This window comes from Macellibacteroides fermentans, assembly GCF_013409575.1.
Lineage (GTDB): Bacteria > Bacteroidota > Bacteroidia > Bacteroidales > Tannerellaceae > Macellibacteroides > Macellibacteroides fermentans.
Map to the genome: position 1 here is coordinate 288,358 of NZ_JACCCY010000002.1, position 57,671 is coordinate 346,028.

Consider the following 57,671-nt stretch of genomic DNA (forward strand, 5'->3'; position numbering starts at 1 on the left):
GAAAAAAAAGCTTAACTCAAGCAAGAATATGCCTGAGTATTATTGAGGGATAACCTTGACGAGTGCCGAAGGTTATTTACTTCACGGAATCCTTTTTAAATTTAAACATCCAACGTTTTTAGATAGTACAAAGATAATGTTTTTTTTATTTCAGTATATTTAGTACTGTTAAATGAAAGTAAAGATGATGTTTACCGAGCTAATAGATTATTCTATATGTTAAAAGCAGGAGGCATCATACAGGTATGTCTTCTTTTAGAATTTTGTTTCCGGCTTTATCAAAATAGATACAAGTCATTACATCGAAATAAACCACCCATTTTTCAACTCCTGTTTCAGCGCAGTTGGTACAAAATGTATAATAATCGGTTTTTCCTTGTTGATGATTCCTCAGGTATTTGATGAATTTATCCGTATCGACTTTATCTGAAATTGATAGTTCAGGATACTGAGGCTTGGATGATGTTTGATAATCATCTTTACCAAAATACTTGGTGTGACTGTCTTTTACCCATGTTTCAAACGAGATAACTCCCATCAGCTTTATCTCTTGAATGTATTTTGGAAAATCGGCCCCGGATTTTACCTTTTCGTGAGCTTTATTTATTTGTTCAACAGTAAACATACTATTTTTCTTTTTATAATTACTTATAAAAAAACAGTCTGGTAATGAATTTGTTCTGTATGTAAAAGACTTCGACAGATGATGTAGCTAATGATAGATATTTGTATTCAGGTAAACTTTATCGTGTTGATATAGAGTGTTTTGTTTTGTGTGAGTGATAGATTATTTATACATAATGAAGCGTGATTATATAATAATGTAATCTATCTTTGTCTTATAAAAAATATTCAATTATGCAGATTAAAGAAATTCTAGAGTCTTTTACGAAAGAACTAATCCACGTACCTAACTTAATAAGGATACGAGGAATACATTTGAAGTTATTTGGAGATTATAGACGGGGTTTTTATTGGGAAGTTTCGATTAAGGATTTTATTGAAGAGTTCCGGGCGTTTTGTCAACAGAATGAACAAAAAGAAGAAGCGTTTAAGAGGACATTGCCTTCAAGTCCCAATTTTGTAATACTGCAGAGATTGTGTGAGCAATATTATATCCATGAAGACTCTAAGAATTTCCAAAATAAAATAATTACAGAAGTTCAACAAATAATAGATGAGATACGTGATGATGCAAAAACTCAGAAAGCTCTGGAGGAATGGCTGGATGCGACTCAGAATGGTATTGTATCCAGGGTTAAAGCAGATTTTCCAGAATTGAAAGAATCTGATATTAAACTGTTCTGCTTCCTCGCTGCCGGTTTTACTTCTACTATGATATCTGTTTTCTTGAGTAAGGGGAAGAATGTCGTATATAACAGAACATCCCGCTTGAAAGCCAAAATACGTGTTAAGGGGTATAGATTATAATATTGTGTATAAACAGTAGTATAAGCTTAATTACACCTTTTTATCTAATTAGGGATTGCTGGCATAGTGCGCTGATTATTTCTTATGCGAAAAATTGCAGGTACATTTTCTTTAAAAAGTATATACTTTTTGATCAAAATGTACTGACTTTTAAAGTGAAAAGTCCTTACGATTTTCAGGGAATCATTTGAGTTGTTCTTGGTACTATGGAATATATTCATAGTGAGGAATACGAAGCGATCTAATTGTCCCTCCTTCTATTGAGTTTTCTCCATGTCGTATTACCTTATATAGAGTAGGAATAATAGAAGATCAAATCGTAGGGGTGTTGTTGCTTTTTATCTTTGAGGTCTTTCTTAATGCTTACCGGCAAACAATCCTCCGTGATTTCAGTGACGCTCAAAGATCCGGTACCCTGGTTTCAAGCATTCATCAACTTGCTGTCAAAGATATACGAATCGTTTTCAAAAGATATTGGAGTGTTTTCCCAAAGATATATGAATTATAAACCGAGGATGGTCTGAGTATATTCAACTCAATTTTATTTTTTTTGAGACAATCCATAAAGAAATCGGTTTCTCCCGGGTTTACAACGGAGGATCGTGGCATAACCTTCGTTAGTCAGTTTTCTTTTAATATATATAATGTACGCGAGGGAAAAAGGCTTTGCAAGGGGGTGTAAGTGGGGTAAAAAAAAGATTTGTAGTTAAGGTGCGGGATATCAGGGATTAAGGGAGATTGGGTGAAAATAGTTTAAAAAATAGTTTGCAAAAGGTTTGGAGTGTATGTTGTAAAGCACTACTTTTGTCCCCGCATTCAAGAGAGAACGGCACAATAAATAACAAAATGACAAAAACTTCCGAAAACATTTGGAAGATAAGAAATAAAGTTATTATCTTTGTACCCGCTTTCACTCTGAAAGTATAAACAAGAGTTCTTTGAAAGATTTACATATCAACAAAAAGTAGTACAAGAATTGAGAAGATCAGTAATGATTTTCTTGGACGTAAAGAATCAAAATTAATACCGTCAATTGTAAACTAATAAAGAAGAGGGAATTCTGAGCAAGAGATATTAAGACAAACAAATTATACAACGAAGAGTTTGATCCTGGCTCAGGATGAACGCTAGCGACAGGCTTAACACATGCAAGTCGAGGGGCAGCATAAAAGTAGCAATACTTTGGTGGCGACCGGCGCACGGGTGAGTAACGCGTATGCAACCTACCTATCAGAGGGGAATAACCCGGCGAAAGTCGGACTAATACCGCATAAAACAGGGGCACCGCATGGTGATATTTGTTAAAGAAATTCGCTGATAGATGGGCATGCGTTCCATTAGGTAGTTGGTGAGGTAACGGCTCACCAAGCCGACGATGGATAGGGGAACTGAGAGGTTGGTCCCCCACACTGGTACTGAGACACGGACCAGACTCCTACGGGAGGCAGCAGTGAGGAATATTGGTCAATGGGCGGGAGCCTGAACCAGCCAAGTCGCGTGAAGGAAGAAGGATCTATGGTTCGTAAACTTCTTTTGCAGGGGAATAAAGTGCGGGACGTGTCCTGTTTTGTATGTACCCTGAGAATAAGGATCGGCTAACTCCGTGCCAGCAGCCGCGGTAATACGGAGGATCCGAGCGTTATCCGGATTTATTGGGTTTAAAGGGTGCGTAGGTGGTTTGATAAGTCAGCGGTGAAAGTTTGCAGCTTAACTGTAAAAATGCCGTTGAAACTGTCGGACTTGAGTGTAAATGAGGTAGGCGGAATGCGTGGTGTAGCGGTGAAATGCATAGATATCACGCAGAACTCCGATTGCGAAGGCAGCTTACTAAGCTACAACTGACACTGAAGCACGAAAGCGTGGGGATCAAACAGGATTAGATACCCTGGTAGTCCACGCAGTAAACGATGATTACTAGCTGTTTGCGATACACAGTAAGCGGCACAGCGAAAGCGTTAAGTAATCCACCTGGGGAGTACGCCGGCAACGGTGAAACTCAAAGGAATTGACGGGGGCCCGCACAAGCGGAGGAACATGTGGTTTAATTCGATGATACGCGAGGAACCTTACCCGGGTTTGAACGTAGGGAGACAGGAGTGGAAACATTCTATTCAGCAATGACTGCCTACGAGGTGCTGCATGGTTGTCGTCAGCTCGTGCCGTGAGGTGTCGGCTTAAGTGCCATAACGAGCGCAACCCTTATTTCCAGTTACTAACAGGTGAAGCTGAGGACTCTGGAGAGACTGCCAGCGTAAGCTGTGAGGAAGGTGGGGATGACGTCAAATCAGCACGGCCCTTACATCCGGGGCGACACACGTGTTACAATGGTAAGGACAAAGGGCAGCTACCGGGCGACCGGATGCTAATCTCTAAACCTTATCTCAGTTCGGATCGGAGTCTGCAACTCGACTCCGTGAAGCTGGATTCGCTAGTAATCGCGCATCAGCCATGGCGCGGTGAATACGTTCCCGGGCCTTGTACACACCGCCCGTCAAGCCATGGGAGCCGGGGGTACCTGAAGTTCGTAACCGCAAGGATCGACCTAGGGTAAAACTGGTGACTGGGGCTAAGTCGTAACAAGGTAGCCGTACCGGAAGGTGCGGCTGGAACACCTCCTTTCTGGAGCCTGAGTTCCCTTTTACGGTTTGCAAGGTATTAAGGAAGGAACAATCTTTATGTTCCTTGTACTACTGCTGTTTGATATGATAAACAATATATGATCTTACAAAACTGGGAAACCAGAAGAGAAACAAGAGGCTGAAGCGCCGCCCGGATATCTACCCATAAAGGAAGATGAACAAAAGGAAAGAGCTTCAGGCAAAGGTAAGAAAGCCAGTCCTATAGCTCAGTTGGTTAGAGCGCTACACTGATAATGTAGAGGTCGGCAGTTCAACTCTGCCTGGGACTACGAACGAAAAAAGACGGGGGATTAGCTCAGCTGGCTAGAGCATCTGCCTTGCACGCAGAGGGTCAACGGTTCGAATCCGTTATTCTCCACAACAACCGGAGCCGCAAGGTAAAGGTAAGAAGATCTTTGACATGATGGACAACAAAGCAATAAAGTAACAAAAAAAGAGCAAGCTTTAAAGATATATCAATCCGACACATGCCTTATGGCAATATATGTGCACGGAAAGAGAAAGTAAGCAAGGGCAGACGGTGGATGCCTTGGCTCTCGGAGGCGAAGAAGGACGTGATAAGCTGCGATAAGCGCGGGGGATGTGCAAATAACAATTGATCCCGTGATTTCCGAATGGGGCAACCCGGCAGGTTGAAGGCCTGTCATTCCGTAAGGAAGGCAAACGTGGGGAACTGAAACATCTAAGTACCCATAGGAGAAGAAAACAAAAGTGATTCCCCAAGTAGTGGCGAGCGAACGGGGAACAGCCCAAACCTATGCTGTTGAGGCAGTATAGGGGTTGTAGGACTACGATGTGGCAAGAAATTAGTAAAGTGGAACGTTTTGGAAAGAACGGCTATATAGGGTGACAGCCCCGTACACGACTTACTGACGAAGCCTAGTAGTATCCTGAGTAGCGCGGGACACGAGAAATCCTGTGTGAAACTGCGGGGCCCATCCCGTAAGGCTAAATACTCCCGAGAGACCGATAGCGAACCAGTACTGTGAAGGAAAGGTGAAAAGAACCTCGAACAGAGGAGTGAAATAGACCCTGAAACCGTCTGCCTACAAGCGGTCGGAGCATCTATAGGATGTGACGGCGTGCCTTTTGCATAATGAACCTACGAGTTACTGTCATTGGCAAGGTTAAGGACTTCAGGTCCGGAGCCGAAGCGAAAGCGAGTCTTAATAGGGCGCTTAGTCAGTGGTAGTAGACGCGAAACCAAGTGATCTACCCTTGGTCAGGTTGAAGGTTAGGTAACACTAACTGGAGGACCGAATCGGTAAGCGTTGAAAAGCTTTCGAATGAACTGAGGGTAGGGGTGAAAGGCTAATCAAACTTGGAGATAGCTCGTACTCCCCGAAATGCATTTAGGTGCAGCCTTTGTTATTACTAGTATGAGGTAGAGCGACTGATTGGATGCGAGGGCTTCACCGCCTATCAAGTCCAGATAAACTCCGAATGCGTATTAGTTTAGACAAGGAGTGAGGGCATGGGTGCTAAGGTCCATGTCCGAGAGGAGAAGAATCCAGACCATCAGCTAAGGTCCCCAAATAACAGCTAAGTTGAATTAACGAAGTCAGATTGCAAAGACAGCTAGGATGTTGGCTTGGAAGCAGCCATTCATTTAAAGAGTGCGTAACAGCTCACTAGTCGAGGAATTTGGCGTGGATAATAATCGGGCATAAGCTGTTTACCGAAGCTATGGAATCATTTAATTATGATTGGTAGGGGAGCATTCTGCTCAGCTTAGAAGGTAAGGGGTAACCCTTGCTGGAGCGTGCAGAAAAGCAAATGTAGGTATAAGTAACGATAAAGGAGGTGAGAAACCTCCTCGCCGAAAGACTAAGGATTCCTGATCAACGTTAATCGGATCAGGGTAAGTCGGGACCTAAGGATAAGCCGAACGGCGATTCCGATGGAAGAATGGGTTAATATTCCCATACTACTTTATAGAGCGATGTGGAGACGGAGAAGTGACAGTCCTGCTGCCTGACGGAATAGGTAGTTGAAGGGTGTAGACGTTGATTGGGGTAGGCAAATCCGCCCTGAGAGTCGAACCTGATAGTATGCGGAGTGCTTGCACGAAGCAATATGGATGTAAACAGGCTCCCAAGAAAATCTGCTAAGCATAATTTATAGAGTACCCGTACCGTAAACGGACACACGTAGTTGGGTTGAGTATACTAAGGCGCTCGAGTGATTCACGGTTAAGGAACTAGGCAAAATAGTCCTGTAACTTCGGGAAAAAGGACGCCATCAGCAATGGTGGCCGCAGAGAATAGGCCCAGGCGACTGTTTAACAAAAACACATGGCTATGCAAAATAGAAATATGAGGTATATGGCCTGACACCTGCCCGGTGCTGGAAGGTTAAGAGGAGATGTCATCGCAAGAGAAGCATTGAATTGAAGCCCCAGTAAACGGCGGCCGTAACTATAACGGTCCTAAGGTAGCGAAATTCCTTGTCGGGTAAGTTCCGACCTGCACGAATGGTGTAACGATCTGGGCACTGTCTCAACCGTGAGCTCGGTGAAATTGTAGTATCGGTGAAGATGCCGATTACCCGCGATGGGACGAAAAGACCCCGTGAACCTTTACTATAGCTTTACATTGCATTTGGGTAATTAATGTGTAGGATAGGCCGGAGGCTACGAAGCGGGCACGCCAGTGTTTGTGGAGCCGACGTTGAAATACGGCCCTTTGATTATTTGAATTCTAACTCCCGGAGAGGGAGGACACTGTATGGTGGGTAGTTTGACTGGGGTGGTCGCCTCCAAAAGTGTAACGGAGGCTTCTAAAGGTACCCTCAGGCCGATTGGTAACCGGTCGTAGAGTGTAATGGCATAAGGGTGCTTGACTGGGAGACAAACAAGTCGATCAGGTAGGAAACTAGAGCATAGTGATCCGGTGGTTCCGCATGGAAGGGCCATCGCTCAAAGGATAAAAGGTACTCCGGGGATAACAGGCTGATCGCTCCCAAGAGCTCATATCGACGGAGCGGTTTGGCACCTCGATGTCGGCTCGTCACATCCTGGGGCTGGAGAAGGTCCCAAGGGTTGGGCTGTTCGCCCATTAAAGTGGCACGCGAGCTGGGTTCAGAACGTCGTGAGACAGTTCGGTCTCTATCTATCGTGGGCGTAGGAAATTTGCGAGGCTCTGACACTAGTACGAGAGGACCGTGTTGGACTGACCACTGGTTTACCGGTTGTTCCGCCAGGAGCACTGCCGGGTAGCTAAGTCGGGATTGGATAAGTGCTGAAAGCATCTAAGTACGAAGCCAGCCTCAAGATTAGATTTCCTTATAAGGGTGGTTGTAGACTACGACCTTGATAGGCTACAGGTGTAAGGGCAGTAATGTCGAAGCCGAGTAGTACTAATAGCCCGAAACTTTCATTTCCGTGAAAACGGGTTGATATATTGGATTAGTGAGCTTGAATAAGTGTTGCTATATTGCTTTGTCCAGCATGCAAACATCTTAAAGATATTAAGGTGGTTATAGCGTTGGGGTTCCACCTCTTCCCATTCCGAACAGAGAAGTTAAGCCCACCCACGCCGATGGTACTGCGTAACAGTGGGAGAGTAGGTAGCCGCCGTTTTTAGAGAAGGAGTTAGTTCGATTGAACTGACTCCTTTTTTTGTTTATATACACCTGTCGACTAATCAGACAGGTATATAGTATAATGTTAGAATATTAATCATTACTTTTGTAGCAAACTAATTATATTATGAATCGTTATTCTTTTCTGTTGTTATTCTTTTTCTTTATGTTGCCTGCAGTTGCTCAGGTTTCTGATAAGGTTGCATACAAGACCATCGAAAATATCTCTTATCGTACAAGCAATGATACTTACGCTAACGAGCGCTGCAGACTGGATTTATATTATCCGGAAGCTTCTAAAGACTTTGTAACGATTGTTTGGTTTCATGGAGGAGGTTTATCCGGAGGTAATAAATTTATTCCACAACAACTTAAGGAGGCAGGGTATGCAGTTGTAGCTGTTAATTACCGCCTATTGCCTAAAGCAACGCTAACTGATTGTATTGACGATGCAGCTGCTGCAGTTGCATGGGTTTTCAAAGAGATTGGAAAGTACGGTGGTAATCCGCATAAAATAGTTGTCTCTGGTCATTCGGCCGGAGGATATCTCACCAATATGATAGGGCTTGATAAGAAATGGCTCTCAAAATATGATATCAATGCCGATTCCATCGCAGCTCTGGTCCCTTTTAGCGGTCATGCCATCAGTCACTTTGCTTATCGCCAGTCCAAAGGGATGAAAGATACCCAACCAAGCATCGATGAGTTTGCTCCACTCTATTATGTACGTCCGGATGCGCCACCTTTGGTTATAGTTTCTGGTGACAGAGACCTTGAAATGTTAGGGCGTTATGAAGAAAATGCCTATTTCTGGAGAATGATGAAGGTTGCCGGTCATCAGAAGGTATTTCTTTATGAATTGGATGGATACGACCACGGCTCGATGGCAGATCCGGCCTTTCATATTCTAAAAAGCCACGTCAAGAAATTGTTTTAACAGATGTGCGGAAAGGGGACTGCTATAAAGTAAGCTTTATTATTTCACCATAGGATGGTAAATGCTTAAAGGCTTCGCTCATTTCGTATATTCCGGCATATACCTGTGCACAGGCCAATACTCCTCCGTGTGCAAAAACAAAGACGGTATTATCGTTGCATGAACGGATTTCGTCCAGAAATGAAGCAACGCGGTTGTATTGGTCTTTAAAAGACTCTCCTCCCGGGGTGGGTACATGCACCCAATCTTTAAACCACGCTTCCGAATGGGGGTGGCTGCTTACTTCGTCCCACGATTTCATTTCCCAGCTGCCAAAGTTAAGTTCTTTGATGCGGTCGTCTTTCCATGCATCTTCAAAACCACAATAGGTAGCCAGACGGACACAGCGGCTCAGGGGACTGGTGTATACTTTGTCGGCTGCAATCTTATTAAGCTCTTCCTTGACTGTAGCTGCTTCTGCTTCGAATGTTTCGCGTAAAGGGACATCTGTCTGTCCGTAGGAATATCCTGCGGGAACATCAACCGAGGTATGTCTTATCAGATATAGATCCATGGAATTGTAATTAATGTGTGACTGAATAAATAAGAACGATACCTATATAGAAAGATAGTTCGCAGAGGAGTGTAAGCGCTCCGCAACAATCGCCGGTGTATCCACCAATTTTCTTTTTCATGAAGGAGGTAAGTAAATACCAGCACAACAATACAGGCAACGTTGCCCAAAGATAGTGAATTTCGGGTAGCCAAACAAGGGGAAACAGACCGCAGATTGCAGAAAATAGATATTCGCCGGGAGTCATGGGGCTATACACGACCTTGGCTTTGCTATCTTCCTCTTTTCGTGCATAGGGTAGCCGGTTAATAATCATGGAGGATACCCCTTTGGCAAAAGGATCGGCAGTAAGGATGGCACAACCGGCAAGATCGAGAGGAAGAGAACTCAGTAATGTATAAAGCATTAAAAAATAGAAGACAAGCCCCACCACTCCGTAAGTCCCGATGTGTGAATCTTTCATAATGGAAAGAATCTTTTGCTTGTCGCTTCCTCCACCAAATCCGTCAAAGAAATCGGCTAGTCCGTCTTCATGAAGACATCCGGTAATCAACAACCTACTTATGATAGCCAGTAAAATGGCAACTGAAACCGGAAAAACAAGGGCGGACGAATATAGTACAGCGGCCGAAATACCAGCGGTTAGCCAACCGGTCATCGCCCAACCGCTGACTACATTTTTAAAATAGTCGCCCGGCACTGATGTAATACGCCAAAAGGGCAGGCGGGTAAAAAATATAAAGGCCGCAAGTATTCGCATATCAGAAATATTTTGTTACTGCCGCATTACTAAATGTATTCATTTCATTAATCATCCTAACAGCAGATTCAACGATTGGATAGGCACAGATGGCGCCGCTACCTTCTCCCAAACGTAATCCCAGGTTAAGAAGAGGTTTAACCTTTAAGTGATCGAGCAGCAATTTGTGACCAGCTTCATCTCCCTGGTGCCCGAAAACACAATAGTTTATAACCTCAGGATAAAGTTTGGATGCTGCAAGCACACAGTTGGTCATAATAAAACCATCTACCAGAATAATCATATTCAACTCGGCAGCCTGCAACATACCTCCTACAGCCATTATCATTTCAATACCCCCAAAGTAACGCATGACATTCATCGCATTTCTCTCCTCTTTGAAGTTATCTAGAGCTCGTTTCAATATGGTATATTTATGCATTACACCTCTCGAATCTAATCCGCTTCCAGCACCAACGCACTCAAGCAACGGAATACCAGCAAGGCAGGTCATCCACATGCTGGATGGAGATGTGTTACCTATTCCCATTTCACCGAAGCAAATAATGTTGCATCCTTCTTTGTGACATTCTTTTACGATTTCAGCTCCAATCTCAATGCATTGTTCAACTTCTAGGTCGGTAAGAGCTGATTCGTATAGGAAATTACGAGTACCTTTACGCACTTTGCGGGAGATAAGTCCGTCTATTGCCGGGAAATCATAGTCGATACCTCCATCAACTACCTTTAGAACAAAATTATGTTGACGGGCAAGGAAGTTGATGCCAGCACCCCCTCCAAGAAAATTACTGATCATCTGGCGGGTAACTTCTTTGGGCGAAAAGCTTACACCTTCATCAACGATTCCGTGATCGGCTGCAAATATAATACCGTGTGGCTTATGCAGTTCCGGATGAAGTGTTTGTTGAATCAACCCGATCTGAGTGGCGATATCTTCTAGAGTTCCCAACGATCCTTTGGGTTTGGTTAGGTCGTTTATTTTGAAAATAAGGGATTCAAGAATAGTCTGATCGGGAGTAGAGATTTGAAATGTTTTCATTTTCTGGCAATTTATTCTTTTAAAACAAGCGGAATGCCACTTGTCATCAATATTACTTTACCGGCTATACCGGCTATATGTTGATTAAACCAACCCTGCAGATCGGTAAATTTACGTTGTAGCTCGTCGGCCGAAATACCTCCCAGACCAATTTCGTTCGTAACAAAGATAAAGGTGGCGTCTTGAGACGTCAGTTTCTCAAATTCTGTTTTTAGTTGCGAAAGCGACAAGGCAACATCGGCCTTGTTGTCGAAAAAGAAATTGGTTGCCCACAAGGTAACACAGTCAACCAATACAACCCTTCCGGCAAGGTTGTGTTTGCTGAGAAATTTCTCTTCTTCCAGATTGGTCCATTCCGGTCCTCTGTCCGCCTGATGGCGTACAATCCGGGCACGGTGTTCTTCATCCCACACCCGGGATGTGGCCAGATATACAGGATTGGAAGATAAAGAAAGAGCCAGTTTCTGTGCGTAGCTGCTTTTCCCAGATCTTTGTCCTCCTGTAATGACAATTACGTTTTTGTTCATTTTTCGTTTTTACGCGGCGGCTTGTTAAATAGTTTCGTTGCTCCTAACTTGCCCTGAGCTTTTGGAGGACGTGACTCGTGCAATTTGCCAGCAGCTATTCCGGGTTTGGTATCTCTCGATTTTGCAGATGTACTCGGACTTTTAGAATCGAAGGGTTTCCCTGAGCTACGCGACGGCCTGCCTTCGCTAAATTTACCAGCTCCACTTGTTTTAGAATCTCTGAAACGAGGCGCTCCAAACTCTTTGGTTTCTTCCCTTCTGGCTGATGCACGATGTGGAGATTTAGGATCGTGAAATCTGCTGGACGAATGAATCTTATTTCCTTCTTCGCCTTCTCTTTCCGGAGAATTAGTTTTCTTTGAAGCAAAAGATGGTTTATAGCCTTCCCCTTTTTGATAAAATTTCTTGTAAGGAGGAGTCTGTATTTCTTCTTCTTCAACCTTAGGTTTGTTGGCCGGATTGTTCTTGCTTGTCTTTCTTAATGCAGCCGATTTAGGCGCAGCTGCCATTTGCTGGGCAAGGATGCTTTTGGCCCTGTGGGACAATTTATTGCTGGTAGTGCTTTGCGCATTGTTCTGTTTGCCTTTTGCCACACGAATAGCTACAGCTTTTATATTGATCGGGAAACCATCAACTAACACCTTATCTTCTTCTTGAACGATTGCTCCTAGTTTGGCGATGCTGCCGTTTATCGTTACGCGACCGCTTTCTATGAAACGATCGGCTTCTCTACGTGAGCATAATCCGGAGTCGCTTATTAATTTATTGAGTCGTTGTGTCATTTTGTATATCTGTGTTTAATGAATTAATGCAACAAAAGGATTATAAATATTCCCATTATCAATTCGGTATTGTTGTTAACCCGAATGGCACGGAGAACGTCGTCTGTATTGAAATTACGTTCATTTGTTCCGATATAAGGCTTCTCTACAACCTCACCGAAATAAACATGCGCACCGCCAAAGCGGCAATCTAAAATGGCAGCCAGTGCTGCTTCTGGATATCCGGAATTCGGACTGGTATGGCAACGGCCAAATCTGGTTATAAAATCCCGTCTGTGCCACGTTCCTGAAACCAAAAGCATCAAATAAGCTGTAATACGAGCTGGAATGTAGTTGGCCAGATCATCAATCTTAGCTGCAGCACGTCCAAAATCTCGGTATCGTTCGTTTTTATAGCCTATCATTGAATCCAGTGTATTTATCATTTTATAGGCCATCATACCCGGAAGTCCCAACAGAGAGAACCAGAACATGGGAGCGATAACTCCATCACTCAGATTTTCTGCCAATGTTTCAAGTGCGGCTGTTCTTATTTCCTGTGGCGAAAGGGCTGAAGTATCTCTGCCAACAATGCGGGATAACTGCTTCCGACCCTCTTCCGTACTCCGGTCAACTGCCTCGAAAACCATCTTTACCTCTTTAATCAGTGTGTTGCCAGCCAGACAATAAAAAACTCCGATGGCTATAAAACTGTATTCAATCCAGGGGTGAATATCCTTGGCGAACCTTAAAAAAGAGTAACAGATACCAAATATGCCGATGATGAGACCGAATGCCAGAAAAGTTCCTTTTTGTCCACGATTATCTCCTTTATTCAATTTTTTTTCGCCAGCCGAAATGACATTTCCAAACCATACAATAGGATGCGGCCAGTGAGGCGGATCACCCAGAAACCGATCGGCAAGCCATCCGGCAACAAAAGAATATGTGTGTGCTGCAAACATGAATTTAATTTTTCTTTACAAAGGTAGAATAAATCCAGGTGCAGATGTACAGAATATAATAAAAAAATATAACTTTGCAATATGCAACGATTAATGAGTCATATAGAGAGGTTATTGCTGATGCACGATTGTGTAATCATTCCAAAGGTGGGTGGTTTTGTTTTACAGAACTATCCTGCAAGCTATAATCCTGTTGATCATTCTTTTAGTCCATCCGGAAAAGAGATTGTATTTAATCCTACACTGTGCCATAACGACGGACTTCTGATTGAATCTTATATGAAACTCTATAATGCAGATTTTAGTCTGGCCCAGCGGATGCTTGAAGAAGATACGGAATGGTTAAAAGAGGCATTACGAAATAAAAATAGAATTTCTTTGGGTTCGATTGGCTCTTTTTGTGCCAACGAAGAGGGAAAAGTAATTTTTACACCTCTATCTACTTCCCGTTTCAATCTTTCTACCTATGGACTGGAGGCTTTCAGTTTCCCGACCCTCGAATCGCTTACTAACAGGATGGAAAAGGAATCCGACGGAGAAGAAAGACGCGCTAAAAGAAAAGATATTTTTTATATTCCGGTAAACACGGCTTTTTTGCGTACTGTAATTACTTCAGCTGCAGCAATAACCCTGTTGTTGCTTATTTCTACTCCGGTAAAAAAGGTAAGCCAGTCTTCTTACACAGCTAGTTTTATTCCTGCAACTGCAATCTCTTTCTCTGTTGACGCAAGTAACACGAATGAAGTTAAATCCGATGAAGTGGCTGCTGGAACGGATGTCTATAACCCTATGAATACTGGAGAAACAGACCGTTTTGAAGCAAATGGGCCGATAGAAATTAATGTCTTGGAAGCCTCAGATAAAGAAATCGCCGAAGTTGCATTGAAAGCTAAAATGGAAGTAACTCCTCCAGCTGTTTCTCAAACAGCTGGAAATATAAAATATTATCATATTGTTGTTGCAAGCCTTCCAACTATGAGTCAGGCTGATAAGTATATTTCACGTATGGACAGACATCAGTACACTCAGGCGGGAATTGTAGAACGTGATGGGAAAATCAGGGTTTACGCTGCCAGATTTACAGAAAGAGAGCAGGCCGAACAATACTTGTCCAGCCTGAGAGAGTCCGGGGCATATAAAGATGCCTGGATGTTTATTTCAAGATAATCTATTCTTTCAATTTTTCAACAAACAGATTTATAGTCTCTTCGTGTATATTGGAAGAGCTTACTTTGGTGTGTGCAATTTTCTTCACGATAAATCGTTCCATAAAGTTCATTTTTTCAAGAATAAATTCGCCACCCATAAATCCGGTAGCTTTTGCTTTACCTTGAAGCGATTTGGGGAAGGCCGTCTCCAGCTCGGTCTGCTGTTTATCCGGGTCAGGTTCCATTCCGCATACAAACAGACCCAATTGCTTTTGTGCTAATAATGTTTCATTCTCAATGCAATAGGAGGTTAGCTTCTTGTTTACAGTACCTGCGTAGACAGATCCTCCAATAATAATCCTATCGTATTGATCCAAAGACGGTTGTACTTTTTCAAGATTAATAAGCTCTGCATCTTTTTCTTCAAGCTTATCTCCAATAATCCGGGCTACCTTTTCGGTGGTTCCATGTTTGGACAGATATAAAATTGCGGTTTTCATATTTAATATGTTTATTTCTTTTTGACTCTTCCCGCTTTCCTGAGGGCTTGGTCCAAAATGTAAAGAATCTGTCCGTTTGTGCTGCGGAATTCATCCGCAGCCCACGTTTCAATCGCTTCCATCATCTCTGGATCAATGCGCAAGATAAAGCTTTTTGTTGTTGATTCTTTTTTGGACATGGTCAATTATTTCTTTTTGATCTAAAAAGTTTTTTAATGATATAAAGTGCCTGTATTGAGTACAGGTTGGGCTGCTTCGTCCGCACATAAAACAACCAGTAGATTGCTTACCATCGCAGCTTTCTTGTCTTCATCCAACGAAACCACTCCTTCTTTATCCAGCTTTTCCAAAGCCATATGTACCATGCTAACAGCTCCTTCCACAATCTTTTCACGAGCAGCAATAATGGCATCAGCCTGTTGTCTGCGAAGCATCACCCCTGCAATTTCTGAAGCATAAGCTAAATAGTTGATGCGAGCCTCCACAACTTCCATTCCGGCGATCGATAAGCGGTTGGTCAGTTCCTCTTCCAGCCGTTCATTCACCAATTTATTCCCGGAGCGGAGCGTTACCTCGTCGCCATTCTCCTGGTTGTCGTATGCATAAAGACCAGCCACACTACGAAGAGCCGAGTCACTCTGTATTTTAACAAATTTCTCGAAGTTATTCATTCTTCCCATTAGTGCTCCTCCTGCGATATTTACTGCCGAAGGATGTTGTTTGTCGGTTGAATTAATAGCGGGCATTGCCAGTGACGAAGAATCTATATCAAACATAGCTTTATAGGTATCTTTCACCCTCCACACCAACACTAATCCAATCATTACAGGATTACCCACTTTGTCATTAACCTTAATAGGAGGTACATCCAGGTTGCGGGCACGTAAGGTTATTTTCTTCTTTTCATAGAACGGATTTACCCAAAAAAAGCCATTTTCTTTTATTGTACCTTTGTATTTACCGAAGAAAACCATCACTCTTCCATCGTTTGGTTCTACTTGCATAAAACCGAACAGGCAGATAAAGAATTTAACAAGCCCCAATATTCCCAATAGAAATCCCCACCAGATATTCAGAGTGAATAACAAGACAGAACAGACCAGTAAGATAAAAAGCATAAACAGCATTAGGAAGCCTGATAATTTTAGTCCCCCGAAAGTTTTTTCATTTGATTCCATTGAATTGATTATTAGATGTTAAACAATTGATATATAAACATATTACTTATTTTGTATGATATCAATATGATATCACAAAAATACTACTAAAATGATATAAAACAAATAAATGAGTAAAAAAAATACAATGATATTCAATTGTGGTTTTTCCGGGATGCAGAGTCTCCCAAATAATTTGTATGTTTGCAGAAATAAATCCGTCTACGTTGGAGCTACAATTAGATACAAACAATACTGAATTTCAGAATGCCCTGCAACTGATTAACCATACCCGCCAATCCGTTTTTCTTACTGGAAAAGCCGGTACAGGTAAATCAACCTTCCTGAAATATATATGCAGTCACACGAAAAAAAAACATGTAGTGCTTGCACCTACTGGTATTGCCGCAATTAATGCCGGAGGGGTGACGCTTCACTCTTTCTTTAAACTCCCATTCAGGCCGATGTTGCCGGATGATCAGGATCTTAGTCTGCAGGACGGACGCATCTTCGATTTCTTTAAATACCGCAAAGAGCACAGAAAGATATTGGCAGACGTAGAGCTGATTATAATAGATGAAATATCCATGGTTCGGGTTGATACTATTGATTGTGTAGATCGTATCCTCAGGGTATTTTCGGGAAATATGCGTTTGCCATTTGGAGGGAAGCAACTTCTTTTTGTAGGGGATGTTTTTCAGCTTGAACCGGTGGTGCCATCCGACCAAAAAGAGATTTTAAGCCGTTTCTATGAAAGCAGTTTTTTCTTTTCTGCGCGGGTTTTTAAAGAGATAAATCTGGTTCCCATCGAGTTACAAAAGGTGTACAGACAGTCGGATCCGGTATTTATCAATGTATTGGATAAAATACGAAACAATGCAGCTACCAACAACGAACTGAATGTGTTAAATGCACGCTGTAATCCCTCATTTAATCCGGCAGATGATGAAATGTACATTACATTGGGTACCCGCAGGGATCAGGTCGATTATATTAATGAGAAGAAATTACGGGGACTGCCCGGAACAGAATGCATATACGAAGGAATTATTGATGGCGATTTTCCCGAATCATCTTTACCTACGCTCAAGAAGTTGGTTTTAAAAGAACATGCTCAGGTAATCTTCATAGACAATGATCCGGACCGGCGGTGGGTGAATGGTACCATTGGAGTTGTTTCCCATATTGATGAAAACGACAACCTTTATGTGTTGTTGGAAAACGGACGTGAACACATGGTAGAACCTGCTTCATGGAGAAACTATAAGTATTCTTACAATGAGAAAGAGAAACGGATCGAAGAGGAGATTGTAGGAAGTTTTATTCAGCTCCCAATCCGCTTAGCCTGGGCAATTACCGTACATAAAAGTCAGGGTCTAACCTTCAGCCGTGTGGTGGTTGACCTTACCGGAGGTGTATTTGCAGGAGGGCAGACATACGTAGCCTTGAGTAGATGTACTTCGCTGGAAGGATTGGTCCTTAAGGGAAAGATAACTCCCCGCGATGTATTTATACGTAGAGAAATTATCGAATTCAGTCGTAATTTTAACAATGAACAACTTATTGCCAAGAGTCTTCAGGAGGGAGAGGCCGACAGCCTTTACGAACAGGCAGCAAGAGCCTTCAATAAAAGGGAGATGGATGAAGCGGTAAAGGCTTTTTCGGGAGCTGTTATACGCCGGAATGAGTTGGGTAACCCCCTTGTTCAGCGACTTATCCGAAAGAAACTGAGCTGTATTATAAGTCAGCAGCAGCAATTGGCGGATCTAAAGAAACAACTTACAGAACAAAAGGAGACCCTTAAGGAGTATGCCCGCGAGTATTATTTGATGGGTAACGAATGTATAACCAAGGCAAATGATCCTCAGGCAGCTATCCGTTCGTTTGATAAAGCTCTGAAACTATATCCTGAGTATGTGGATGCCTGGGTTCGGAAAGGCATCACTTTGATGGATATGGAGGATTTATACGAAGCACAAATCTGTTTCAATCAAGCCGTAAGACTAAGTCCCCATTCATTTAAGACCCGATATAACAGAGGGAAATGCCTGCTTCAGCTAATGTGCTACGAGGAAGCTTCTGCCGATCTGGACCGTGCCGTTCGAATCAAGCACAACCATGCCGCAGCGCACGAATACCTCGCCGAAGCCTATCTGGGTATGGGCGAAAAGAAACTTGCCAAAACACATAAGGCAATTGCTGACAAGCTACGCAATAAAGAAGAAGACGAAGAGTAGCAAAAACTACCCGTTGAAGAATAAATAAAGGACAGTTTATCTGATACGTTTATTTCTGCATTATAAAAATGAGTGATTGTTTAAAAAAAATAGTATATTTGCTGTAATCACTGATTGAAAATGTATGTAAGTTTACATGCCTTGCCTGATTATTCAGGCTACCTGTAATAGTGAATGGCAAGGCAGACTCATTTATACGAATGCTATAATAATATGTAAGATGAAAAAGAGTTTAAAAATTGCTGGAATTGTTATTTTGTCTCTTTTGTTGATTCTGCTGATTCTTCCGTTTGCATTTAAAGGCAAAGTAGCCGGAATCATACAAGAACAGGCAAATAAGAACCTGCAGGCCAAGGTTGCTTTCTCAGATTTGAGTGTAAGCTTTTTTAAAAACTTCCCTAAGGTAACTGCTACAATCGAAAATCTTTCGGTAGCCGGTGTGGATGTCTTTGAAGGAGATACCTTGCTTAAAGCCGACGAGATATCGGTATCTGTAAATCTCACCAGTCTTTTTTCGGATCAAGGTGTGAATGTAAAACGCATTGAACTGATTTCGCCCAGGATACTTGCCAAAGTATTGTCCGACGGACGCGCAAACTGGGACATCACAATTCCTGATTCTACAGAGCAGGAGCAAGACGAATCATCCTTCAACTTACAGTTGGAAGATATCCAAATAGCCAACGGCTATGTTACCTATATAGACCAGCAAGGAGGTATGAAAGCCGAGTTGGCCGACTGGAACGGAAACTTTAACGGAGATGTTTCTGCCGAAAAGAGTGTTCTAAAAACCAAATCTATTATCACTTCGCTCACCTATACGATGGGAAATCTTCCTGTATTGCTTAACGCCAGACTGGAAGGCGATATGGAGATTCAGGCAGATATGAAGACCAGCACCTATACATTTCTAAACAACAAATTGAAATTAAACGATGTTGAGGCTTCTCTGGATGGATGGGTACAGATGCCCGACACAACTAAAATGGTGATGGATCTGAAGCTGAACACAGAAAAGGTGGCCTTCAAGGATCTGCTGTCACTTGTACCGGGGCTCTATGTGAAGGACTTTAAGGATATGAAAACTGCCGGCAATCTAACCATGGCAGCTTCCGTAAAGGGAACTATGGAAGGTGAGAGCTATCCGGCCTTTGATGTGAAGCTGGCTGTGGACAACGGAATGTTCCAGTATCCCTCTTTGCCTAAATCTGTTACAGATATTCAGGTTAACACCCACATCTCCAGCAAAGGAGGATCGTTAGATAACACCGTTGTCGATGTTTCAAAATTCCATTTCAATATGGGAGGCAACCCCTTCGATCTCACAGCTTATGTGGCAACGCCCATGAGTGACCCGGATGTAAAGGGAACCATGACAGGAAAACTGAATCTGGGTATGGTACGTGAAGTATATCCGTTGGAAAAAGGGACCGAACTACAGGGCGAAATCGATGCTAACATACGTGCAGCCGGACGGATGTCGTATGTGGAAAAAGGGCAGTACGATAAATTTACTGCCGATGGAACTTTGTCGGTTAAGGGAATAAACTATAAATCGACCGACATGCCCGACGTTACAGTAAAGGAGGCCCGTATGAGCTTTAGCCCTAAAGATGTAGCTCTTACCGCCTTTTCAATGATGGTGGGCAAGAACGATATTCAGGCAACGGGTAAACTTACCAATCTGTTACCCTATTTTATGAAAGACGCCGTATTGAAGGGAAATCTTGAAGTAACCTCGTCGTACCTAAATGTGAACGACTTTATGAAGGAAGACAGTACGGCTGCGTCGGCAGATTCTATTCCCATGCTGGCTTTCGAAATTCCTAAAAATCTGGATTTCAGTCTGCGGGCATCCGGAAAGGAGATTGTCTACGACAAGCTATCAATGAAGAACGTTTTGGGAAATCTTACGGTGAAAGATGGCAGAATCACTATTCAGAACCTGTCGGCAAATGCTTTGGGAGGAAAGATCGGAGTGAGCGGCTATTATGAAGCCCTGAATCCCAAAAAGCCGGAAGTGGCATTTGGCCTGGATTTGCAGACCGTATCCTTTGGCGAAACATTTAAAACACTGGATATGGCTAAATCTCTGGCTCCTATTTTCGAGAACATGCAGGGTAACTACTCCATGAAGCTGAATTTCAACTCAGCACTTACCGAACATATGGAGCCTATACTCAGTTCGCTTACCGGCGAAGGAAAGCTGAACTCAAACAGTGTAAAAGTATCGGATGTAAAGGCCTTATCGTTGTTGGCAAGCACCCTGAAGAACGATGCTTTGGCCAATCTGTCGCCCAAAGACCTGAACATTCCGTTCAGCATTGGAGACGGTAGAGTAAAAACGTCGCCTTTTACCGTCGAACTGGGAGATACCAAGCTGAATCTTTCGGGTAGTACCGGCTTGGATAAAACCATCGATTACGCCTTGAAGGTAACCCTTCCGGAAAAGCTTGCCCGTAACGGAATCACCAGTCTGGAGGGAACTATCGGAGGTACCTTCACTTCACCCAAAATAAAGCTCGACGCATCGGCTTTGGCTAAGCAGGCGGTTGCTGGACTGGCAGATAAGCTTTTGGGTAAAACCACCACCGATTCTGCCGGAGTTAAAACAACGGTTAGCGCTAAAGAAAATATCACAGCCAAGGCAGAAGAAATAAGAGCTACAGCCAAGGCTGCCGGCGATAAGTTGATTGCCGAAGCCGAAAAGCAAGGAGCTGCATTGGTTGAAAAAACCAAGAACCCTTTACTTAAAGCCGGAGCACAGGCTACAGCCAACAAACTGAAAGCCGAGGCCGAAAAGAAAGCGGCTGCCCTTAATGCCCAGGCAGAAGAGGAGATAAAGAAGCTTCAAGGCGCTGAATAGCCTGTTTCTTTACATGGAAGATACGTTTAAGACGCACATAATTCCGATTGATTTGCTTTTCGAAACGATATAATTGAGAAACAGCGAATCAATCGGAATTTTTTTGTTCTTACTATTTATTTATTTTACCTTTGCAAGCTGTTCTTAAACAGAATAGAGTGACGATTTTACTAATACCAGTTTTATAAACAACGAATATTATGGCAGAATTAAAAGAAAAACTTTTCTCAGAATTTGCCCCGGTGTCTACTGAAGAGTGGATGGCGAAGATCACGGCAGATTTGAAAGGGGCTCCGTTTGAGAAAAAGCTTGTATGGAAGACAGGCGAGGGATTTGATGTAAATCCTTTTTATCGGGCGGAAGATATCGAAGGTTTAAAGACAACAACATCACTTCCGGGTGAATTTCCTTACGTACGCGGTACTAAGAAAGACAACGACTGGAAAGTGCGCCAGAACATTGAGGTTACCTGTTTTAAGGGAGCCAACGAAAAAGCACTTGATTTATTGAATAAGGGGGTAACCTCTTTAGGCTTTGTTATTCAGAGTGAAGATGTTAATGCGGAAAACATCGCTACCTTGCTCAATGGTATTTGCCCTGAAAGCGTAGAGCTGAACTTCAAAACCTGTCACCGTAAGGCAGAACAACTCATCAACATTTTAGCAGATTACCTTAAAGCGAAGAATGCAGACCTTAAGAAATGTTACGGTTCTGTAAACTACGATCCGTTCAAGCGGATGCTTGTTAAAGGCAAGACAAATGATAACTGGGTAGCCAATGCCGTAGCCGTTTTTAACGCCGGTAAAGCCCTGCCTCGTTACAAGGTACTATCTGTAAATGCATTCTACTTCAACAATGCCGGTTCATATATCACCCAGGAACTGGGATATGCACTTGCCTGGGGTAACGAATTGCTGGCCAAGCTGGTTGAGGCCGGATGTCGTGCCGACGAAGTTGCCAAAAAAATTAAATTCAACTTTGGTGTAGGATCAAACTACTTCCTCGAAATTGCTAAATTCCGTGCTGCACGTTGGTTGTGGGCCGAAATCGTAGCAGCTTACGAACCTAAATGCCAACACGAAGATTGTCCTAACAACAAACCGGACGGTCTGTGTCGTTGCGCAGCCAAGATGCACATCCATGCACAAACTTCCGAATGGAATATGACGGTTTACGATGCTCACGTAAACTTGCTTCGTACCCAGACAGAAGCCATGTCGGCAGCATTGGCCGGAGTCGATTCAATTACGGTTCGTCCTTTCGATAAGATCTTTAAAAATCCGGATGATTTCTCAGAACGTATCGCACGTAACCAGCAATTGTTGCTGAAGGAAGAATGTCACCTCGACAAGGTGGTGGATCCTTCTGCCGGATCATACTATCTGGAAACACTTACGGTTTCTGTTGCAGATGTAGCCTGGAAGCTGTTTGTTGAAACAGAAGAAAAGGGTGGATTCTTTGCAGCAGTGATGGCCGGCGATGTTCAGAACGCTGTGAACGCCTCTTCCAATGCACGCAAGGCAGCTATTGCTACCCGTAAAGAAGTGTTGTTGGGAACCAACCAGTTCCCTAACTTTACAGAACTGGCTGCTTCTAAAATAGAAGTGAAGACCTCTGTAAGCGATCCTTGCGCATGCAACTCGGACGAAACATTGCCAAAGCTTAACTTCGAAAGAGGAGCTTCTGCATTCGAAGCTTTGAGACTGGCTACAGAAAATAGCGGAAAGACTCCTAAAGCCTTTATGCTTACCATCGGTAATCTGGCAATGCGTCTGGCCCGTTCGCAGTTCTCTTGCAACTTCTTCGGATGTGCAGGATATAAGGTGATCGACAACCTTGGATTCGAAACTGTGGAAGCAGGTGTTGAAGCAGCTGTTGCCGCCGGAGCCGAGATCGTGGTTCTTTGCTCAAGCGACGACGAGTATGCCGAATTGGCTCCTGCCGCCTTCAAAGCATTGAATGGCAGAGCAGAATTTGTAGTGGCCGGTATGCCTGCATGTATGGACGAACTGAAGGCACAGGGTATCACCCAGTACATCAATGTTCGCTCCAACGTTTTGGAAACATTAAAGGCATTCAACGCTAAATTAGGAATCGCTTAAGCAGAAACATCATGAGACCAAATTTTAAAAATATAGATTATAAGTCAGCCGGATTCGCAACAACCAATGTTGCCGAATGGGCTCAGGCAAACGGCATCGAAGCCAGCTGGAAAACTCCGGAACATATCGATGTAAAATCAGTATATACCAAAGAAGATTTGGAAGGAATGGAACATCTTAACTATGCTTCTGGTCTTCCTCCCTACCTTCGCGGTCCGTATAGCGGTATGTACGCTATGCGTCCCTGGACAATCCGTCAGTATGCCGGATTCTCTACAGCAGAAGAATCTAACGCATTTTACCGTCGTAACCTGGCTTCAGGTCAGAAAGGTTTGTCGGTTGCATTCGACCTTGCCACACACCGTGGCTACGATGCCGACCACGAACGTGTAGTAGGCGACGTAGGTAAAGCCGGGGTATCTATCTGTTCATTGGAAAACATGAAAGTATTGTTCGACGGTATACCTTTGAACAAGATGTCTGTTTCTATGACTATGAACGGAGCCGTACTTCCCGTATTGGCATTCTACATCAATGCAGGTCTTGAGCAGGGAGCCAAGCTTGAAGAGATGGCCGGAACAATCCAGAACGATATCCTGAAAGAATTCATGGTGCGTAATACCTATATCTACCCACCCGAATTCTCAATGAAGATTATTGCAGACATCTTCGAATACACATCTCAGAAGATGCCTAAATTCAACTCTATCTCCATCTCAGGATACCACATGCAGGAAGCAGGAGCAACTGCCGATATCGAAATGGCATATACATTGGCAGACGGTATGGAATACCTTCGCGCCGGTATCAATGCAGGTATCGATGTAGACGCCTTTGCACCCCGCTTGTCGTTCTTCTGGGCTATCGGTGTAAACCACTTTATGGAAATCGCCAAGATGCGTGCTGCACGTATGTTGTGGGCAAAGATCGTGAAGAGCTTCGGAGCCAAGAATCCAAAGTCGCTTGCTCTACGTACACACTGTCAGACATCGGGTTGGTCGTTAACAGAGCAAGATCCATTCAACAATGTGGGCCGTACCTGTATCGAAGCCATGGCTGCCGCATTGGGACATACTCAGTCTCTGCACACCAACGCATTGGACGAGGCTATTGCCTTGCCAACCGATTTCTCTGCACGTATCGCACGTAATACACAGATCTATATCCAGGAAGAGACACAGGTATGTAAAGAAATCGACCCATGGGCCGGATCTTACTACGTTGAAACTCTTACCAACGAGTTGGTACACAAAGGCTGGGCATTGATTCAGGAAATCGAAAGCATGGGTGGTATGGCAAAAGCTATCGAAACAGGTTTACCAAAACTACGTATCGAAGAAGCTGCAGCCCGTACGCAGGCTCGTATCGACTCAAAGAATCAAACGATCGTAGGTGTTAACAAATACCGTCTCGAGAAGGAAGATCCTATCGATATTCTCGAAATCGACAATACAGCTGTACGTTTGGAGCAGATCGAACGTTTGAATGAGTTGAAAGCCAACCGCGACGAAGCTGCCGTTAAGGAAGCTTTGGAAGCCATTACAGAGTGTGCAAGAACTAAACAGGGTAACCTGCTCGAGCTTGCTGTTAAGGCAGCAGGTTTACGTGCTACTTTGGGAGAAATCTCCGATGCATGCGAAGCTGTTTCAGGACGTTATAAAGCAATTATCAGAACTATATCAGGCGTGTATTCATCAGAAACAAAGAAAGATGCCGACTTCGTAAAAGCTTGCGAACTGGCAGAAGCATTTGCTAAGAAAGAAGGTCGTCAGCCTCGTATCATGATTGCCAAGATGGGTCAGGACGGTCACGACCGTGGTGCGAAAGTGGTTGCAACCGGGTATGCCGACTGTGGATTCGACGTAGACATGGGACCATTGTTCCAGACTCCGGCCGAAGCTGCCCGTCAGGCTGTTGAAAACGACGTACACATCATGGGTGTATCTTCACTGGCTGCCGGTCACAAAACATTGGTACCGCAGGTTATTGAAGAGCTGAAGAAGCTGGGTCGCGAAGATATCATCGTTATTGCCGGTGGTGTTATTCCTGCCCAAGACTACGACTACCTTTATAAGGCCGGCGTAGCAGCAATCTTTGGTCCGGGTACGTCTGTAGCTAAAGCTGCGGTTCAGATCCTCGAAATTCTGTTGGGCGAATAATTTCGATCCAATTCTCATACAAAGGGCGCGGACCGAAAGGAGCCGCGCCTTTTTACATTTGTATACGTCCATCTTTTGTCAATCTTATTCGTTCATTCCATCAGAACCACTATCTTTGTATATAAATAAGCATTATTCCATGGAACCATCAAAAGTATATTTTACAAATTTGCGTACCAATGCATCGTGCAATCTGCTCGATAAGATGGAACGCGTGGTAAAAAGGGCCGGTATTGCCGGAATCAATTTCGAAAAACAATTTGTGGCCATAAAGATACATTTTGGCGAACCCGGTAACCTGGCTTATATTCGTCCCAATTATGCGGCCCGCATGGCAAACCTTTTACGCTCGTTCGGAGCCAGACCGTTTCTTACCGACTGTAACACGCTTTATTCAGGCAGACGGGCCAACGCGGTAGATCACCTGCGTAGTGCCATGGAAAATGGTTACAACCCCATCTCGGCACAATGCGATGTGATAATCGGCGACGGACTGAAGGGAACCGACTACCGCGAGATTGAGGTAAACGGAGCATACTGCAAAGCACCCAAGATAGGAAGCGCCATAGCCGATGCCGATATCATTGTGTCCATGACCCATTTTAAAGGACACGAACAAGCCGGATTTGGAGGCGTATTGAAAAACCTTGGTATGGGATGCGCCAGCAGAGGCGGAAAAATGGAACTACACGCAGCATCTCAGCCCCAGATAGATACCGAGCAGTGTACAGGATGTAACATCTGCGTAAAAAACTGTGCCCACGATGCAATCCATCTTAACAGCACACGCAAAGCGGAAATCGATTACGCGAAGTGTGTGGGATGCGGACAATGTGTGGCACTCTGCCAGTACGACGGTGCAGTAATGGGGGCAGGAGATACCTCCGAAAACATGAACTGCAAGATTGCCGAATATACCCAGGCAGTACTTAAAGACAAGCCCCATTTCCATGTAAGCTTTATCATGAACGTTTCTCCCGAGTGCGATTGCTGGCACACCAACGATGCAGCTGTGATACCCGACCTGGGTATAGCCGCCTCTTTCGACCCGGTGGCTTTAGACAAGGCCTGTGTGGATATGGTAACCAATGCACCAATTCTGCCCAATAACCGGTTGGCCGACAAACACCCCCACGAGCACCTCGAAGGCGAAGATAAATTTCATCACATGCACCCGGACACCAACTGGCGCGCCGGCCTCGAACATGCCGAAAAGCTGGGAATCGGTACCATGCAGTACGAATTAATCACCGTATAATCTTTAAACATCAAAACAACGTATCCAATAGCTATGAGTACCATCCATCAAGACACCATATGTGCCGTATCTACCGCCCCCGGAACAGGCGGTGTAGCCATTATCCGTGTATCCGGTCCCGATGCCATTCAGTCGGTGCATGCCATATATGCCCCCATGAAATCCGGCAAGAGTCTGCTTACCCAGAAAGCCTATACCATCACTTTCGGGAACATCGTATGCGGAGATCAGCTGGTGGACGAGGTGCTGGTATCCCTTTTCCGTGAACCCCATTCCTTTACCGGCGAAGACACGGTCGAAATTACCTGTCACGGATCGGTATTCATACAACAACAGATACTCGAACTCCTTATCAAACAAGGTTGCCGGTCGGCTTTACCCGGCGAATTCACCCAACGTGCCTTCCTGAACGGCAAGATGGACTTAAGTCAGGCCGAAGCTGTGGCCGACCTTATTGCATCCACCTCTGCGGGAACCCATAAGCTCGCTTTGAGTCAGATGCGTGGCGGATTCAGCAACGAGCTGTACAAACTTCGCACCCAGCTGCTCGACTTTGCCTCCCTTATCGAACTGGAGCTGGACTTCAGTGAAGAGGATGTGGAGTTTGCAGACCGCTCCAACCTGTATAATCTGGCCGATACAATTAAAAAAGTAATCGGCGGACTGGCCGACTCCTTTAGGGTCGGTAATGCCATAAAGAACGGTATCCCTGTGGCGATAATCGGCGAAACCAATGCCGGCAAATCCACCCTGCTCAACCTGCTGCTCAACGAAGAAAAGGCCATCGTATCCGATATTCACGGAACCACGCGCGATGTGATAGAAGATACCATCAACCTGAACGGCATCACGTTCCGGTTTATCGATACCGCCGGAATCCGCGAAACCAGCGATACGATCGAAAGTCTGGGTATCGAACGCACCTACCAGAAGATGGAACAGGCAACCCTTGTGTTGTGGGTGATCGACTTAACCAGTCCCGATGCCCTTATCGAAACCCTGGCGCACCTTATCGAACCCAAGCTGAGCGGAAAGAAGGTAATACTAGTATTCAATAAAGCCGACCTGCTCACCCCGCAGGAGGTAGCCGCCAAGCAGAGCCTGCTGGACAAAGTGCAGGCCGAAAAGATCACCATCTCGGCTAAGTTCAAGAACAATACAGACCGTCTGCAGACCAAACTGGTGGAAGCAGCCAACCTGCCCGAAGTAGGACAAAACGACGTAATCGTAACCAATATCCGTCATTACGAAGCCCTTACCCGCGCACTGGAAGCCATCCAGCGCGTAATATCCGGCATGGATAATGGCATAAGCAGCGACTTCCTGGCTCAGGACATCCGCGAATGCATGCACTACCTAGGCGAAATAACCGGACAAATCAGCAACGACGAAATATTAGGTAACATCTTCGCCAAGTTCTGTATAGGTAAATAAATAGCTTATTGTTTTATTTAAAATGATTATAATCGATTAAAAAGGCGTTCATTATGGACGCCTTTTATTTTTAGTAGAAGAATGACTAATATTTTAGCATTTAACATAGTTCTCATAACGTCAATTCTATTAATTGAGTATTTTTGTGTAGTGTAAAAGCTAATACCATCTTTTCTATAAATATACAAACGATAAAGCATGAGTCTTTCTATAGGAGTATACGAGCAGATAGTCAACAACTTAATTCGAGTCAAGCTAGATAGCATTGATACCTGCCAGTTTTTCGTAGGCACAAAGTCAATCAGTAAGATTGACGCAATCAATCTGCTCTGCAAATACCTTCAGCATCTACTGGAGATTGCTTTTGCAAACATCAATGAAGAGGAGGACTCTGACAAGTGTTCTCGATTTGTCAATGATATAATAATTAATTTGGGGCGCGACTTCAACATAGAAGATAGTCAGGAGAACCTTATTGATGCCGGAAGGTCAATCCTTACAGCAGTTGTCGACAAGACCAGATGCGATTACCCCGACATAGAGCAATACATCAAAGATATTACACCGGAGACGACACTGAGCAGAAGTGCTCTGTTCTTTGGCGGTAAAGGTCCAACAGATATGCAAAGCGAACTCAACAGGGAGATCCTATGCTCTGATGAAATCTGCTGGGTTATCTCATTTATAAAAGTCAGTGGTCTTAATCTTCTCTGGAAAAGTTTGCAGCGATTCACTTCAGAAGGCAAAAAACTGAGAATAATCACAACAACTTATACAGGTGCAACAGAATATGAAGCAATATCTAGATTAGCTTACCTGCCAAATACCGAGATTAAGATTACATATGATGGGACCCAGGACCGACTTCATGCAAAGTCATATATCTTCCTAAGGAATTCGGGTTTCCATTCAGCGTACATCGGCTCCAGCAATCTTTCTTCGTATGCACTTAAAGATGGTAAAGAATGGAATTTTAAAGCAACTCAATTCGAACTGCCACATATCATTGAGTCTGTAAGAAACTCATTTGAGAGCTACTGGAATGACGAGACCTTCGAAGATTTTATTCCAGGCATCAGCGATGAGCGTTTAAAGAAAGCTCTTGGTGCTACATGGGACGATCCGCTACTTGATTTCTCTGCCCTGGATTTAATGCGGGCAAAAGACTATCAGCAGGAGATACTTGAAAAGCTGGATGTAGAAAGAAATGTTCACGGACATTTCCGAAATCTTGTTGTTGCGGCAACAGGAACAGGCAAGACTGTTATTGCTGCTTTTGATTTCATGAGGTATAAAGAACAGCACCCAGACTGTCATTTGCTATTTATTGCCCATAGACAGGAGATTTTGAAACAGGCGATGAAAACATTCAGCATAGTTCTTGGGGACCCCAATTTCGGAGACTTATGGGATGGTGAAAACGAGCCTCAAAGCTACCAACATGTTTTTGCCAGTAAAGACACGTTGAGGAATAGACTAGACAGTCTAAATCTTTCTGCAGACTATTACCAATATGTCATTGTCGACGAGGTTCATCATATAGTTGCACCTACCTATGTGAAACTGATGACTTACTTCAAACCGGAGATTCTGCTTGGTCTTACCGCAACTCCCGAAAGAACCAATTCAGAAGAGGATATCACCGTATTCTTTGATGGACACATTTCGGCAGAAATACGCCTTCCAGCCGCTTTGAATGCTGGTCTGCTAGCCCCATTCCACTATTATGGAATACCAGATAATATTGAACTCACAGAAGTTAAATGGAGCGGTCATGGATATGATCCGTCTGAGCTGACAAAGATATATACCAGTAATGATTACCGTACAGGTCTTATTCTGAAGAAAATGCAGGAGTATATCGGGAATAATAACCTTCACAAGGTTAAGGCTCTGTGTTTCTGTGTCAATAAGGATCACGCCCGTTATATGAACGCAAAGTTCACACTTTCTGGTCTTCGTTCCGACATGCTTACCAGCGATGATTCAGACACACACCGAAATGTTGTCCAGAAACGTTTACGCTTAGGACAGATCAACTACCTATTTGTTGTAGACCTTTTCAATGAAGGTGTAGATATTCCGGAGATTGACACCATTCTGTTCTTACGCCCTACCGAAAGCTGTACTGTGTTTTTGCAGCAGTTCGGTCGTGGGCTACGTAAACATAAAAATAAGGATCATCTTACTGTTCTTGATTTTGTTGGTCATTCCAGAACAGAGTTCAATTACAAAGACAGGTTTGAAGCCCTGATAGGACGCCATTCACGTAACATCATTGAAGAAATAAAGGGCGGATTTACCAATGCTCCGTTTGGTTGTAAAATCACACTGGAAAAGAAGGCCCAGGAAGAAATACTTGCCAATATCGAAGGCTTCATCAGAAGCATGAGAAAGGACAAGATCATTCAGGAAGTAGCAACTTTCAGGAAAGCTAATCCTATAGGCTTCTCTTTATCATCTTTCTTGAATTACACCCATATTCCTCTCCACAAGATATATAATGTTATGACCTGGGGTGAATTCTGCTCAGCCGCTGGCGTCCAATCCGAGTTGTCGCCAAATGTGGCAGCCATTAAATTTGCAGTAAGTAAAAAATGGATGGCAACAGATTCCTTCAGTTACTTCAGCAAACTGATATCTTTCGTGGATTCAGGTTTTAAAGTCGAAGTATCGAGCTTCTCTGATACCGAAATGAGGTATGCTACGATGTTCTATTATGACTTGTTCGATACCGCTGGAGCATTCGATTCAATTCAGGACATGTTCGATAGTTTAGCCCAGGACAACCTGTTTATAAGCGAAGTGAAAGAAGTGCTATACATTTTAAGAGAAAGATGCTCTTCGCCAGAAAAGACTGACAATAGCATATATTCCGGTTGGAATCCGCTGAAACTTCACGGTGTCTATACAAAGGCCCAGATACAATCAGCCCTTGGCTTATCAACATTTTATAAGAAATCATCTGCTCGTGAAGGTGTTGAAAGAATCTGGGGAATCAATCTTGAAGCAATGTTTGTAGATGTGATCAAGAAACGTGAAGAGGGTTCAACAACTGATTACAAGGATTTCGCAATGGGCAAGAAACGTTTCCATTGGGAAACCCAAAGCACTGTATCCAGCACATCGCCGACAGCAGAGAATTACCGCAACAGAACGAATCACCAGCTCCTTTTTGTGCGCCAGCAATCCACCCACCCCGAAACCAAAGCCACCATGGGATATGTTTATCTTGGAGAAGTCGAACTAGTATCGATGGAGGGATCACGGCCTATTCAGATTGTTTGGGAACTCAAGTCTCCTATGTCTGAGTCCGCATACGCATTTGCATCTCAATATAAGGCGATAGGATAGCATTCAGACTGCTTTTTCTAACAAATAACAAAGGTTTAAAATGAAGATAAATGTATTAGATATTAGTTTTGAGTATAACGGAACCTCACAGACAATAAATCCGGTCATTATACAAGATAATGAAACTATGATTTTAGTTGACACAGGTTATCCTGATCAGATTGGATTACTTGAAGAATCGGCTAAACAAAATGATATTTCACTTGATAAATTAACCCATATCATTATAACACATCACGATTATGATCATGTAGGTTCATTAGCAGCGCTCAAGCGGAGGTTCCCTCCTGTCAAAATATTGGCTTCCCGGATAGAGAAAGAATACATTGAAAAGCAAAGAAAACCATTGCGGTTGGAGCAAGCAGAGAAGATATATCCTTCATTGTCGGAGGTCGACAAAGAGCAAGCCCTTATATTCCATAAAACGTTAGAAAGTGTTGAAGGTGCTGAGGTGAATGAAGTTTTAGAAAATCATCAAATATTACCTGTTGGAAATGGGATAGAGGTGGTTTTCACTCCCGGACATACAGCCGGCCATATCTCTTTGTACATCAAAGAAAATAAAACTTTTATTGCAGGCGATGCACTTGTGTTGATTGATGATAAGCTTGTTATTCCATATCCTCATTTTGCCTACGATGCAGATAAAGCTAAAGAGTCCGTAAAGCATCTATTCTCTTATGAGATTGAAGAGCTTATCTGTTATCATGGAGGCTTAATTAAGAGTAATTGGAAAGATTTACTATCATGACGCCACCTCGTATCGAACAATCCACCAAAGAGGAGCGTCTGGCATTTGTGTTAAACCAATGGAAGTGCTTGTCTAATTGTGAGATATGCGGTAAATGCAGTATGTTGAGAGGCCGTAATGAAGAGATGCTTTATGCAGATTATATCGATGGCAAGAGATCCTATATGGATATAATCCCGGATCCCCTATAAAGCTCCAATCCGTCATTACAAGGATTCAAATACACATATTCCTGTATTCTAATTTCTCTCAAGCGATTATTAAAAAGATTAGTCGGTACATTTTTGTGAAAAAGTATATACTTTGTGGATCATTTATTATGAGTTTTAAAGTTGAAAGTCCTCAACATTTTTCAGGACGGGTCATAAACTTAAAAAATAGCGAAAACAGTCGAGTAGGCCTGAGCATTTCAGCTCAAGCCTCTCACAGAACCGTGCGTGACAGTCTCCCATCACACGGCTCTTCTTATTCAGTCTGATAAGATTACCATTTCTTGTTAGCTGTTGGAGTTACTCCCCACTGCCAGTGGTAAAAGAGTTTAGACTCTTTCCGGGAGATGTTTCCCAGCCAGTAGTAAGCCCGGTAGGGTTTCCCCTTGAAGCGCTTGAACTTGGCTGTAACCCATCTGGCCAGATGTCTGTTTACTTCATCTAACAGGATTTTGAGTCGGGTGGGATAAAATTTACCATAATAGGTAATCCATCCCCAAAGCACCGGATTGATGCTTTTCGCCAGGGTTTCCAGCGATAGAAACAGTTGTTTCCTTGTTTTCCAGCTGCGCATCTTTTCACGGATGCGGTTGCAGGCCTTGTTGCTGATTGCCGGCAGAAAGCCTGTAAAGTTGATGCCATTTCTGCCTTTTGCCTTCCGGGGTCGGAAGGTGTAGCCAAGGAAATCGAAAGAGATTGTATCAAACTCTCCCTTTCTGCGGCTGTCTTTACAGTACACAATCTTTGTTTTGTCATCGTTCAACATCAGTTTACATTGAGCAAACCGTTGTTGAACAGCTACTTTCAGTGCTTCGGCCTGGGATTGGGTGGCGCAGTGACAGATGGTGTCGTCTGCATACCTTTCGAAGGGAATGTGCGGATAATACCTGCTCATCCACTTGTCGAAGGCGTAATGCAGGAACAAATTGGCCAGCACAGGTCCGATAACGGACCCTTGCGGGACCCCTTTGTCCCGGTCGATTTTACTGCCATCCTGCAGTTCGTAGGGAACTTTGAGCCACCGTTCGATGTAAAGCAGCACCCATACACAATCGGTATGAAGTCTGACTGCTTTAATCAGCAGTTCGTGGTCAATGGAATCGAAGAACTTGCTGATGTCCATATCCAATACCCAGTTGTACTTCCAGCACCGCTCGCGTGCTTTGGCGATGGCATCGTGAGCAGAGCGGTTGGGCCGGTAGGCATAAGAATCCTCGTGAAAACAGGGTTCAATCTGTGGCTCCAGCATCATCACTGCTGCCATTTGAGCAATCCTGTCTCCTACCGTAGGTATACCTAACGGACGTTTATCTCCATTGGGTTTAGGTATTTCTACCAGTTTGACCGATGGAGGGAAGTAGCTTCCCGAACTCATGCGGTTCCAGATTTTGTACAGATTGTCTTTGAGATTTTTCTCAAACTGCTCAATCGATACGCCGTCAATACCCGCACTTCCATGGTTTGCCTTGACTCGTTTGAAGGCATCCATGATTAAAAACTTAGAAATCTCATGCGACTTTGCGTCTTTCATTTGCATCCTCCTGTTTTAATAGTTGTACATTTACTACGCTTGAATAAGCTGTTCCCTTGGCTCCATTTCCATTACAGAAACTTCGTCGCTACTACGGAACAGTCCGCCCCTGCCTCCGGTCCTCGGTACGCTGGTTCTTGCAGGGCTTCTGCTTGAACTTCTCCCTTCACATCCCGGCGCAGGTTCCTGCGTTCCGTGAAAAAGCCTCTGTACAAGTCATGCTATCTTTGCACCGGATGCCACCCGGACCGTAAACAGGTTCCTTCCGGATTTATCCCGGGTCTGACAGAAAAGACCCGGTTCTGACATCGTCTAAATGGTTTTCGATGCTTCATCAATAGTTCCCTTACGGTCATCTCTTGTACAGTTACCTGACGATTTATATCGCCTTTTGGTGTATCGCTCACCACCTTGTCTCTTAAACAAAGCAGCATACACTGGTTTGTAACCATCTCCTGTAAGACGGTTACGAGGGGCCTGCCCTCATCTCTTTCACAGTTACAAACATTGCCGCCTGCAATGTTTTCACAGCACACTCTGTCATCCATCATTTTTAGGGCTTAACAGTCAGGTTGTCAGTATGTTAAAAAATGACAGATGCCTAAATCATCTATCATTTTATCTTTCATCTATCATGCCGCGAAAATCGACTTTTTTAAATGCATTAAAACTATTACTGTACTGATATACAATTGAATACAAGTGTAAAGGAAGAGCGTTTAAGACCAATCATTTCCTAATTAGGATGGTGCAAATTACATTTACTATAACAGTATTAACGTAAGCGTCTCCGCGATACCGTCTTGTAAGATTTATTAATTGTTATTAGAGTTTAGTCCACTTGTCTGGAAGTAAATCGCGATATATTTGATCGGGAGCGGTTGGACTTATGTATGCCAGTCGGTTTAGTATGTCCGTAAAGTATTCGAAGGAGTTTATATTATGAAGTTTGCAGGAGATGGATAGCGAGTAGAGCAATGCCGTTCTTTTAGCTCCGGCATGACTGCCACAAAAAAGAGAGTTTTTTCTGCTTAAAGATATGCTTCGCATACATCTTTCCACGGCATTGTTATCCAACGCATAGTCCGGACGTACAATGTAATTACACAGTGCATCGTACTCGTTGAGAGTATAATTCACGGCCTTCGAGAGGGGACTCTTGGGAAGGGTGGATGGATTGGATTGTATTTCCAACAGTTTACTTTTTAGTTCAGCCAGTATGGGTGGGGCGTACTCTTGTCTATGTTCAAGGATTTTGTCGGGCTTCCATTTCGGGTCAATCTTATGCTCCGCCTGATAAAGCCGGTTGATTATGTTGACAATTCCGATGGCTTCTTTATCGTTTGCGAGATCCAGGAACTGACGCTTGCAGTGCTGGAAGCATGCCAGCCGGATTACATCAGGATAGGTATCGGTCTCAAGTATTTTATAGTTGATCAGCCCGTCACTCTGGATGGCTCCTTTGTAATGATTGCCGATATAGTTGGTCAGAACCTCCCGGGATCGGGAGCCGTTTTCATAAAAGTACTGGACCAATTTCTTTGTATTGGCCAGCGAAGCCCAGATATACCCTTTGCGTACGCCCTTACCATCCTTGTTTTTCTCTTTGGTAAGGATGGTATGGTAACTTTCATCCATACAAAGATAGTCATCTTCAAGGATCGCTGTATGAAGAACATCATCCAGGCGGTCCATTAATCCGGCAGACTTCTTAATCAGTCCGTGGGCGGTAGCTTTGTTTAATTCAAAGCCATTTTCTGTAAAATACTTGACAATCCGCTCCACAGGCATGGAGTAAACATACCGCAGTTGAAGCATGCCGGCGATAAAGGAGGCATCATAGTTTGAGTTCTGCAGGGGAGATCTGGGGGCTTTACCCGAGTAAACCTTTTCCTGCTGTACGCAATTATATTGTCTGTATATGATTTTCTTAAAAGTAGCCTTGCTGTAGGTATACATGACGGAGTCTACAGATCCGATCACCCTGGCCTTTTCTTTGTCAAAGGCAGGGTCATCGGGATATACATGCTCGACAATGGTTTCCAGAGAGAAGTATTCTTTCCGTTTGGCATTGTTGTTTCCGCGGTCTTTGGGCAAAACAGGGGGAGCGGTTTCTGCCGGTTCTTCTTTTGCAGCATCGGGCACAAGTTTTTCCGATTTATTGGAGAGAAGCTTGCTCATTCTCCGGTTTTTCCCCTCAACCTTCTGCATGTCCCCATTCTTTTGAAGAAGGCTTTTTTCCAGCGAACGGATTGTTTCGGTTAAACTACCAACCTGGACAGAGAGGCTTTCTATTTGTTCGGATTGCCGGACGAGTTGTTCCAAATACATCTTTTCCCTTTGAGCGGAAAGTTTCAGCTGGTCTTCCTGTAGTTCAATAATCCGTTTGCTATTCATGTCATAAAGATACGGACAATACTTCGGATATCAAAGTAAATTACAATAAATAATTTAGCTATATATTTGGTATACAATATATTAAGCCTTATCTAAAACCTTATCCTGTACTTTGCCGAACGGACCGAGACGCCCTCCATTATCAAGACAAAGGTCTTCCATTTCATCTCAAACTCATTGTTTGAAGGGTTAAATCGGGGGACTTCAAAGGTGCCCCGTTCCAGCTTTTTCTGATACAAAACAAATCCACCGTCTTCCCAGTGAAGGATCTTAATTAACGACCGGTTCCTGCCAAGGAAGAGAAAAACCTCTCCCGACAAAGGATTCCGTTTCATGTCTGTCTTCACTAACTGGTATAGGGAATAGATGCCTTTGCGCATGTCCACGTAATGCGGACATAGATAATAGCTCATGGATTCTGTAAGTGCAAACATCGGATTATTGGTTAAAATAGGTTTGTATAAATTTATTCAGATCTTCCTGGCTAATCTCTTTAATGGTTATAATTACGCCATCGGGAAAAGTGATGTTGACGCCTTTAAGGAGGGTGTGTCAAAATAGGCACACCCTCGTTTTATGCACAAAGGTCGAACTTTCCCAAGCTCGGCCTTTGCTATTTCCTAGAGTTTTTGTAACTTTAGGTTTTCAAAATTCATATGACAAAGTTACATTTTCGCCCGTATATATCCAACCAAACGCTTCTTTTTCCGAGCCGGATTGATGAAGATATTGCTGAAGATGACCCTGTCCGGGTAGTCAATGCCCTGGTTGACAATCTTGACCTTAATAATATTAAGGCTCTTTATAAAGAATATGGTCGTAGTCCCTATCATCCGCAGATGATGCTCAAGGTGATTATCTACGCCTACATGAACAACGTTTATTCCTGTCGCAAGATTGAGAAGCTGCTTCTTCGCGACATCCATTATATCTGGCTTGCCGGGTATGAAAAACCAGACTTTATTACAATCAACCGTTTTCGTAATCGGGTAAAGCATGAGATTAACCAGATTTTCACCCAACTAGTGCTTCTTCTTGCCGGTAAAGGCTATGTGAGTCTGGATGTGGAATACATTGATGGGACAAAGATTGAATCCAAAGCCAACAAATATACCTTTGTCTGGCGCAAAAGCGTGGAGAAGAACCGGGACAAACTTCTCGATAAAATAAGAATCCTGCTTGAACAGATTGATGAAACGATCGCCCAGGATAAAGCAGCAGAGAATCAATCCGTGGCGTTTACTCCGGCAGCCATCTCCGATCTTGCCCGGGAGTTGAAGGAGGCGCTGGCAGAGCAACCCGCAGCCAGGACCAGGGAAGAAAAGAAAGCCCGTCGGGCAAGGGAGAAAGAGATAAAAGAGTTAGAGAAGCACGGCGATAAGCTTGCCGAATATGACCAGCATCTGCAAACACTCGGGGATCGTAACTCTTATTCCAAAAGTGATCCTTCAGCCACCTTTATGCGCATGAAAGAGGATGCGATGAACAACGGCCAGACCAAACCCGGCTACAACTTACAAATCGGGACAGAGAACCAATTCATCACCGACTTTTCCCTGTTCCCCAACCCTACAGACACATTAACCCTTATACCTTTCCTTAGCTCGTTTTCCGGACGTTACAACCGGCTTCCCGGCAAAGCCGTTGCCGACTCCGGTTATGGATCGGAGGAGAATTATCGTTTTATGGAAGAACATGATATAGAGTGTTTTGTAAAATACAACTGGTTCCACAAAGAGCAGAAGCGTTCGTTTAAGAATAATCCTTTTCTGGTGGATAATTTATATTATAATGCCAAAGATGATTACTATGTTTGCCCCATGGGGCAGCATATGACCTTTGTGGGTAAGACTCATGGAAGGACAGCTAGCGGATATATTACCGAATCACATCGCTACAGGGCAGCAAGATGCGAAGGATGCCCTCTTCGGACCGGATGCTTCAAAGCCAAGGGGAATCGCTCCATCGAAGTTAACCGCAGACTCGTGGAATATAAACGCAAAGCCCGTGAGAAGCTGATCTCGGATGAGGGACTTGAACACCGATCCAAACGACCTATAGAACCAGAAGCCGTTTTCGGACAAATGAAATACAATATGGCATACCGTCGATTCCGTCACTTCGGACTCGACAAAGTCACCATGGACTTTGCCTTCTTTGCCATAGCCTTCAACATAAAAAAGATGTGTGCAAAAGCAGCTAAAGGGATATCAAAGGGCTTTTATAACAGGAAAATTACTCTGAAAACAGCGTTTTATGAGGTGATAAGCGATCAAAATCGAATCGAAAGAAAAATCAATCCAAAATGGGCGGCTTGAAGCTTTTTTGAAAAACGAAACAAAAAAGAAAGAGGATGTGCCAATTACTTTGTTTTGACACACCCTCAAAACCGGTTTTTCTGATGCTTCCTTTATAAAGGAGAGCGGATAGAGTTGTTGTCCTTCACAAGAGGCTTGCTCAGGAGTGGAGGCAGAAGTATCGGGTAATACGGGACGAGGCTTGAGATCTGCTACTTTGATCGAATGCCTGCTCATCCAATTCTGGATACCTCCGTAGCAGACATGACGTTCTTTGCAATAGTCCCGTAAAGTCATGCTACTTAAAATACAGATTTGCCTGTACTCTTCGATTGCCAATGCATAAAGTTCGGATGCTTTCATTTGTTTCTTTTTTGAAAACAAAGGTAAAGGGGATCAAATGTGTTCACAAGATGGCATCGCGGAGACGCTTACTCTACCGGAATGAGTGCGCTCATTATTGTAATACTGCAGCCATATATCCGCATCCGTTTGAAGTTCTTCAACGGATTTGTAAATCTTCTTACGAAACGCAGTAGCATAGAACTCTTCCTGCATGGTTCTGTGGAAGCGTTCACAAATGCCGTTTGTTTGAGGACTTTTAGCTTTTGTTTTGGTGTGGTCAATATCCTCAATGGCCAGATAAAGTTGATATTCATGGTGCTCTCTTGCGCCACAGTATTCAGTTCCTCTGTCTGTAAGTATTCTCATAAGAGGAATACCATACTGGTCATACATGGGGATTACCCTGTCATTAAGCATATCTGCAGCCACCAATGCCACTTTGCGATCGTAGAGCTTAACGGTAGCCACCTTAGCATAGGTGTCGATAAAAGTCTGCTGATAAATACGACCAACACCTTTGATATTACCCACATAGTACGTATCCTGAGCACCGAGATAACCCGGATGGTAGGTTTCAATTTCTCCTTTGGATACTTTTTCTTCCTTAGCCTTCTCTAAGGCCACCACCTGTGCTTCGGTGAGCACCAAACCTTCCTGTGCTGCTTTGGCTTCAAGTGCTTTCAGTCGCTTCTTAAAGGTTTCCAGATCATTGCGAAGCCATACACAACGAACTCCTGCCGGTGATATAAATATGCCTTCTTTTTTCAACTCGTTCGATACCCGAACCTGACCAAAGGCCGGATTCTCTGTGGCAAACGAAACAACTCTTTGCTCTATTTGAAGTTCTATGCGATTCTTTACTATCGGTTTGCGACGGCTGATTTCCTGCAAACCTAACTCGCCACCTGTTTCAAATAAATCTTTGTAACGGTAAAATGTGTCGCGACTGTAACCTAAATACTTACATGCTCTTGATACATTTCCTAATTCTTCTGCTAAATTTAGCAGACCTAATTTGTTTTTGATTAACTTTGTCTCTGTATTCATTTCTGACAGTTTTTAAGGGTGAAACTTATTTTGTTTGTGATATTACAAATTTAAGTATTTTGCCCTTAACTGTCAGATTAAATCGAAACTAATTCAAATAAGGTGAGGATAGTTAAACCATAGAGGAATAGTTGCCCTTGTGTAGTTTTTTTATCCTTCTTACACGATATCCTAAATCCATGAAAATCTCACAAAACTTATCTCTACCCATTGTTTGGGGCTTCAAGGTTTCGTACAACTTCTCAACTCCACAACCCGGATGCCCACCCCTGATAATATCTGCCTGAGATATCAACTCTTTTAATTCAGAGTCGAACAACTCTTGTCGCTTTCTGCTTTGATGCACCGATTGCTTACTTATATTCAACATATTATAAAGACTATTTAAACTATAATTCAACTTTTCTTTGTTGTCTTGGAACCACCAGAGCGTTGGATGTTTGAGTTTTTTTTTATGTCCATATCATAATGCTCTTTGGCCAAATCAATCATCTTTTCTAAATAGTCAATATTCATTTCTTTTGACCTACAGCTTGTTCCAACTCTTTTATACGAGCTTCCATTTGTCTGATCTTTTCAGCGTTACTATCTTTCATCTCTACTACTTGGGCACCTTTTTTGTTATACTTAGAATACTTATAAATCCACCTATAAATAAGTGAGGTCGAAATATCGTAAATTCTCTCCATTTCTGGAACAGAATATTAACCGGATTCATAATCACGAACAATTTTCAACTTGAAATCTTCCGAAAATCTTCGATGATGTCGCACGCGTTTACCTGTTTTCAACATAATGATCTTTGTTTGAAAACGGTCAACCTATATCAGCCAATTAGCACATACAAAACACACATAATCAATATGATACCACAAACAAATGCACTAATTGTGCTAATTATTTAAACGTTAATGCGTGCTTTATGCTATTATTTGCGTGATAAGTGCAGATAATAATTATTGATATATCTCAAATTTGCAATAAAGAAATTTGAAAAATAAAATCAATAATTAAAAGCAAAAAGCTATGGCACTTTTCAACAAAATCAAACAAAAAGCATTCGGTGAATTTATTGATATTATCGAATGGACAGATGACACGAGCGATACCATGATTTGGCGTTTTCCACGTTACAATTCTGAAATCAAAAATGGAGCACAGCTCACGGTACGCGAAACGCAGGTGGCGGTGTTGGTAAACGAAGGACAATTTGCGGATGTGTTTCAGCCTGGTCGCCATGAGCTAACCACCTCCAACATGCCCATCCTCACCACCATTCGTGGTTGGAAGTATGGCTTCAATTCGCCTTTCAAGGTGGATGTATATTTTGTAAACACCAAGCAGTTTTTGAATCAGCGTTGGGGAACGGCAAACCCTATTATGATGCGCGACCCTGAATTTGGTCCCATCCGCTTGCGTGCATTTGGTTCATACAACTTCCGTGTACAGGAAGATCCCATTCCATTTATAAAAAATGTGGCAGGCACAAGTGGCGAGTTCACCACTGAAGGCATAAGCGAGCAGCTTCGCAATTTTGTGATAACCAAGTTTACCGACTATTTGGGCGAATCTAAAATAGCCGCATTAGATTTGGCAGCCAATATGAATGAGTTTTCGCAAGAACTGACCATCGGTCTCAAGGATGACTTTGCTAAATATGGTATCGAGCTGACCCGTTTTTTGGTAGAGAATATTTCGTTGCCAGAGGCTGTGGAAGAGGCATTAGACCGCCGCACAAGCATGGGCGTGATTGGCAATATGACCGCTTATACCCAGATGCAGTTTGCAGATTCGTTGAAAGATTCGGCAAACAATCCCGCCGGAGGTGGCAACCTTGCCGGCGATGCGATGGGTGCAGGTATTGGACTGGCTATGGCAGGACAAATGGCGGGGCAGATGATGAATCCTCAGGGCGAACAATCTCAAAATCCTGCTGGCTTTAATCCTCAGCAAGGTGCACCTCCTCCTATGCCGCCACAGGTAATGGTCCATGTGGCTGTGGATGGCGTGCAACAGGGGCCTTTCCCAATGGCTCAACTGCAACAAATGGTGCAACAAGGGCAACTTACCCCCGATACATTGGTTTGGACGGCAGGAATGGCGGGCTGGGCAGCAGCAAATTCAGTTCCAGCGTTATCGCAGATGTTTGGCGCGGTTCCACCGCCTTTATAATTAATTGAATGTCAGTGTTATGGCTTTTATGGGATCAGGCTGATTTCTGGTATTTGCCATAAAAGACAATGAGCCTGATAGAAATCTATTTGAGAAATAAAAAGTAACAAACTGATGTTTCGCAGTTAAAAATGAAGTTGATAATCAGAGGATAAGAGATAAAAAAAGCAGCATATTTTAGCTAATATATCATTGAAAATGATTATCTTAGCGATGGAAACCAAACCATTAAAATATGCTGCAGGACAAAGATATTAAAAAGATTCAAGAGTTGAAAGCGGACTTTACCCCCGGCAGGGTTTCCGCTGAAGATATTTTTAGCCGCTTCAAGGCGTTGAAGCTAAGCGAAGGTCTTTCTGAGTTCAAATGGTTCAAGACCCGGGGATATGATTTTAAAATGGTCCTGGCCCTGCTGGTCTCCATGGTGGTCAGTTCAGACAAGACGGTCAACTCCTATCTGAACAGCCCCACAGGTGAAGGTTCCACCATGGGCAAGGATGTGTTCTATCGCTTGAAGAACAGTTCCATCATATGCTGGCGGATGCTTATGTGGCATCTTGTGCATCGTTTTCTGACGGTGACGTCCAAAGATAGTGATGTAGATGATACCTCATCCCGTTACCTGATCTTCGATGACACCACCCTGTCTAAAACCGGGAAGCGTATAGAGAAGATCGGGAAGGTATGGGATCATGTAACCAACAGCTACGTGCTTGGATTCAAGCTGTTGGTGATGATGTACTGGGACGGTAAGTCCTCCATACCACTGGATTTCAGTCTTCACCGGGAAAAAGGAAAAAAGCAGGAACGCCCGTTTGGGATGACCAAAAAGCAGATCCGCAAGCAATACAGTTGCAAGCGTATCAAGGACTCGTACACCGCTAAACGTGTGGAAGAACTGGACACGAACAAGATTCAGATGGTCCTGCGGATGTTTTTCACGGCCATCTATCGCGGGCTTCGTGTTGATTACGTCCTGGTGGACAGCTGGTTTACTTGCGATGCGTTGATACAGGCTATCCGGAGTGTGAAGGACAAGGAAGTTCACCTGATCGGGATGTACAAGTTTGCAAAGACTAAGTTTGAGTACCAGGGTAAGAGCCTGACTCACGCCCAGATCAATAACATGCTGGGCAAACCCAGGCGCTGCCGTTCCCTGGGTTACCAGTACAAACAGGCCAGGGTGCTGTACCAAGGTGTTGAGATCTGCCTTTTCTTTAGTCGTCGGGGCAAAAATGACAAATGGAAGGTTTTGTTGACGACGGACACGAAACTGACGTTCAAGGGATTGATCGGGCATTACCAGGTAAGATGGGTTGTGGAGGTGTTCAATCGAGAATCGAAGCAATTGTTGAACCTGGGAAGATGTCAATCCAGTAACTTTGACGCCTAGGTAGCAGAAACGACCATCAGCATGATAGCCTATCTGTTATTGACACTGCGTTTCCGGTACGATAACTACGAGTCGAAAGGGGCACTTTATCGGTCAATGAACGCCGATGTGCTCAGGGAAACACTCGACAGACGGCTATGGGGGCTGTTCATCGAGTTAGTCTGCTCAGTATGCGAGGTATTGGAGATGGATGCCGATGATTTACTTGAAAAAATGTTGGCCAATCCAAAAGCAGAATCCATGATCATTGCACTGTGTTGTTCGGTGATGGTTAAGGACGATTGAGAAATTGTAAAATATAAAATGTTATAGTACAGAGATATAGATAATAATGCATTTCCCTTCTATTTCTTTGTCAATGGTTTGAGGGAAGTGCGAAACATGAGTAAATACTGGGCTTTTATTTTTAAATTTATATGAAATACAAACCTATTAAAAATTCCAACTATGAGAAAAATGATTTTTAGCACTCTCGTCTGCCTGATTTTATTCGGGGCAACTGCACAAGCACAAAAGAAAGAAAAAGTGATCCTAGATACCGATATGGTGGAGGTTTTCGATGATGGCATCACGATGATGATGCTTGCCAATGCTCCCAATATCGATCTTATTGGGGTTACCATTGTTGTTGGAAATACCTGGGTTCCTGAGGGAACTGCCTACGCCATCCGACAGTTGGAGGACATTGGAAAATCTCATATTCCTGTTGTACCGGGCATTCGCTACCCTATATTTCCAAGCCGTTTTGAAACCATTAAGAACGAGCGTATTTTGTTTGGTATTGGCGATGCTTATGTAGGTGCTGCGGGATATCCCGAGCCAAAATCGTGGGAATCGGTGTATTTGCAAAAATATGGGTCAGAATCAACTGCGAAACCTTTGGATATGAAGGCGGTCAACTTTATTATCGATGAGGTAAAGAAAAGTCCAAACGAAATAACCATCATTGCCATTGGCACATGTGTAAATCTGGCAACAGCGGTCCGTATGGCCCCCGAAATAATTCCATTGATTAAAAAAGTAATCTACATGGGAGGTTCATTCTTTAAACCCGGAAACACTACGCCCACCGCAGAATTTAACTGGTGGATGGACCCTGAGGCGGCAAAAATATGTCTGCGTTCTCCTTTCAAGGAACAGATTATTGTAGGATTGGATGCATGCGAAAAAATGCCGTTTAAAAAAGACAGGTATAAGAAAATAACTGATATCATTAAAAATCCTGACTTGAAAGCGATGATGAAGCGTAACTTCTTAAACGCACTCTACATCGACGATACAGAATATGTGCATTATATCTGGGACGTAATTGCAGGAGCTATTATGATGGACCCTACCTTAATTACAGAGGAAGTCACACGTTATGTGGATGTGAATTCGCAATTCGGTTTCTCTTACGGGCAATCGGTCGCTTTTGAACGCAATCAACCGGTGGGAACGCAGGAGGCTCGCATTGTACTTACCGTTGATAGCGACAGGCTGTGGAAAATGGTAGAAGACTATTGCAGGGAGTTTTAGTGAGTTGGAACCTGGAAGTAGGAAGTAAGAAGTAGGTAGCTTGAGGAGTCGTCCCTCGTCCCACACGTCCCTCGTCCCCAAAAAAGTAAAAAAAAACAAAAGTAAGACTGAAAAATACAAACTCAAAAAAAAGGAATTATGAAAAAAGTATTTTTAACAATGGCATGCCTGTTCATGGTCATAGCCCTAATCAGTTGCAGTGGTTCTGCACCTAAGCAATTGACTGACCGGGAAATTTTAGTGAAAATTTATGAATCTATGAACGGTTCTAACTGGAAAGGGTCCGAAGCTACGAATTGGCTTAGTGAGAAACCGATTGGGGAATGGGAAGGTGTGAAAGCCAATGATGAAGGAAGGGTGATTGCATTGCGGATTGCAGGAGACCATGTAAACGGAATTTTACCTGCTGAGATTGGAGGACTGACTGCATTGGAACAACTTTTTGTTTTTGTCAGAGAATGCGATGCTCCTAATGTTATCCCTAAAGAAATTAGGAGATTGACAAAGTTGAATAATTTGTCCCTTACGGTGCATACAAAGCCAAAAATGGATAAACCGGTATTGCCGGATCTTTCCACCCTTGTTGATTTGAAAAAATTATATCTCAAAGGATTTGGTGGAGTTATTCCTGAAAATATTTCACAATTAAGCAAATTACAGGTTTTGGGACTTCATGGATATGAAGGTAAAATTCCCGAAAGTATTTGTCAGTTAGCGGACCTAACCGAACTTTCCATTTCAATGCCCAATCAACCCGTAAATGGGTTGCCTGAATGTGTTGGCAGGCTAAGCAAGTTAACATTACTTAAGGTAGACTTCAGTATTGGATCTGTAGGTGGAAATAAAGAACCCATTGGAAAATTTCCTGAATCAATATGGGATTTGACAAATCTTGAATACCTGACTATGAATGCTTTAAGTAATTCCGGCGGCCCCATACCCGGCGACAAAGTGGCCAAAATGACCAATCTGAAAAGTGTAACTATAGTCAATTGTGGTCTTACCGGAAAGCTTCCTGTCGAATTATTTGCATCAGGTAAATTAATTGGTTTGGGTTTTTATCAAAACAAACTTACTGGAAGTATCCCGTCTGAAATAGGCACATGTCTCAATTTGGCTACACTCAGACTGAATCAAAATCAGCTCACCGGCAAGATACCTGCAGAATTAGCTAAATGTGTAAAGCTAACTGTATGCGATTTGTCGGGCAATCAGCTCTCGTCTGAACTTCCGGCAGCCCTGAAAGCACATCCTAAATTTAGCAATTTTAAATTTTAGGTGGAAATTGAACGCCAATCATTTAAAACATAACGCTATAAAACAATACTATGAAGCTATTTGTCAACGATGAGGAAGTAACGATACATAACGGAGCCAAAGTATTGGATGTAATGCGGGGCTATTACATGGCTCGCAACAAAAAACTGCCCCGGAAAATGCCAATCGTGACCGATGCCTATGGCAATAGCGTAGCTCCCGATGGCGCCCTGAGCGAAGGAAATCACTTGTACATTAAAACTAAAAAACAAACGCACAATGAAAACAATAACAACATCACAAAAGCTAATCTGCGGTATTGCTCTGCTTGGAACTACACTTTTGATAAGTTGTGGCACAAACCGCAAAGTAAAAGTAGCTGAGCTTCCCAAAGCAAAAACGATAGAAATCCTTGCCGTGAACGATATGCACGCAGCCATTGATAATTTCCCCCGGCTTGCCTTTATGGCTGACAGTTTGCGGAATATATACCCCAACTTATTGCTTATTTCGGGTGGTGATAATCAAACAGGAAACCCGGCAAACGACCAATATCCCGAAAAGGGAATACCCATCATTGAGCTGATGAACGCCGTGAAATTTGATATGTCGGCAGTGGGTAACCACGAGTTTGACTCCCGCCTTGTGGGTTTTGCAAACATCACACACAAAGCGAAGTTTGATTTCCTTAGTGCCAATATCGATCTGCCGAAAACACCCGATTTTCGCATTAAACCATATGTAATAATTAAAAGCCCAAATGGGCTGAGAACAGCCTTTGTGTCCTTTTTGGACATAAACGACAATGGAATTCCGGACACACACCCGGATAATGCAAAAGGATTTGGGTTTAAAGACCCGTTTCAAATCGCCAAAGAATATCTCTTCCTGAAAGACAGTTGCGACGTATTTGTGATGGTGAACCATCTCGGATTTGAAAACGATGTGAAATTAGCCAATCAACTGCCGGCAAATAGCGTAGATGTAATGATTGGCGGACACTCGCACACCAAAGTCGAAAAAGATCAAATCCACAATGGAATTATGATTACGCAGGCCGAACGGAAACTCAAATATGCAACGCTCATTAAGCTGAGAGTTGGTCCCGAAGGAAAGGTGGGTAGAGAAATGCAGTTGCTAACCGTGGGCAAGAAGGGGAATTCCCGTGCCGACATTCAAACAATGGTGGATGCCTACAACAACAATCCGGCATTGACCGAAACCATCGCAATAGCCGAAGACGATTTTTCAAACTACGAAGAAATAGGATTCCTGATGACCGATGCCATACGCTTTGCTTCGGGAACCGACCTTGCTTTTATCAATCCGGGTGGGGTTCGTATATCAACGCTTGCCAAAGGTCCGGTGCGTACCAAGGACGTTTATGAAATGGATCCTTTCGGCAACGAAATAGTGCTGTTTAACCTTACAGGCCACGAAATGCGCAATCTGTTTCTCAGTGCATTCCTACTCGATGACCATTTGCCCATTTATCCTTCGGGAATGACTATGCGCTATATGCTAAACCCCGATGGGAAGCTTAAAGATGTGGAACTTTTAACAACCGACGGAAAACCGTTTGATATGGACAAAACGTATTCCGTAGTCATGAACGATTATATGGCTTCGGTTTATAAATACGACCACAACGATCCCGGACAGGGACTGTTTCGTCCTTCAGCAGAAACCACCATTGAATACCTTAAAGGGCTGAAAACCATTCCAAGTTATAGAGGAGTGACAAGGGTGGAGATGGTGAAGTAGGGAGTAGGGAATAGGGAGTAGGAAGTAGGAAGAGTAGGAAGAAAAAACGAAGTATTTTTTGTAGCCGATAGGCTGGTCGATAAACAAGAATAATGTAAAAACTTTTAATAAAACAGATGACAATGAAAACAACCAAATTAATTAATGTTCTGATTTTAGCGATTGCGCTGGTCATAAGCTTCAGCGCCTGCAAGAAAGCCACTCAGGATTTTGTAGAAGAAAAGGTGCCTGCCGACAATGCTTCCATTACCGGAACACTTGCCGGTAAAATTAACCATGATGAGCTTGATATGAGCGACAAGGCATCCTGCACCTTCGATCGTTTCCCATGGACGGTTGCAAAATTTCAGGAATTGCAGGCACAGGTTTCCACCGAGCCGCAAGGCGCCGTAACCATGGTGTTGATTGCCATGGAAATATACCGCAAATACCCCGTTTTTGGCGAAAAGTGTTTGTATCTGGCAACCACTGAAAATGAACACGATCCCAACAAACCCGGGCGTATGAGCAAGGACCGGATAATGCATCGCCTCAGCGAACTGCTTCGCGGTAAAGATGAATATTATGCGCGTCCCTATCAGGTAGCCGCTTACCTGAAAGGTGCCCATCAGCAAAACGGATACATACCTGAAAAGCCCTATACCGTGGAAGTGGAGGCTATGAATTCCAATTATGAATACAACAGTAAAATGGATGCTAAATTCATTCAGTACTATGTGCTCACCGGCGGTAAAGACAGCGGCAAAGACATCATTCGTGTAATCAAACCCTGGGACAGCAAATATTTTCTAGTCGATAATTTTCCCGGACTTTATTCACAGGTAAAAGAGCTGCCCGGCAGCAAAACCTGGGACGATAACATGTTTATTAAGTAAGTGGTAATCCGTATTAACGTGAATAAATCATGCTGATAATTCATCAGTAGCAAACACCAGACTAAAAAACCTTATTAATATGAAAGCGAAATTAGCCCTACTCCTGATTGCGGCAGTTGTACTCAGTCAAAATCTATTTGCAGATTCTCCGCTGACTTCCACACCAATTAGTGAAGCTTATAAAGATTCAAAAATAGTTCAGTTAGCTTCCACAACCGAAGGAAGGTTAACGATTAAATTAATGAATTATCTGAATGAAAGTATGCATCCGGTTGAATTGAAAATAGCAGTAATCAATCAACTGGGCTGGGGTTTTAATGGTTTTAACAATGCCCACTACTTCTATGAATATTTGCAGGAGAAATATAACTTTAAAGACACAGATGAATTCCTTAATCAGGCCAGTGCTGATTTGCTGATTTCTTTGGCTTACCTGCAGGCAATGGAAAACTATTTCAATGTTGACGAGCCAATTATTTACGCACTCAAAGCAAGGTCGAAGAACAACGAAAGTTACACAATCAATATTATTTGCGCACTGATTGAGGCACAAAAAGCGATGGATTCAGATTGGAGTGAGGTTTATAACCTAACGAACAATGTTCGCCTGAATAGATCATTGAATAGAGATATGAAAGAAGAAGCGGTTAAAATAATTTTTGAATACATGGATTTGTACAAATGACTTCGGACTTAATGTTTTAACTTTTAAAACAATGAAAATAATGATGAAAAAATCGATTCTTTCTTCAACAACACTACTGTTTTCAATACTGGCAATTGCACTCTCAACAAGCTGCAACCAGGCCGCCCGCAACCAGGAAGATAATACTTCCGGTTCTTTGATGGGAAAAACAGATGCGCAGCAAATTGCTTCGGGCGATAAATGGCTGAAAAGCATCTTTCAATGCTCCGCTGAAATCGGCTACTGTCTGCCTGATGAGAAGAAAGTGTTTACCGAACGGTATCTTGAGTTTTATCACGAAAAGCTCGAAATCTATGAATACCCTGAATTTGAGGCACAAGAAGAGCAGATAGCTGCCGAAAAAGTGTTTAAAAACAAATGGAAAATGATTTATCCTTTGGGTAAGGAAGTTTGGGCCCCGTTTGGAATGGGAAACGGCATGGAAGCAGGCGATAAATTAGAAAATGTGACCATAACCCACCTTTCTGATTTGAAATTTACAGCACTTATTGACTACGGTGAAGAGAACGTTTTTTTCAATACTCTAGTGCTTATCCCGTCGGCCGATGCATTTTTGATAGACTATATTGAAACAGCGTTAATCGATGTACATCAGGGTCATATAAATCTTCCCTTTTTACAAAATCTCGCACTTGCTAAATTTCAATTGGGAGCCAATCCCGATGATGCAAAACGTTTGTTGGGTAAACCACAATCTGAGAATACAGAAACAGAACCTTTGGAAGTTTCCGGTTACATAGATGAGGATTATATTGTGACGACCACAACCATGGAGTACGAGGGCATTAAGCTACTCTATGATGACCAACGTATGATTCACGCCACCATTGACAAACCGGGAAAGCAGTTTGGATGGATTATTTGTGGCGACAAAAACTGCGACAAGGATTTTCTAATGCAAAAATTCAGGCTGACCGAAGAGGATGTTTACGACAATGACGAAGGGGATAAAGCATTGGTGATGAATTGGGAAATCTTCTCATTGGTCGTTTTATTGGATGCGGATAATCTGGTTAAAACAATAGAATTTAACGCTGGGCCTTGATGGAAAAACAAACCTGGGAAAGAAAAATTGACGGATTTATCATTAACAAATAACAAAAACAAACACATGAAAACAAAAATATATCTGCTTGCACTTCTTGCATTCCCTTGTGCCTGTATTGCTGAGAATAATGACAGCGACCGGGCTAAGAACGATTTGAACGGTAAAATTAAGTCAGTTAAAGAATCCTATTACAGAGCCGCAAATACAAAAGGAGATTTTAAATTGCGAAGTATTAATGAAAGCACATTTAATAAAGAGGGCAACAAAACAGCTTATATTCAGTACACATCTGAGGGTGATATTATTTCAAAACAGCTTTACACCTATGATGACAAAAACAACCTGATTGAAGATAATTCGTACGGTTCCTACGGAGAGCTCTCTACGAAAACGACGTATACATATGACAGCAAAGGAAACCGAGTAGAAGAAATTCTATTTGAAGATGGGTTTCCTCCTTTAAAGGAACTCTATAAATATGACGACAGCGTCAATATGATTGAAAAGAAACAATACAATCCTGAGGGTATCTGTTGGAATAAGATAGTCTATTCATATGATGAAACGGGAAAAATGGTTGAAGAGAACCGTTTAGGTCCTGATGACGCGCACATAGAGAAAAAACTGTATAAGTATGATGACAATGGTAATGTGATTGAGGTACAATCACTTTCTTCCCTGAATAGCAGCCATAATTACAAAACGCTCTCCATGTATGATAATAAAAACAACTTAATTGAATATAGCTACCTGCAAGATGGCAGCTCCGCACCCTTCAAAACAACATACAGCTACGAATTTGACGAACCAGGAAACTGGATTATGTCAACTGAATTTAAAGATGGTATTCCCCAAAATAAAACGGAAAGAGAAATTGAATATTTCGATTGAGAATAATCTTGCCTTAAACCTTGAATGACAACGGTAACAGGGATTAAAAAACGAGAAACATGAAAACCAAATATTATCTACTTGTTGTGCTCACATTGCTTTTTGCCTGTACAGGTGAAAGTCAAAAGAGCGCCAATGCCGAAACTTCTGATTCTATGAGGCAGGAAAATAAAGATGCAACAGAAGACTACGATGCATCGAAAGTAAACATTAAAGACATCTTCCTGCTGTTGCCCGATGATGCATTTCCAATAGAAGGAATCAGCCTGGCCAATCGAAAGCTGTTGCTCAACCACATTGGCGACGAAAAAGGGTATGACATTTCGCCCACGCCCATTGAAATTTGCGATGTAAAAAATGGATATCTCAATCTTACCGGAATGCAGTTTGGATGGGAAATGTGTTATTGGAATTTGAAAGATGGCCGTAAGCTGGTAGCTGTAAATAGCGGTTCGGAAACAGGGAGTGACATAAGGATATTTTTCTACCAAAACGACAAATTGACCGAAGACTACAATTATCAACTTGGTGGAAAGCAAAACTATACGTTATCTGATTTTGTGGATGTTTCGCAACTGTCGTCCGAAACCCGAAAGTATGCTGAACAACAATTTGCCAAAGGGGATTATCATCTCTACTACGAATTGCCCCGGAAAGGAACCTCTATAAAAATAGGTATGGATGTCAATGAAATGACGGAGAACCCTGAGGACTACGATGTTTTTTACGAAGCAAACAAAGATGTTATCCTGAAATGGGAAAACGAAAAATGGGTAAGATAATCGTTTGACTTGAAATTTTATGGATATGAACCGAACAATCTGTTTTTTCTTAATCCTTTTACTGTTTGCAGCATGCACAGATGGTAATAAAAGCCGAAATGCCGAACAGCAAGCAGCGGACACGGCCTTAGGCAAGGCTTACAGGCAATCTACCCTGGCTTATCTTATAGATGGAGAACTCTATTTTCACAGCTTTGACGAAAACACAAAAGTAAAATTTGCAGAAGAGCCCGAACCCATCTTAAATTTCGTGTTCGATAAGGAAGGTGAAACATTGTATTACAGCGTAGAGCGCGAAAACATGCTATGGCTTAAATCCGCAGACATCAGTAAATCGGAAATTACACCTGAATGGGTAATCAGCTGGCAACTGATAAAGGACAATGCATTCTCTCACACAGGGATGAGCCCTCTTTTTTACCATGAAGGAAAAGTTATTGTAATGCACAGGTATCATGATGATTCCCCGTATTTTGACAAGATGTGTTTTTACTATATCGACGAAAAAAACATAGCTCAATTAGCCTTAGATATTGATTTTATACGAAGCACCTGTAGTATGCTCCCAAGTGAAGAAATTGATAACTATTTTGAAGTAGCCGAAGAGCAGCTCTACTATGTACATAATAATGCAAAAGTGTGTTTAACTGACAAAATAGATTTTAAGGCAATAGAAGAAGAAAATGGAGATGATTCTTATATATCTGATACACGACATTATAGTTACTATATATTTTCACCTGATAGGTCAAAAGTTGCCTTTGTGGCTGAAATGTTGGAAAACGATTGGGTACACGGTCCCTACTGTATAGCCAATGTAGATGGTAGTAAGCAGATGGCATTAAAAGAATCAAATTTAATGGTGGATTCAAAACCAACATGGCTCAACAATAATGAGATGGTTTTCAGAAGCTTTTTGGGCGACCTCTATGTTGCAAACAACAATAAAAACAGCATCGAAAAGATAGCTGAAGGTGTAACGGATTTTAAATCGAGATAACTTAAAACAAAAAACGCAATATTATGAAACAAATCATCTGTTTATTAGCAATGCTTGTCACTTTTGCAGCCTGTACAGGTGACAATCAAAAAAACGAAAACGCTGAAAATCAAATAGCGGACACAACTTTGGCAGAAGACATTATAGATGAGCCTGCCGTTATTGCCTACACCCAGTGCCCCCTGGCATATCTGATTAATGGCGAATTGTTTTTTCACAGTTTTGACGACAACCAAAAAGTGAAATTTACAGAAGAACCCGAAGCCATCTTTAATTTTACCTTCGACCCTGAAGGTAATATCATGTATTACAGCGTGGAACGCGATAGTATGCTGTGGCTTAAATCGGCAGACATCAGCGATTTAGAGATTACCCCACAATGGCTGATGAATTGGAATCTAAAAAAGGACGACTGCACCTCAGACACATACCTTGAAACAAGCCCACTCTTTTTAAACAATGGAAAACTGATTATACGTCACAATTTTAACTGGGATTACTATGATTTTAAAACCATGGCGATTTACTCCATTGTCAATAAGAATATTACCCAAAAAGAGTATGACTATAGCTTTATTAGGAAGCTTTCAGGAGAGTTATCCTATAATAAAGCTGAACAATACTTTAAAACCATTGACGAGAACCTATACTACACACGCAATAACGTAAAAGTATGTTTGACAGACAAACTGAATTTCGAGGTACTGAGGAAGAAAGAGGATGAAGATTATTGGGTTGAAACAGAGTTCATCTCATTTACGCTTTCACCGGATGAGACAAAAATTCTTTACGGTACAATCATTGAGATGGGCGATTTAGGACACGGTCCTTATTGTATAGCCAACAAAGATGGTAGTAATCAGATGATACTAGAACAAACGGATATCGGGAGCAATAAAAATCCTGTATGGCTCAAAAACAACAGTATAATATTCACAGATTATGAAAAAAATCTGTTTGTTGCAAACAACGATGAGCTTTCCATCCAAAAAATTGCAGAAAATGTTTCGCTTTATGGAGCGAGGTAATAAAAGAGCAATGGCAGGTGGAGAACTTCTCCGCAGTCAGCCTCAACTTTCGGCCTCAATCTATTTATTATCATTATTAACATAACCAAAACAATTATGACAGCAACAGCAAAAAAATCATTCCTTTTCCGGATTTACGGAACATATGCACTCAAAGATGACCTTGGTACAATCCTTACAGGACACATTGAACACGGCAAAGTGTGTTTAAATGACCAGGTGGTGTATGCCGACAAAAGCCAGACCCCCGTTTTTGAATGCACAATTGCCGATATTTAAAGATTGCCCATGACAAGGCTCACCGAAGCCTCTGCTGAAGAAATGGGATAAAGGAGTATATCCATGCAAATTTTCGTACATTTAAGTCATGAGTTTGAAACAGGCGGCTTTATTATGAAAATTAAATGAAAGTCCTTGCCCCACAAAGTCCTTAATTCAAGCCTCCAACTATTAAAATTTAACAACCATGAGCAAACTAACGTATTTTATCATTTCCCTTGTCCTACTTACAGCGTGCAACGGCAACCCCGGGAAAACAGATACGCAGCCGGACAGCGTAAACTACAAAACTTACCACAACGATCGATACGACTACACCGTTGAATATCCCGATTTCCTTATTCCGCAAGGCGAAGCGGATAGCGGAGACGGTCAAAAATTCATTTCGGAAGATCAAAAAATCCAACTGATCGTTTATTATGAGTTCAAAGATGATCCCACTAAAGATGGTGAACCTCCTTCGGTTGAAAAGGCATACGCAGAGGATTTAGCTTTCATAACAGGAGTTCTCAGTAAAAAGCTCGAAGACAACCACTATATTATCAAATATAAGGTTGATAATATGTTGCACACTGATTATACTGTGTTTAATGATAGATATTTCACCATTCGCTTCGAATATCCCGAAGAAGAGAATGACAGGATGGAAGGCGTTATTGAACATATAATCAATTCTTTTAAATTGGAAGTGCTTGATTATAATGCAAATGCGCAAAATGGCAATGCTTCTTCCGGAGAACCAGAAGATCTGTTTCCCGCTTTTATCGAGGGCTTCCTGAACGATTGCTATTGGGGGAAAAACTTTAGCAGCCTGCTCAAGAACAATGACAAAACACTGGCTACATACATTGATTCGAAAATGGATGTAAGACGATACCACGCTCCAGGTACTGTCACAAAATTGGCGACCAGAGCTGAAAATTTTGGCTTTACTGAATATGACGACTATGATCTAAAGCCGATGCATGATGGAGAAATAATACTTGAATATATAAACGATGGCGGGTCTCCTGAAGACCTCATTTATACAAACAGCAATGTTGTCTATTATGTTGCGATAGAAAAGGTTCCTGAGCTGCTTGTTAATATGGAAACCTTTGAAACAAAACCGGTAAAAACAGCCTACCCAAATGCAAAACTCATGGCAGTCTATTTACCCGATAGATATCTTAATCCCCGCGGATTTTATTTCATCAACACACCCAATGGCTGGAAACTTGCTTTTGTGGATGATTCGTTTGGTGGGGCGTAAACTGAAAAAAGACGATTGCATAACCGACACCTATGGCGAAATAAGCCCGCTTCTTTACCATAAAGGAGAACTGCTTATGGAGCACGGCTTTGTTTGGGACTACTACGATTTTAGGAAATTTGACATATACTCCATTGCCGGAAAAGAAAAAAAATCTCTGGACAAGGAATCTGACGGACGGGTTTTAGGAAAATTCATGACGGAACTTCCTCGTAATAAAGCAGATCAGTACTTCAAAACAACAAAACAACAACTCTATTATACGCGCAACAATGTAAAAGTGTGTTTGTCTGACAAACTGGATTTTAATGTGCTAAGAAATAAAGAGAGTGAAGATTATTGGGTTGAAACAGAGTTCATCTCATTTACGCTTTCACCGGATGAGACAAAAATTCTTTACGGTACAATCATTGAGATGGGCGATTTAGGACACGGTCCTTATTGTGTAGCCAACAAAGATGGTAGTAATCAGATGATACTAGAACAAACGGATATTGGTAGTAATAAAAATCCTGTATGGCTCAAAAACAACAGTATAATATTCACAGATTATGAAAAAAATCTGTTTGTTGCAAACAACGATGAGCTTTCCATCCAAAAAATTGCAGAAAATGTTTCGCTTTATGGAGCGAGGTAATAAAAGAGCAATGGCAGGTGGAGAACTTCTCCGCAGTCAGCCTCAACTTTCGGCCTCAATCTATATATTATCATTGCAAAGGTAGTAAGACTATCTGCGGAAAGGGCTACCGAAGGTTTAGTTCAACAGCGGTTTGGCAAACGTTGTGCGTCATCCAATAAAAAAACCTTGCTAAAATGAAACACTGGACATGCTTACCTATTTTCACAATCATTGCCTGCACTAATCAGCAGCAGAAAGCTAATCGCCCTGATACTTTGGTTTCAGACCCAATAACAACTGAGACAGACAATTAATATGAACAAGAGATTTTAAATCTACATCCATCCTCTGTTCATCTTCTTGACTTTTCCGATAGAGCAAAAGCGGAATGGACTCGAAGAGATAATTTATTAAATCAATTGAATTAGGCGCATTGCCAATACGCTTAAAAGCCTTATCTTAGCGGTATTAAATATTTTGATATGGAAAAAAAAGTTTGATAGCTTAACAATTTTTGAATTCCAAACAAGATTCCCAGACGATAGGGCATGCCTGGCTTACTTATCCGAACAAAAATAGGGAGATGGCTACAGGTGCCCTAAATGTGGAAACAACAGGTTTTGCGCTGGCGAAAAGGAATTCAATCGTCAATGTACTAAATGTCGCTACATTTCATCACCTACTAGTGGCACCTTGTTTCATAAGGTTAAGTTTCCCTTGTTAAAGGCCTTCTATTTAGCATATTACGTTAGCACGAGCAAAAAAGGCATATCAAGTACCGAGTTGAGCCGAAAATTAGGACTAAGGCAAAAAACTTGCTGGTTATTCAAACAGAAAGTAATGAACGGCATGAAGAGTAGTGGTCAGTTCAAAATTTCCGGTATGGCAGAGGTAGATGAAACGGTAGTGGGTGGCCAGGAAGAAGGTGTCCGAGGCAGAAAGAACAAAAAAGAAAAAGCTGGCTCGATTTGGCAGGAGCAAAGAAAAACGGAGCGATTGCAAATTAGTGGTATTAGCTTTAGTAATCAATGCACAGGGCTTTCTAAAATACTCGAACATCTTCGAGGGAAACAAAAGCGACTCCAAATCACTGCCCGACAT

The 57,671-nt window shown here is 42.6% G+C and carries 46 protein-coding genes, 2 tRNA genes, 3 rRNA genes and 1 pseudogene; 36 read left to right on the top strand and 16 right to left on the bottom strand.

Annotation, left to right across the window (positions count from 1 at the left end; translation table 11 throughout):
* Positions 1–235 precede the first annotated feature (235 nt).
* The gene (locus tag F5613_RS06275) at positions 236–625 is read right to left on the bottom strand and encodes a DUF1398 domain-containing protein (protein ID WP_179399124.1); all 390 of its coding nucleotides are present in this window, start codon (positions 623–625) and stop codon (positions 236–238) included.
* A gap of 233 nt (positions 626–858) precedes the next feature.
* Here F5613_RS06275 and F5613_RS06280 point away from each other — a divergent pair, with 233 nt between their 5' ends.
* From F5613_RS06280 to F5613_RS06310, 7 genes are all read left to right on the top strand, one after another.
* Entirely contained in the window at positions 859–1,431 is a 573-nt protein-coding gene (locus F5613_RS06280) for a hypothetical protein (protein WP_179399125.1), read from the top strand.
* Positions 1,432–2,523: 1,092 nt separating this feature from the next.
* Positions 2,524–4,050, top strand: a 16S ribosomal RNA gene (locus tag F5613_RS06285).
* Between the two features lie 215 nt (positions 4,051–4,265).
* Positions 4,266–4,339 (top strand) — tRNA-Ile (locus tag F5613_RS06290).
* 15 nt (positions 4,340–4,354) lie between these two features.
* Positions 4,355–4,428 (top strand) — tRNA-Ala (locus tag F5613_RS06295).
* Between the two features lie 139 nt (positions 4,429–4,567).
* Positions 4,568–7,450 (top strand): 23S ribosomal RNA (locus tag F5613_RS06300).
* A gap of 89 nt (positions 7,451–7,539) precedes the next feature.
* Positions 7,540–7,650, top strand: a 5S ribosomal RNA gene (gene rrf / locus F5613_RS06305).
* Together the 16S, 23S and 5S rRNA genes with 2 tRNA genes alongside form the textbook arrangement of a ribosomal RNA operon.
* 129 nt (positions 7,651–7,779) lie before the next feature.
* Positions 7,780–8,589 carry an alpha/beta hydrolase gene (locus F5613_RS06310; protein WP_179399126.1) on the top strand — a complete coding sequence of 270 codons (810 nt, stop codon included), beginning with the start codon at positions 7,780–7,782 and terminating at the stop codon, positions 8,587–8,589.
* Between the two features lie 22 nt (positions 8,590–8,611).
* Here F5613_RS06310 and cobC read toward each other — a convergent pair whose 3' ends face one another.
* The 6 genes from cobC to cbiB are packed head-to-tail and all read right to left on the bottom strand — an operon-like array spanning position 8,612 to position 13,194.
* A complete protein-coding gene (gene cobC / locus F5613_RS06315; protein WP_179399127.1) occupies positions 8,612–9,142 on the bottom strand; it encodes an alpha-ribazole phosphatase in 531 nt (176 codons plus the stop codon).
* Positions 9,143–9,152: 10 nt separating this feature from the next.
* Positions 9,153–9,902 carry an adenosylcobinamide-GDP ribazoletransferase gene (locus tag F5613_RS06320; protein ID WP_179399128.1) on the bottom strand — a complete coding sequence of 250 codons (750 nt, stop codon included), beginning with the start codon at positions 9,900–9,902 and terminating at the stop codon, positions 9,153–9,155.
* A 1-nt stretch (position 9,903) separates the two neighbouring features.
* Positions 9,904–10,941, bottom strand: a complete 1,038-nt coding sequence (gene cobT / locus F5613_RS06325) for a nicotinate-nucleotide--dimethylbenzimidazole phosphoribosyltransferase (protein ID WP_179399129.1) — start codon at positions 10,939–10,941, stop codon at positions 9,904–9,906.
* Positions 10,942–10,952: 11 nt separating this feature from the next.
* Positions 10,953–11,468 carry a bifunctional adenosylcobinamide kinase/adenosylcobinamide-phosphate guanylyltransferase gene (locus tag F5613_RS06330; protein WP_179399130.1) on the bottom strand — a complete coding sequence of 172 codons (516 nt, stop codon included), beginning with the start codon at positions 11,466–11,468 and terminating at the stop codon, positions 10,953–10,955.
* Entirely contained in the window at positions 11,465–12,250 is a 786-nt protein-coding gene (locus tag F5613_RS06335) for a S4 domain-containing protein (RefSeq protein WP_179399131.1), read from the bottom strand. The genes F5613_RS06330 and F5613_RS06335 overlap by 4 nt, the downstream gene beginning before the upstream one ends.
* Before the next feature lie 23 nt (positions 12,251–12,273).
* Complete coding sequence (cbiB, locus tag F5613_RS06340) at positions 12,274–13,194, bottom strand: adenosylcobinamide-phosphate synthase CbiB (protein ID WP_179399132.1); 921 nt, start codon at positions 13,192–13,194, stop codon at positions 12,274–12,276.
* Positions 13,195–13,275: 81 nt separating this feature from the next.
* Between cbiB and F5613_RS06345 the strand changes: the two genes are divergently transcribed.
* Positions 13,276–14,361 (top strand): HU domain-containing protein, encoded by a 1,086-nt coding sequence (locus F5613_RS06345; RefSeq protein WP_179399133.1) that lies wholly within the window; start codon positions 13,276–13,278, stop codon positions 14,359–14,361.
* A gap of 1 nt (position 14,362) precedes the next feature.
* On the opposite strand, the gene F5613_RS06350 is transcribed toward F5613_RS06345, so the two are convergent.
* Genes F5613_RS06350 through F5613_RS06360 form a run of 3 tightly spaced genes read right to left on the bottom strand, consistent with a single transcriptional unit; the run spans position 14,363 to position 16,020 of the window.
* Complete coding sequence (locus tag F5613_RS06350) at positions 14,363–14,842, bottom strand: flavodoxin domain-containing protein (protein WP_179399134.1); 480 nt, start codon at positions 14,840–14,842, stop codon at positions 14,363–14,365.
* 11 nt (positions 14,843–14,853) lie between these two features.
* Positions 14,854–15,021 carry an Arc family DNA-binding protein gene (locus F5613_RS06355; RefSeq protein ID WP_079682847.1) on the bottom strand — a complete coding sequence of 56 codons (168 nt, stop codon included), beginning with the start codon at positions 15,019–15,021 and terminating at the stop codon, positions 14,854–14,856.
* A 33-nt stretch (positions 15,022–15,054) separates the two neighbouring features.
* Complete coding sequence (locus F5613_RS06360) at positions 15,055–16,020, bottom strand: SPFH domain-containing protein (RefSeq protein WP_179399135.1); 966 nt, start codon at positions 16,018–16,020, stop codon at positions 15,055–15,057.
* A gap of 206 nt (positions 16,021–16,226) precedes the next feature.
* On the opposite strand from F5613_RS06360, the gene F5613_RS06365 reads away from it, so the two are divergent.
* The 9 genes from F5613_RS06365 (at position 16,227) to F5613_RS06405 (ending at position 32,351) form a co-directional block, all read left to right on the top strand.
* Complete coding sequence (locus F5613_RS06365; protein WP_179399542.1) at positions 16,227–18,236, top strand: AAA family ATPase; 2,010 nt, start codon at positions 16,227–16,229, stop codon at positions 18,234–18,236.
* Between the two features lie 220 nt (positions 18,237–18,456).
* Positions 18,457–21,102, top strand: coding sequence for an AsmA-like C-terminal region-containing protein (locus F5613_RS06370; protein ID WP_179399136.1), 2,646 nt, complete (start codon positions 18,457–18,459; stop codon positions 21,100–21,102).
* Positions 21,103–21,302: 200 nt separating this feature from the next.
* Positions 21,303–23,204, top strand: a complete 1,902-nt coding sequence (gene mutA / locus F5613_RS06375; RefSeq protein WP_179399137.1) for a methylmalonyl-CoA mutase small subunit — start codon at positions 21,303–21,305, stop codon at positions 23,202–23,204.
* Positions 23,205–23,215: 11 nt separating this feature from the next.
* On the top strand, positions 23,216–25,363 hold the full coding sequence (gene scpA / locus F5613_RS06380) for a methylmalonyl-CoA mutase (RefSeq protein ID WP_068185863.1): 2,148 nt from the start codon (positions 23,216–23,218) through the stop codon (positions 25,361–25,363).
* Positions 25,364–25,502: 139 nt separating this feature from the next.
* On the top strand, positions 25,503–26,621 hold the full coding sequence (locus F5613_RS06385; protein ID WP_179399138.1) for a DUF362 domain-containing protein: 1,119 nt from the start codon (positions 25,503–25,505) through the stop codon (positions 26,619–26,621).
* Positions 26,622–26,663: 42 nt separating this feature from the next.
* Entirely contained in the window at positions 26,664–28,055 is a 1,392-nt protein-coding gene (mnmE, locus tag F5613_RS06390) for a tRNA uridine-5-carboxymethylaminomethyl(34) synthesis GTPase MnmE (RefSeq protein ID WP_179399543.1), read from the top strand.
* A 198-nt stretch (positions 28,056–28,253) separates the two neighbouring features.
* Positions 28,254–31,409, top strand: a complete 3,156-nt coding sequence (locus tag F5613_RS06395) for a DUF3427 domain-containing protein (protein ID WP_179399139.1) — start codon at positions 28,254–28,256, stop codon at positions 31,407–31,409.
* Between the two features lie 40 nt (positions 31,410–31,449).
* A complete protein-coding gene (locus F5613_RS06400; RefSeq protein WP_179399140.1) occupies positions 31,450–32,160 on the top strand; it encodes an MBL fold metallo-hydrolase in 711 nt (236 codons plus the stop codon).
* On the top strand, positions 32,139–32,351 hold the full coding sequence (locus tag F5613_RS06405; RefSeq protein ID WP_245832536.1) for a hypothetical protein: 213 nt from the start codon (positions 32,139–32,141) through the stop codon (positions 32,349–32,351). The genes F5613_RS06400 and F5613_RS06405 overlap by 22 nt, the downstream gene beginning before the upstream one ends.
* A 292-nt stretch (positions 32,352–32,643) precedes the next feature.
* Here the strand turns inward: F5613_RS06405 and ltrA are convergent, their stop codons facing one another.
* From ltrA to tnpB, 4 genes are all read right to left on the bottom strand, one after another.
* The gene (gene ltrA / locus F5613_RS06410; RefSeq protein WP_179399141.1) at positions 32,644–33,900 is read right to left on the bottom strand and encodes a group II intron reverse transcriptase/maturase; all 1,257 of its coding nucleotides are present in this window, start codon (positions 33,898–33,900) and stop codon (positions 32,644–32,646) included.
* A 221-nt stretch (positions 33,901–34,121) separates the two neighbouring features.
* The gene (locus F5613_RS06415) at positions 34,122–34,451 is read right to left on the bottom strand and encodes a hypothetical protein (protein WP_179399142.1); all 330 of its coding nucleotides are present in this window, start codon (positions 34,449–34,451) and stop codon (positions 34,122–34,124) included.
* Positions 34,452–34,725: 274 nt separating this feature from the next.
* On the bottom strand, positions 34,726–36,297 hold the full coding sequence (gene tnpC / locus F5613_RS06420; RefSeq protein WP_179399143.1) for an IS66 family transposase: 1,572 nt from the start codon (positions 36,295–36,297) through the stop codon (positions 34,726–34,728).
* A gap of 92 nt (positions 36,298–36,389) precedes the next feature.
* Complete coding sequence (gene tnpB / locus F5613_RS06425; RefSeq protein WP_179399144.1) at positions 36,390–36,731, bottom strand: IS66 family insertion sequence element accessory protein TnpB; 342 nt, start codon at positions 36,729–36,731, stop codon at positions 36,390–36,392.
* Between the two features lie 222 nt (positions 36,732–36,953).
* Here tnpB and F5613_RS06430 point away from each other — a divergent pair, with 222 nt between their 5' ends.
* A complete protein-coding gene (locus F5613_RS06430) occupies positions 36,954–38,615 on the top strand; it encodes an IS1182 family transposase (RefSeq protein ID WP_246303322.1) in 1,662 nt (553 codons plus the stop codon).
* Positions 38,616–38,990: 375 nt separating this feature from the next.
* Here F5613_RS06430 and F5613_RS06435 read toward each other — a convergent pair whose 3' ends face one another.
* Positions 38,991–39,986, bottom strand: coding sequence for an IS481 family transposase (locus tag F5613_RS06435; RefSeq protein ID WP_179399145.1), 996 nt, complete (start codon positions 39,984–39,986; stop codon positions 38,991–38,993).
* A 112-nt stretch (positions 39,987–40,098) separates the two neighbouring features.
* Positions 40,099–40,356 (bottom strand): hypothetical protein, encoded by a 258-nt coding sequence (locus F5613_RS06440; protein ID WP_179399146.1) that lies wholly within the window; start codon positions 40,354–40,356, stop codon positions 40,099–40,101.
* 656 nt (positions 40,357–41,012) lie between these two features.
* Here F5613_RS06440 and F5613_RS06450 point away from each other — a divergent pair.
* The 18 genes and pseudogenes from F5613_RS06450 to F5613_RS16510 all read left to right on the top strand — a co-directional run.
* Positions 41,013–42,158, top strand: a complete 1,146-nt coding sequence (locus tag F5613_RS06450) for an SPFH domain-containing protein (RefSeq protein ID WP_179399147.1) — start codon at positions 41,013–41,015, stop codon at positions 42,156–42,158.
* Between the two features lie 235 nt (positions 42,159–42,393).
* The gene (locus F5613_RS06455) at positions 42,394–43,551 is read left to right on the top strand and encodes an IS4 family transposase (protein WP_179399148.1); all 1,158 of its coding nucleotides are present in this window, start codon (positions 42,394–42,396) and stop codon (positions 43,549–43,551) included.
* Positions 43,552–43,572: 21 nt separating this feature from the next.
* Positions 43,573–43,836 (top strand): hypothetical protein, encoded by a 264-nt coding sequence (locus tag F5613_RS06460; protein ID WP_179399149.1) that lies wholly within the window; start codon positions 43,573–43,575, stop codon positions 43,834–43,836.
* A 162-nt stretch (positions 43,837–43,998) separates the two neighbouring features.
* Positions 43,999–45,069 (top strand): nucleoside hydrolase, encoded by a 1,071-nt coding sequence (locus F5613_RS06465; RefSeq protein WP_179399150.1) that lies wholly within the window; start codon positions 43,999–44,001, stop codon positions 45,067–45,069.
* Between the two features lie 138 nt (positions 45,070–45,207).
* The gene (locus F5613_RS06470) at positions 45,208–46,347 is read left to right on the top strand and encodes a leucine-rich repeat domain-containing protein (RefSeq protein ID WP_179399151.1); all 1,140 of its coding nucleotides are present in this window, start codon (positions 45,208–45,210) and stop codon (positions 46,345–46,347) included.
* Positions 46,348–46,397: 50 nt separating this feature from the next.
* The gene (locus tag F5613_RS06475) at positions 46,398–46,709 is read left to right on the top strand and encodes a hypothetical protein (RefSeq protein WP_179399152.1); all 312 of its coding nucleotides are present in this window, start codon (positions 46,398–46,400) and stop codon (positions 46,707–46,709) included.
* Entirely contained in the window at positions 46,606–48,090 is a 1,485-nt protein-coding gene (locus F5613_RS06480) for a bifunctional metallophosphatase/5'-nucleotidase (RefSeq protein WP_179399153.1), read from the top strand. Before F5613_RS06475 ends, F5613_RS06480 begins: the two co-directional genes overlap by 104 nt.
* Positions 48,091–48,212: 122 nt before the next feature.
* Positions 48,213–48,965 carry a DUF6935 domain-containing protein gene (locus tag F5613_RS06485; RefSeq protein WP_179399154.1) on the top strand — a complete coding sequence of 251 codons (753 nt, stop codon included), beginning with the start codon at positions 48,213–48,215 and terminating at the stop codon, positions 48,963–48,965.
* Between the two features lie 79 nt (positions 48,966–49,044).
* Positions 49,045–49,650 (top strand): hypothetical protein, encoded by a 606-nt coding sequence (locus F5613_RS06490; RefSeq protein WP_179399155.1) that lies wholly within the window; start codon positions 49,045–49,047, stop codon positions 49,648–49,650.
* Positions 49,651–49,690: 40 nt separating this feature from the next.
* Positions 49,691–50,716, top strand: a complete 1,026-nt coding sequence (locus tag F5613_RS06495) for a hypothetical protein (protein WP_218858890.1) — start codon at positions 49,691–49,693, stop codon at positions 50,714–50,716.
* A 66-nt stretch (positions 50,717–50,782) separates the two neighbouring features.
* Positions 50,783–51,610: a hypothetical protein gene (locus tag F5613_RS06500; RefSeq protein ID WP_179399157.1), complete on the top strand. Its 828-nt coding sequence runs from the start codon at positions 50,783–50,785 to the stop codon at positions 51,608–51,610.
* Between the two features lie 59 nt (positions 51,611–51,669).
* Positions 51,670–52,392: a hypothetical protein gene (locus F5613_RS06505; RefSeq protein ID WP_179399158.1), complete on the top strand. Its 723-nt coding sequence runs from the start codon at positions 51,670–51,672 to the stop codon at positions 52,390–52,392.
* A 25-nt stretch (positions 52,393–52,417) separates the two neighbouring features.
* Positions 52,418–53,392 carry a hypothetical protein gene (locus F5613_RS06510; protein WP_179399159.1) on the top strand — a complete coding sequence of 325 codons (975 nt, stop codon included), beginning with the start codon at positions 52,418–52,420 and terminating at the stop codon, positions 53,390–53,392.
* 23 nt (positions 53,393–53,415) lie between these two features.
* Complete coding sequence (locus F5613_RS06515) at positions 53,416–54,420, top strand: hypothetical protein (protein ID WP_179399160.1); 1,005 nt, start codon at positions 53,416–53,418, stop codon at positions 54,418–54,420.
* A 96-nt stretch (positions 54,421–54,516) separates the two neighbouring features.
* Positions 54,517–54,699 (top strand): hypothetical protein, encoded by a 183-nt coding sequence (locus tag F5613_RS06520; protein WP_179399161.1) that lies wholly within the window; start codon positions 54,517–54,519, stop codon positions 54,697–54,699.
* A gap of 187 nt (positions 54,700–54,886) precedes the next feature.
* Entirely contained in the window at positions 54,887–55,951 is a 1,065-nt protein-coding gene (locus F5613_RS06525; protein ID WP_179399162.1) for a hypothetical protein, read from the top strand.
* On the top strand, positions 55,905–56,588 hold the full coding sequence (locus F5613_RS06530) for a hypothetical protein (protein ID WP_179399163.1): 684 nt from the start codon (positions 55,905–55,907) through the stop codon (positions 56,586–56,588). Before F5613_RS06525 ends, F5613_RS06530 begins: the two co-directional genes overlap by 47 nt.
* 438 nt (positions 56,589–57,026) lie before the next feature.
* Positions 57,027–57,527: pseudogene (locus tag F5613_RS16510) on the top strand (IS1595-like element ISBaba1 family transposase); the annotation flags it as partial.
* Positions 57,528–57,671 lie beyond the last annotated feature (144 nt).

Bases quoted from the DNA above. Each gene is read 5' to 3' on its own strand.
- F5613_RS06275 (WP_179399124.1), bottom strand. From the start codon at position 625: ATGTTTACTGTTGAACAAATAAATAAAGCTCACGAAAAGGTAAAATCC.
- F5613_RS06280 (WP_179399125.1), top strand. From the start codon at position 859: ATGCAGATTAAAGAAATTCTAGAGTCTTTTACGAAAGAACTAATCCAC.
- F5613_RS06310 (WP_179399126.1), top strand. From the start codon at position 7,780: ATGAATCGTTATTCTTTTCTGTTGTTATTCTTTTTCTTTATGTTGCCT.
- cobC (WP_179399127.1), bottom strand. From the start codon at position 9,142: ATGGATCTATATCTGATAAGACATACCTCGGTTGATGTTCCCGCAGGA.
- F5613_RS06320 (WP_179399128.1), bottom strand. From the start codon at position 9,902: ATGCGAATACTTGCGGCCTTTATATTTTTTACCCGCCTGCCCTTTTGG.
- cobT (WP_179399129.1), bottom strand. From the start codon at position 10,941: ATGAAAACATTTCAAATCTCTACTCCCGATCAGACTATTCTTGAATCC.
- F5613_RS06330 (WP_179399130.1), bottom strand. From the start codon at position 11,468: ATGAACAAAAACGTAATTGTCATTACAGGAGGACAAAGATCTGGGAAA.
- F5613_RS06335 (WP_179399131.1), bottom strand. From the start codon at position 12,250: ATGACACAACGACTCAATAAATTAATAAGCGACTCCGGATTATGCTCA.
- cbiB (WP_179399132.1), bottom strand. From the start codon at position 13,194: ATGTTTGCAGCACACACATATTCTTTTGTTGCCGGATGGCTTGCCGAT.
- F5613_RS06345 (WP_179399133.1), top strand. From the start codon at position 13,276: ATGCAACGATTAATGAGTCATATAGAGAGGTTATTGCTGATGCACGAT.
- F5613_RS06350 (WP_179399134.1), bottom strand. From the start codon at position 14,842: ATGAAAACCGCAATTTTATATCTGTCCAAACATGGAACCACCGAAAAG.
- F5613_RS06355 (WP_079682847.1), bottom strand. From the start codon at position 15,021: ATGTCCAAAAAAGAATCAACAACAAAAAGCTTTATCTTGCGCATTGAT.
- F5613_RS06360 (WP_179399135.1), bottom strand. From the start codon at position 16,020: ATGGAATCAAATGAAAAAACTTTCGGGGGACTAAAATTATCAGGCTTC.
- F5613_RS06370 (WP_179399136.1), top strand. From the start codon at position 18,457: ATGAAAAAGAGTTTAAAAATTGCTGGAATTGTTATTTTGTCTCTTTTG.
- mutA (WP_179399137.1), top strand. From the start codon at position 21,303: ATGGCAGAATTAAAAGAAAAACTTTTCTCAGAATTTGCCCCGGTGTCT.
- scpA (WP_068185863.1), top strand. From the start codon at position 23,216: ATGAGACCAAATTTTAAAAATATAGATTATAAGTCAGCCGGATTCGCA.
- F5613_RS06385 (WP_179399138.1), top strand. From the start codon at position 25,503: ATGGAACCATCAAAAGTATATTTTACAAATTTGCGTACCAATGCATCG.
- F5613_RS06395 (WP_179399139.1), top strand. From the start codon at position 28,254: ATGAGTCTTTCTATAGGAGTATACGAGCAGATAGTCAACAACTTAATT.
- F5613_RS06400 (WP_179399140.1), top strand. From the start codon at position 31,450: ATGAAGATAAATGTATTAGATATTAGTTTTGAGTATAACGGAACCTCA.
- ltrA (WP_179399141.1), bottom strand. From the start codon at position 33,900: ATGAAAGACGCAAAGTCGCATGAGATTTCTAAGTTTTTAATCATGGAT.
- F5613_RS06415 (WP_179399142.1), bottom strand. From the start codon at position 34,451: ATGATGGATGACAGAGTGTGCTGTGAAAACATTGCAGGCGGCAATGTT.
- tnpC (WP_179399143.1), bottom strand. From the start codon at position 36,297: ATGAATAGCAAACGGATTATTGAACTACAGGAAGACCAGCTGAAACTT.
- tnpB (WP_179399144.1), bottom strand. From the start codon at position 36,731: ATGTTTGCACTTACAGAATCCATGAGCTATTATCTATGTCCGCATTAC.
- F5613_RS06430 (WP_246303322.1), top strand. From the start codon at position 36,954: ATGACAAAGTTACATTTTCGCCCGTATATATCCAACCAAACGCTTCTT.
- F5613_RS06435 (WP_179399145.1), bottom strand. From the start codon at position 39,986: ATGAATACAGAGACAAAGTTAATCAAAAACAAATTAGGTCTGCTAAAT.
- F5613_RS06440 (WP_179399146.1), bottom strand. From the start codon at position 40,356: ATGTTGAATATAAGTAAGCAATCGGTGCATCAAAGCAGAAAGCGACAA.
- F5613_RS06450 (WP_179399147.1), top strand. From the start codon at position 41,013: ATGGCACTTTTCAACAAAATCAAACAAAAAGCATTCGGTGAATTTATT.
- F5613_RS06455 (WP_179399148.1), top strand. From the start codon at position 42,394: ATGCTGCAGGACAAAGATATTAAAAAGATTCAAGAGTTGAAAGCGGAC.
- F5613_RS06460 (WP_179399149.1), top strand. From the start codon at position 43,573: ATGATAGCCTATCTGTTATTGACACTGCGTTTCCGGTACGATAACTAC.
- F5613_RS06465 (WP_179399150.1), top strand. From the start codon at position 43,999: ATGAGAAAAATGATTTTTAGCACTCTCGTCTGCCTGATTTTATTCGGG.
- F5613_RS06470 (WP_179399151.1), top strand. From the start codon at position 45,208: ATGAAAAAAGTATTTTTAACAATGGCATGCCTGTTCATGGTCATAGCC.
- F5613_RS06475 (WP_179399152.1), top strand. From the start codon at position 46,398: ATGAAGCTATTTGTCAACGATGAGGAAGTAACGATACATAACGGAGCC.
- F5613_RS06480 (WP_179399153.1), top strand. From the start codon at position 46,606: ATGAAAACAATAACAACATCACAAAAGCTAATCTGCGGTATTGCTCTG.
- F5613_RS06485 (WP_179399154.1), top strand. From the start codon at position 48,213: ATGAAAACAACCAAATTAATTAATGTTCTGATTTTAGCGATTGCGCTG.
- F5613_RS06490 (WP_179399155.1), top strand. From the start codon at position 49,045: ATGAAAGCGAAATTAGCCCTACTCCTGATTGCGGCAGTTGTACTCAGT.
- F5613_RS06495 (WP_218858890.1), top strand. From the start codon at position 49,691: ATGATGAAAAAATCGATTCTTTCTTCAACAACACTACTGTTTTCAATA.
- F5613_RS06500 (WP_179399157.1), top strand. From the start codon at position 50,783: ATGAAAACAAAAATATATCTGCTTGCACTTCTTGCATTCCCTTGTGCC.
- F5613_RS06505 (WP_179399158.1), top strand. From the start codon at position 51,670: ATGAAAACCAAATATTATCTACTTGTTGTGCTCACATTGCTTTTTGCC.
- F5613_RS06510 (WP_179399159.1), top strand. From the start codon at position 52,418: ATGAACCGAACAATCTGTTTTTTCTTAATCCTTTTACTGTTTGCAGCA.
- F5613_RS06515 (WP_179399160.1), top strand. From the start codon at position 53,416: ATGAAACAAATCATCTGTTTATTAGCAATGCTTGTCACTTTTGCAGCC.
- F5613_RS06520 (WP_179399161.1), top strand. From the start codon at position 54,517: ATGACAGCAACAGCAAAAAAATCATTCCTTTTCCGGATTTACGGAACA.
- F5613_RS06525 (WP_179399162.1), top strand. From the start codon at position 54,887: ATGAGCAAACTAACGTATTTTATCATTTCCCTTGTCCTACTTACAGCG.
- F5613_RS06530 (WP_179399163.1), top strand. From the start codon at position 55,905: ATGGCTGGAAACTTGCTTTTGTGGATGATTCGTTTGGTGGGGCGTAAA.